Origin of the sequence: Actinosynnema sp. NPDC049800 (assembly GCF_040656635.1) — a bacterium.
Classification (GTDB): Bacteria; Actinomycetota; Actinomycetes; order Mycobacteriales; family Pseudonocardiaceae; genus Actinosynnema.
In genome coordinates, this window is sequence record NZ_JBFAMT010000054.1 from 1 (window position 1) to 56,245 (window position 56,245).

The window sequence follows — 56,245 nt, forward strand, 5'->3', positions numbered from 1 at the left end:
AGACGCCGACCGCCCAGGTTGACCGACCGATCCCGGATCTCGAAATCCACCACAACTCCCCAACTGGGGTGTTGCGACGACCACTAGAACCCAAGGAGAGTCGCCGGGGGCCGCCGATCCGGCTGGGTTGGTCAGGCGAGCGCTCAGCCGACCTTGCCCACGCCCGCGCCGCTCTGCACGGTCGACTTCACGCTGCTCGCGCTGTCGAGGCTGTAGCCGTACGGGATCGCCTTGACGCTGCCGCCCTGGTCACCCGAACCCGAGTTGACGAAGTGGTTGTTGCGCGCCACCAGGTTGGCGGGGTCCGAGCTGCCCTCACCGCGGTGGAAAGGGTCACGCGTGTTCTCGAAGTAGTTGCCCTCCACGAGCACGCCCGCCTCCTCCGTGGAAGCGACACCGTACGACGTCACGCCGCCGTAGTAGTTGTTGTAGACGTGCACGGGGTTGCCGAAGCGGACCCGCGGGTGGCGCTGGTTGGTGCCGTCGAACCAGTTGTTGTGGTAGGTCACGCGCAGCTTGCCGCGGTCCTCGCCGCCGTTGTCGTCGCTGTGGCCCAGCAGCATGGTCTTGTCGTGGGAGCTGATCTTGTTCCACGACACGGTCACGCAGTCGGACGCGCGCTTGATGTCGATGGCGCCGTCGTAACCGTTGCGCAGGCTGTTGTGGTCGATCCAGACCCTGGTCGAGTACTGGACGTTGATCGCGTCGTCCGCCCAGTTGGTGAAGTTCAGGTTCCGGATGATGACGTTCGACGCGTTGGAGACGTTCAGGCCGTGGCCGGTGATGGTGGCACCCGAGCCGACGCCGATGATCGTCTTGTTGGACGCCACCTTCGTCATGCTCGACAGGGAGATGGTGCCGGACACGCGGATCACCGAGGCGCTGGACGAGCCGACCGCGGACACGAACGCCGAGGTGCTGCTGACGGTGACCGGCGTGGCGCTGCCGCCACCGGTGGTACCGCCGCACTGCGTGGCCCAACCCTGGAGGTTGAACGACGCGGCGTTGGCCGAGGGCGCCATGATCACGGATGCGGCCAGGGCCGACACCGCGAGCAGCGCGCGGGAGATCTTGCGGGACATGCGGTTTCCTCCATACGACTGTGGATGAAAAGGGAACCGGCGGCGGTATTGCGACGTGGCGGCGACCGAAGGCCTACACCGGACTCACCACCTCTCCACGGTGTGCTTGCGGATGTGCTCGACGTCGAACTCGTCGCCGAGACCCGGAGAGGAGGTCAGGGTGACGTGCCCGTCCGCGTCGAGCGGGTCGGCCATCGCGAGCCGGTGCGGCGGCACGCGGTCGAAGTCGTGCAGCGGGTGCAGCAGGCCGCGCTCGTACCAGCGGCCGTTGTCCGTGCCGCCGAGCACGGCCAGGCTCGCCGAGCCGTCGCCGTGGATCTCGCAGTCCATGTTGAACGCCTCGGCCAGGTGCAGGGCCTTGACCGTCGGCGAGATGCCGCCGACGTCGGTCGGGCCCGCGCGCAGGATGTCGCACGCGCCGGAGGTGATCCACTCGGCGCGGGTCAGGTGCTTGCCCCAGGCCACCTCCGGGCCGATCACCGGGATGGACAGCTGCTCGGCCAGCCACCGGTAGGAGCTGATCGACGCCTCCTCCATCGGCTCCTCGAACCAGTAGAAGCCCAGCTCCTCCAACGCCCGGCCCAGTTCCAGCGCCTCGGTGCGCGAGTACCAGTGGTTGGCGTCGAGCATCAGCTCGACCTCGGGCCCGACGGCCTCGCGCACCGCCTCGCACGCCGCGATGTCCGCGCGCACGCTGGGCGCACCGGGCACCGGCGGCATCCACGTGTGCAGCTTGATCGCCAGGTAGCCGCGCTCCACCAGCTGCTTCGCGAACGCCGCGTAGTCGCCGGGCGTGCTCAGCCCACCGGGGATCTCGTCGCCGCACATGGTGCTGGCGTAGGCCGGGACGCGGGACCGGGCGCCGCCGAGCAGCTTCCACACCGGTTGCCCGACCCGCTTGCCCACCAGGTCCCACAACGCCGTGTCGACGTAGCCGAGCGCCCGGTCGGTGAACCGGCCGTGGGAGCCGCGCTGCTTGCGCGCCATCTTGCGCCACAGCCCTTCCCGGTCCCACGGGTCCGCGCCGATCAGCACGGGCTTCACGATCGAGTCGAGCACGGCGGGGCGCAGCTGGTCGGGGTGCACCTGGACGCGCCCGACGGCGCCGTCGGAGTCGGTGATCTCGAGCAGCGCCTCGCGGACCTCGTGCTCGGCGCTCGGGTGCCGGTGCCCGTGCGGGTCCACCGCGGTCCACGCGGTCGTCGTGAACACCGAGACCTCGACGTGCTCGATCACCGCGACCTCCGCAGGCTCGCGCGGCCTCCGGCGTGACGACCGGTCTCGACCGGATGGGACGGAGCCCTGTTCATGACATCCCCTCGCTCAGGTGGTCGGTGTGCGAACGGCGTGCCGGCGCCGCGCTCGGCCCGGTTCCGGGCAGGTGGGTCCTGGAACCTCCCCCTCTGGCGGGAGTCCTCTCCCGCCAGAGGGGGAGGAGTCACTTGCGGTCTTCCCACTCCTTCTGCGCCTCGGTGAGCTTCTTCGCCATGTCGTCCAGGAACTGCTGGCCGGTAAGCTCGCCGAGGAGCACCTTCTGGTACTGGGGCTCGCTGTCGGTCTTGGTGATCGACGAGTACTGCGGCAGGTAGACCGGCGCGGGCACGAGGACCGTGGCCGGGTCTTCCAGCACGCCGAGCGCCATCTTCACGTGGGCGGCGGAGTCGATCCACGCCGCGCTGCGCACGTCGGTGTTGGCGGGGATCTGGCCGACCTTCTCGTTCCAGTAGCTGTTGGACTCGGCCGAGGTCAGGAACTCGGCGAACTTCCAGGCGGCGTCCTGGTTCTCGCTGTTCTTGAACACCGCGAAGCCGTCGGTCGGGTTGGGCACGACGGTCCGCTTGCCGCTGGGGCCGACCGGCAGCGGCATCGCGGCGACCTTGTCGCCCAGCGCCTTGGTGACGTCGCTGTAGGAGCCGAGGTTGTGGTGCATCATCGCCACCGAGCCGCCGGTGAACTGGGCGATCATCTGGGTGAAGCTGTTGTTGACGTCGGCCTCGGGGGTGGCCTTCTTGTACAGGTCGGCGACCTTGTCGACGAGCTCGGCGTTGGCCGGGTCGTTGAGGGTGCTCTTGCCGTCCTTGAAGAAGGTGTCCACGCCGGAGTACGCGTAGGCCTCGGTGATCAGCTGGAACACCGACCCCGCGCCACCGCGGATGGTGTAGCCGTACTTGTTCGCGCCGGTGTCGGTGAGCTTGGTGGCGGTGGTGATGAACTCGTCCCAGGTCTTCGGCGCCTCAAGGCCCGCGTCGGAGAACCAGTCGGTGCGGTACCAGACGATGTCCATGTTGGCCGAGGACGGGACGATGTAGAGCTTGCCGTCCGGCGCCGTCTGGCGGACGGTCTCGACCAGCGACGGGAGCAGCTTGTCCTTCAGCGGACCGCTGTTGATGCGGTCGTCGAGGGGCGCCAACGCCTCCTGGCCGACCAGGTGCGCGAGGTACGAGGTGGTCACGCCGCCGACGTCGGGCGTCTCGCCGCCCGCGATGGCCGTGTCGTACTTCTGCTGCACCGACGCGCTGGGGATGCCGACGTACTCGACCTTGATGGTCGGGTTCGCCTTCTCGAAGCGCGAGATCAGCTCCTTGTAGATCGGCTCGCGGGCGGGCCCGCCGTTGTTGTCCCAGAACGTGATGGTGACGTTCCCGTCGGCGCCCGCACCTCCCTCGGACGAGCAGGCGGACAGCGCCAGGGCGGCGGCCACGGCGACCAGCAGTTTTCTCATGATGCTCCCTATCCCTTGACAGCCCCGGCGCTGAGCCCCTGCACCAGGAACCGCTGCACGACGGCGAAAACCAGGACCACCGGCACGGCCGCGACCACGCCACCGGCGGCGAGTGCCCCGAAGTCGGTGTTGAACTCACCCAACGTGTAGCTCAGGCCGACCGGCAGGGTGAACTTGTCCTGCTTCGTGGCGAACATCAGCGCGAACAGGAACTGGTTCCAGGCGCCGATGAACGCGAACGACCCGACCGCCACCAGGGCGGGCTTGAGCTGCGGCAGGACGACCGCGAAGAACGCGCGCACGCGCGAGCAACCGTCCACCATGGCGGCTTCCTCGAGCTCCACCGAGATGTTGCGGATGAACCCGCTCATCAGGATCAGCGAGAGCGGCAGCTGGAACGCCACCTCCGCGATGACCAGGCCGGTGATGCTGTTGAGCAGCCCCAGCCCCTTGAAGATCACGAACAGCGGGATCAGCATCATCGCGCCGGGGATGAACTGGCTGCACAGCATGGCCAGCAGGAACACCCGCTGGCCGCGGAAGCGGAACCGCGCGAGCGCGTACCCGCCCATCACCGACAGGATGGTCACGAACACGAGCACGCCCAAGCCCATGATCACGCTGTTGTAGAAGAAGATGCCGAACCCGATGTCGTTCCACACCGTGTCGAAGTGCTCGAACGAGATCGGCCACGGCACGAGCTGCGTGGAGCCGGCCGGCCGCACCGCGAACACCAGCATCCAGTAGAACGGGATGAGCGTGAACAGCAGGTACAGCACCAGCGGCACGTGGATCATCCACGGCTTGCCCGGCTCCTCGGCCACGGCCCGGCGACGCCGCTTGGTCGGCTGCCGGGGCGGCGGCGGGGTGTCCACCGGCGGTCGGGTCAACGTCTCGGTCATGCACGACTCCCGAACTTCGACAACCGCAGGTAGGCGATCGAGAAGAACAACAGGATCAGGAACCCGGCCACGGTGAGCGCCGAGCCGTACCCGAAGTTGTGCGAGTCGACGGCCTGCCTGGCCACGTACAGCGGCAGCGTGGTGGTCTGGTTGGCCGGACCACCACCGGTCAGGGTGTAGATGAGGTCGACGTTGTTGAACTCCCACACCGCGCGCAGCAGCGTCGACAGGATGATCGCGTCCTTCAGGTGCGGCAGGGTGACGCTGGTGAAGCGCCGCCACCGGCTCGCGCCGTCCACGGACGCCGCCTCGTAGAGGTCCTTGGGGATGCTCTGGAGGTCGGCGAGCAGCAGGATCGCGAAGAACGGCACGCCGCGCCACAGCTCGGTCACCACGAGGGCCTCGAACACGGTGTCGGGGTTGCCGAGCACCGAGGTGCCCGGCGAGCCGATGCCGAGGTTCGACAGCTCCTGGAAGATGCCGGTCGACGGGTTGAGCAGCAGGATCCAGATGCCCGTGGTGAGCACGCCGGACACCGCCCACGGCGAGAACACCAGCGCCCGCGCCATGCCCCGGCCGATGAACGTCTCGTTCACGATCAGGGCGAGCACGAGGCCGAGCAGCAGTTGCAGGCCGACTTCGACGAAGACCCACTTGGCGCTGAACGCCAGGCTCTGCCAGAACAGCGGGTCGTCGAACAGCATCTGCTTGAAGTTGTCCAGCCCCGCGAAGCCGTTCTTCCACGGCTGCGTGACGTTGTACCGCTGGAGGCTGTAGTAGACGACGCTCCCGATCGGGTAGACCAGGAAGACCGCCATCAGCACCAGCGTCGGTGCGATCAGGGCGTAGGGCGCCCAGGTGCGAGTCCTCATGCGGGGTTCCAGTCGCCGAGGTACGCGCGCAGGGTGTGCTGTGCCGCCTGGTCGTGGGTCAGCTGCGGCCGGTCGGGGCCGGCGGTGGCGCCGGGGCCGGAGTTGCGGAACTCGGCGAACCGGGCGTCGCGCCAGGAGAAGCCGGACATGTCGGTCCACGGCGCGGTCTTCACCGCGGCGGGCAGCTTGGTGTCGCGGATGACGACCGAGGCGATGGCGTCCGGGTCGCCGCCGGGGTGCCACGGCCGGCCGAGGTAGTAGGTGCCCGCGGGCGCGTCGCTCAGGATCGTGGAGTTCATGATCAGGAAGCCGTGCGGGTTGTCGCGGCGCGTGCTGGCGGCGGTGAGGTAGCCGTTGGGGTCGCCGCCCCGGTCGAGCGCCTTGATCGTGACCTGGTCGAACACGGCGGTGGCGCGGCCGAAGATGAAGTCGACGTCGCCCACGATCTCGCCGCCCCGGTAGTACTGGCGGGCTTTCGTGCCCACGGCGCGCGTGTCGGCGTACAGGGTGTCCTGGTGGCCGAGGAAGCGGACGCGGTCGTAGTACTGCCGGTCGCCGGTCGCCTTCACCGCGACGGCCTGGGTGCCGGTGATCTCGGGGTGCGCGGCCCGGTCGAACGAGTTGCTGAACGTGAGGTCGCGCGCGGTGAAGCCGTCGGCCTCGACGGTCGCGGTGGCCGAGCCGGTGGTGCCGTAGGTCGTGCCGTCGGGCTTCTTGGTGCCGTTGGCGTTGTCGTAGTCGATCACGACGTCGCGCGCGGTGCCGGTGGAGCCCTTGAGGGTCAGGTCGGGCTTGGTCGCGGGCACCCGGATCACCTCGCGGTACACGCCCTTGCCGATGGTGATGGTGGTGCCCGGCGGCGCGGCGTCGATCGCGGCCTGCACCGTGTCGAAGTCCGTGCCCTTGGCCACGTGGTAGCGCTCGCGCTGCTGCGCGCCGGCCTTGAGGTTCTTCACCCGGGAGGTGGCCTCCAGGCCGCGGGTGAACTCGGGGGTCCAGCCGGCGTCGCCGGCGAGCTGCGCGGTCGGGTTGGCCGCGTTGAACGCGTCGAGCACGTCCACCGGCCGCCCGTCGACCAGCGTGCCGACCTCGGTGATGGCCGTGCCGCCCCAGTTGTAGATCAGGTCCTCGACCGCGCCGCCGTTGCCCAGCTTGACGTAGTTGTTCTCCACGTACAGCTTCGACTGCACGCCGACGCCCCACGCGTAGACGAACGTCGGTCCGGGCTCGTACAGGTTGTTGTAGACGTGCACCTGGCCGAACCGGACGCGCGGCAGGCGTTCCTCGACGTTGCGGAACACGTTGTGGTGCACCGAGATCCGCAGCTTGCCGGGGTCGGTGGTCGAGGTGTTCGACGAGCCGATGAGCATCGTCTTGCCGTGGTCTTCGAACAGGTTGTACGACGCGGTGACCAGGTCGGTGCCGTTGGTCATGTCGAGCGAGCCGTCGTGCTGCTGGAAGGGGCGGCCGAAGTAGGTCGGCGCCGCGCTGTCCGGGGACGGCTGGTCGGTGAACGTGTTGTGGTCGACCCAGACGTTCGTGGCGCGGTTCAGCGAGACGGCGTCGTAGTCGGAGTTCCAGTTGCCGGTGGCGCCGTCGGTCGGGTCCCACTGCGGGAAGCAGTCGCGCGTGTCGCGGAACGTGAGGTTGCGGACGATCACGTTGCTCGCGCCGTGGATGCGGACGCTCGCGCCGGTGATGCCCGCGCCCTTGCCGTCGCCGACGATCGTGGTGTCCGAGCCGACGGTGAGCGCGATGGCCTCCGCCTGGCGGCGGGCGGACGCCGCGCGGGCGTCCTCCAGCGGGCCGCTCGGCTCGGTGTCACGCCCCCAAACAGCGGGGTCGTATGCGGCCAAATAGCCCGCGAGCGTGTAGCCGTCCGTGGCATACGTTGCGCAATCAGCCCTGAAGTCGATGACGCCGCGCACCTTGATCAGGCGCGGGGCGGGCGACGCCAGGGCGGCCCGCAGTTCTGCCGCAGTGCGCACCACGTGCTCGGTGGTCGCGGCCGACCCACCGGTCGTGCCGGCACCGCTCGAAGCCCAGCCGTCACCGGGTTGGAGAACCTGTCTCCCCAGGTCATGGCCTGCGTGCGCGGGTGCCGCCGCGATCACGCCAAGGGCGCAGGAAAGCACGAGCGCAGTACTGAGTATCCGCATGACGAGGGGCCTTCCCCGGCGAATTTGTTCATAAATGTGAACACGTTCCAGATGTGCGAACAGAGTATTGCGAAAGTATCCGCCACACGTCAACGACGTAACTTCGTTCGATGGCCGTTCGACGACGTGATTCGACGCCTAGTCGAATTCGAGTCGAATTCGATGGCACGACCGGCCCACCGCCGCGTCCGGTCGGCAGCGGTGTGGATGGTGGAACCGGTACCGGTGCGACGCGGGCGGGTGTGGGACGCAGTACTGATGAAGCGTCGGACCGATAACCGACGACGGCGGCGCGGCGGGAAGCGGTCCCGGTGGGGCGTCAGACCGACACCCGACCCGGCGGCTTGCAGGCGGAAGCGGTGCCAGGCGGGACATCGGACCGCCCTCTAACGCGGCGGCGTCCGAGGGCGGTGGCGGTGGGCCGTCAGACCGGCGGGGTGAAGGCGCCGATCCGGGCGGACAGGGCTCGGGCGTGCGGGTTGGCCGGGTGGCGGTCGGCCAGGTGGCGCAGCGGTCGCAGCCGGTCGGCGACGCGGGTCGAGCGGATCGTGCCCGCCAGCGCCAGTGCCCGCCCCCACGTCGGCCGCGTGGTCGAAGTCCCCGTCCACCAAGTGGTTGGCGGCCAACGCCATCAGGCTGAACGCGCGGCTGCGCGTCATGGCCTCCGGATAGCCGGCCACGGCGGCGGTGAGCGAGTCGATCGCGGGCGCGGTGCGCGACGGGTCGACCGTTCGGGCCAGGTCGGTCAGCACCACGCCGGTCAACCCGCACAGGTCCGTCTCGTCGAAGAAGCGCGCCCATCCCGGCGCCGGGCCGGACGCGCGGGCGAACTCGTCGTGCGCCAGGTTCAGCAGCCGCACCGCCTCGTCCTTGTCGCCCAACCCCGCGCGCGCCCACGCCTGGTTCGCGAGCAGCATCGCGACGGCACGCCGTGAACCCGCCCGCCGGGCCGCGACCAACCCGGACGCGAACGCCTCCAGCGCCTCGCGCCGCCGGCCGCCGTGCAGCCGCATCCGGCCGACGCGGTAGTGCACGTTGGCCGCCAGGTCGTGCCGGCCCGCCTCCACCGCCAAGTCCAGCGCCCGGTCCCAGTGCCGCGAGGCCGCCGGCTCGAAACCGGTGTCGAAGCACGTCCAGGCGGCCAGGTTGTGCAGGTCGGCCAACGCCACCAGCAGCCGCTCGCGCACCGCGCCCGAGGCGGCGACGTCGAGCAGCCGGTCGTGCCGCGTCGCGCACTCGACCGCCGAGTCGCGGCACGCGCCGCCGCCCCGCCGGTAGTCCACGTCGCGCAGGCGTTCGGTCTCGGCCGCCAAGCGCTCCACGTCCTCGACCCCGATGTGTGCCGGGACGCGCTGAGGTTCTGCCATCGCCGCACCTCGCAATTCCACTAGAGCGGTGGAGGGGATCCAACTGGCATGTGGCTGCGGGGTACCCAGGGTGACAGCGCCACCACCCTGACGGGAGCCGCCGTCAGGGGCGCGCATCGGCCCCTGCGCCGACGCCCGCGATGGGGCCGGAATCGGGGGGTGATCGGGTTCCGCACGGCCGGCGGACGCGCCCGTGGCCGGCCCCGATCACGGCGCCCCTCCCCCACCAGCGGCTCCGACGGCGTGGCTGCCCGCACTCGTCGTCGACAGGAGAGACATTCCATGCCAACGGGATCCTTCAACGCGCGAGCCCGGCAACTGGCCGACGGGCGGCACGTGCGGTTCACGCCCGTGACGCGCCGCCCGTGACACCACCGGCCGGGGCCTTGCGATCGCGCGGTACGAGGCGACCGGCGAACCGGGCGCCGCCGAGGTCGCGGTGGTGGTCGCCCCGCCGTGGCGGCGCGTGGGCCTGGCCACCGCGCCGTCGCCCGGATGCCGCGCTCGGCAGGCGGCGTCCGGGCGAGCGGCGGGTCCGCTGTGGACTGGTCGGTGCCGTTGCCACCACCGTCAACCGGACTGGACCACTCGTCCGCCGTGCGCCGACCCGCACGTGACGACGAGGAACGCCGACCGCGACCGATCAGCGCCGTCCTCCCCGAACTGCGGCGCCGGCGCGGCTTGACGCAGCACGACCTGGCTCGACGACTGCACGCGGCGTCCGGGAACGTCAGCATCGCCCGGCGCAGCCGCCGCGGCGGGTGACGGACTACCGGCCCGCACCGACCAGGGCCGGGTACTGCACGGCGACGTCCTGCGCCAGCGCGGCTTTCACCTGTCGCGTCAGCTCGTCGGCCAGCACCTCGAAGGCGTCGGCCTCGATGCCGTCCACCGCGAGCTCCGCGACGTCGCGCGGATCGCTCTTGGGCGCGTCGACGCCGGCGGTCATGTCGGTGTCCACGTAGCCGACGTGCAGCCCGGTGACCTGGATGCCGCGCGGGCGCAGGTCGAGGCGCAGGGAGTTGGTCTGCGACCACAGGGCGGCCTTCGAGGCGCTGTAGGAGCCGCTGATCGCCACCCAGGACAGGACCGACGCGACGTTGAGCAGGTGCCCGCCGCCGTTGCGCTCGATGATCGGCACGAACGCGCGGGCCACGTGCAGCGGGCCGTAGAAGTTGGTCTCGAACTCGCGGCGGACGTCGTCCAGCGGCGAGTCCAGGAAGGACGCCTTCACCAGCCCGCCCGCGTTGTTGATCACGATCGTCACGTCGTCCGCCCGGGCCGCGGCGGCGGCGACCGAGGCGGGGTCGGTGACCTCCAGCTCGACCGGGACGGCGTCCGGGTGCGTGGCGGTGCGCGGGTCGCGGGCGGTCGCGTAGACCTTCCGCGCGCCTCTCGCGTACAGGGCCTCGACCAAGGCCTTGCCGATGCCCCGGTTGCCGCCGGTGACCAGGGCGGTCGCCCCGTTGATGGTGGTCATGCCAATCCTTCCCAAGGTGGAAACCGATCGGTTTCCTCGGCCGACTGTAAACCGATCGGTTTCCCCACCGCAACTCCGGCGGTAACCTGCGGGGGTGACCACCACCCCACGGGACCGCCTGCTGGACGCGGCGGGCGAGCTGTTCTACCGGGAAGGCGTCGGCGTCGGCGTGGACGCGCTGTGCAAGGCGGCCGGCGTCTCCAAGCGGTCGATGTACGTGCTGTTCGACAGCAAGGACGAGCTGATCGCGGCCAGCCTCGACCGGCGGGCGCCGGGCTACGACGCCGCGCTGCTGCCCCCGGACGGCGGCACGCCGCGCGAGCGGATCCTGCACGTGTTCCGCGCGCAGGACGGGCTGACCGGGCAACCGGGCTACCGCGGCTGCCCCCTGGTCGCCACGGCGACCGAGCTCAAGGACGCCGGCCACCCGGCCAACGCGGTGGCTCGCCGGCACAAGCAGGCCCTGACCGACTTCTTCGCCGCCGAGGCGCGTGCGGCGGGCGTGGCGGACCCGGACACGCTGGCCGCGCAGCTGACGATTGTGTTCGACGGCTCGGGCGCCCGCGCCGTGGTGCGGGCCGAACCGCTGGCCGGCCTCGGCGTCACCACCGCGACGGCGCTGCTCGACGCGGCCGGGGTCGGCTGACGCGCGCCGTGATCCGACCGGGGCACGCGTCGCCGGCGGCCCCGGAGCCGTGGTCGTCGCTGCGCAGGGCCGGCGGGCGATCATCTCGCGCCGGCTGTTCCAAGGCGTGATCCGGCCGGGTGGCCGGGCCCGCGTCGCCGGCGGAGTCGGACGTCGCCGAGCGGCCCGGTCAGCCCCGGTCGGCCTGGTCTGCCCGCCACTGCTCGACCACGTGCTCGACGTCGTAAGGCATCAGGTTCAGCGGCGGTCCCGACATCGGCTTGCGGATCGCCTCGACGATCCTGGCGTTGATGTCGGCCAGGATCGAGCGCACCTCGGCCTCGGTGCGCGCCCGGCCGGCGGCCTCGCGCGCGGCGGCGGCCTCCTTGCGCAGCAGCAGCGTCGGGGGGAGCGCGGTGCCCTCCTCGCGGCGCAGCTTCTCCTTCACCCACCACAGCTCGTCGTGCGGCTCGTGCAGCCCTTTCAACGGCCGGCCCGCACCGGGCAGGTCCTCGAAGTCACCGCGGTCCTGCGCCTCGCGGATCTGCCGCTCGATCCAGGTCTCGAAGCCGACACCGGCCGGTTTGCGCTCGGTCACGACGCACCACCCCCTGCCGAGGGTACCGGCGGTCGGGTCCGCCGGTCGCCGCTGCTCGGGGACGCCGGCCGGGCGCCCGCCGAGCCGTCACGTCGCCGGCTGACGGCTCGCGGGTGCGCCCGGTGCCGGGCGCACCCGCGAGGTCCGGTCAGGACAGCGTGCAGATCGGCACGGGCACCCAGCCGGTGGCGTCACCGGTGCCGTTGAACCCGACCTTGGTCGAGCCCGCCGGCGGGATGCCGCCGTTCCAGGACGTGTTGGACACCGTCACCGCCGTGCCGCTCTGGGTGAAGGAGCCGTTCCAGCCCTGGCTGAGGGACATGCCGGCGTTGAACGTGAACCCGATGCGCCACCCGCGGGTCGGCGAGGCGCCGCCGTTGCGGATGGTGATCTCCACCGTGAACCCGCCCGGCCACTGGTTGACGACCTTGATCTCGACGTCGCACGACCCGCCGGGGGCGGAAGTCGTGGTGGTCGTGGTGGTCGTAGTAGTAGTAGTAGTAGTAGTAGTAGTAGTAGTAGTGGTCGTGCTGGTGGTCGTAGTGGTCGTGGACGTGGGCGTGGTGCCGTTGAGCGCGGACACCACGGCCGGGATCCACTTGTCCGCGATCTTGCGATCACCGGACGCGTTCGGGTGAACGCCGTCGTAGGTGTCACTGGCGGTGTTGAACCCGGCCCACTGGTCCACCACGGTGACCGGCGACTGCGCGGTGGACTTGCCCGCCGCCCAGCCCGTGATCGCCGCGTTCAGGTCGACCACCCGCTGGGGGCACTCCGCGCAGGCGCTCGCCGCCATCGGGATGATCTTGGCGACGATCACCTTCATGCTCGCGTTGTTGGCGCGCATCTGGTCGACCAGCTTGCCGTAGGCGGCCAGGATGGTCGCGGTCGACCGGTTGCTCCAGACGTCGTTGGTCCCGAAGTGCATGAGCACCACGTTCGGGTTGGTGGCGGCCAGCCACCCGACGAGCTGGTTCTGGTCGGCCACCGCGGTGACCAGCGCGCCGCCGTGGCCCTCGTTCTCGCCGTCGTAGGCGAACCCGCAGCCGTCACCGGCGCGGGTGCCCACGAAGTCGATGTTCGTGTGCCCGGCCGCGCGCAGGTCGCGGTCCAGCAGGGCGCGCCAGCAGCCCGGCGAGCCCGTGATCGAGTCGCCCAGTGCCATGATCCGCGTCGGCGCGGCGGCCTCGACCGCCTGGCCGGGTGCGGCCACCAAGAGGCCGACGAACGTGGCCAACGCCGCTAACAGTGCCGCGACCGCGGCTTTTCTCGACATCGCGTGCTCCTCTAGGCCGTCGTGCAGGTGGCGCCGTTGAGCGTGAACGCGGTGGGCGCCGAGTTGGTGCCGTTCCACGACCCGATGAAGCCGAAGCTGACCGAGCCGTTCGCCGGGATGGTGCCGGTGTAGGACACGTTGGTCGCGCTCAGCGTGGAGCCGGACTGGGTCGTGGTGGCGCCCCAGGACTGGCTGACCGTCTGGCCGTTGGCCCAGGTCCAGCGCAGCGTCCAGCCGTTCACCGCGGCCGTGCCGGTGTTGGCGATCTTCACGTCGCCCTGGAAGCCGCCCTGCCACTGGCCCGCGATCTTGTAGGTGACCGCGCAGGACGCGGGGCCGCCGCCACCGGGCTGGGTGGTGACGTTGACCGTGCCGGAACGGGTGGAGCGGTTGCCCGCCGCGTCCCGCGCGTACACGGCGAACGTGTAGGTGGTGCTCGCCGACAGGCCGGTGACGGTGGCCGTCGTCGTGGCGGTGCTCGCGGCGGCGGTCTCGGTGGTGCCGTTCACGCGGACCACGTCGTAGCCGGTGACGCCGACGTTGTCGGTGGACGCGGTCCAGGACAGCGTGGCGCCGGTGGAGGTGACGCCGGACGCGGTCGGGGTGCCGGGCGTGGACGGCGCGGTGGTGTCCGGGCCGGTGCCGCTGTCGTAGACGGTGGCCTGGCGGGAGGTGGCCTTGATGCCGTTCGCGCCGTTGACCGCGCGCTGGCCCCAGCTCGTGAGCTGGGCGGCGTTGAAGCCGGTGACCATGTCGAGGTACTCGACGCCGCCGCCGTTGCCCGACCAGGACCACGCCAGGTAGCCCAGCTTGAGCGACTGGGTGGTGGCGAAGATCGTGTCCTCGTCCGGGTTGCCGTCGGAGTGGTCGTGGCCGAACTCGCCGACCACGATCGGCAGCTTCGCCGTGACGAACCGGTTCAGGTAGTCGTTGATCTCGGCGGCCGTGTCGAACACGCCGTACATGTGGATGGAGAACACGGTGTTCTTCTGGGGGTCGGCGGCGAACACCGACGCGGCGTTGTCGCGCATGGTGAAGGCCCAGTCCTGGCCCCAGTTCGGCGCGTCCACCATGATCGTGTGCTCGAAGCCCGCCGAGCGCAGCGAGGTGATGGCGTCCTTGGTCGCCTGGGTCCAGCCGGTGTAGCCGGTGTTGCCCCACGGCTCGTTGCCGATGTTGAGGATGACGTACTTCTCCTGGCCGGCCATGGCGCTCTGGATGCTCTTCCAGTACTCCACGGCGCGGGCCAGGCTGACGGCGCCGCTCTGCTCCTGGTAGCCGGTGGTGTCGTGCACCTCCATCACGCAGATGAGCTTGTTGGCCTTGCACTGGCTGATGACGCCCGCGACGTCGGCGGCGTTGTTCAGCGTCCACCGGTCGCCGGAGCTGAGGACGACGCGGACCGTGTTGGCGCCCGTGGCCTTGATGTCCTTGAGCGCCTGGGTGGTGCGGTCGGCGTACCAGGTGTGCGCGTGGTTCACGCCACGCATCACGAAGTCGTTGCCGTTGGCGTCGAGCAGACGCCCGTTGCTGACGGTGAACCCGGCCGCGGCGTGTGCCGGCGTCACCGTCAGCAGTGACAGGACCAAGGCGGCGACGGCGGCGCCCACCAAGGCGAATCGCTTGCGCATGGATGTACCTCGCGTAGTTGTCGACGTTGACGTAGCGAGCGCAGGGCAGCGCGCCTGCCTGCGGCAGGCCTCAACACCAAAGCAATTAACCGCTTAAGTGTCAACGCCCGGTTCGCCTCTCAACCCCGGCCCACACCCGCTCCCCCACCCCACTGGCCACAGCTTCGACCGCACCGCGAAGAGACCGTCTGGGACCGCTCCCAGACCGCCTTGCGCAAGTCTCCTACACCCCGCGCCGGCACACCACCCCCACCCTTCGCGTGTCCCGCGCCGGCGCTGGCGGTTCGACTCGCGAGGGGCGTGGGTCAAGGGGTCGGGGGGTGGGAGGTGCTGGAGCGGGGGACCAGTTCGGGGTCCGAGGTCTTCACCTGTTCGGCCGGGGCGCCGTTGATCACGTCGAGGAGCAGCCGCACGGCGGCGGCGCCGCGTTCGGCGATCGGGCGGCGGACCGCCGACAGCGCCGGGCGCACCAGGCGGCACAGGGCCGAGTCGTCCCACGCCACGAGGGAGAGCTGGTCGGGCACCGTCAGGCCCAGCTCGTGGGCCACGCCGAGGGCGGACACGGCCATCACGTCGTTGTCGAACACCAGGGCGGTGGGCGCGATGCCGCTCGTCAGGACCCGCCGGGTCACGCGGGCGGCGGCCTCGTCGGAGTAGTCGGCGTGCACCACGCGGGCGTCGGGCAGGCCGAGGCGCGCGGCGGCCGTGGTGAACGCGCGGGATCGGGTCTGGGTGTGCACGAACTTCGTCGGCCCCGCGACCCGGACGATGCGGCGGTGCCCCAGCGCGACCAGGTACTCCAGCACCTCCGCCACGGCCAGCTCGTCGTCCGTCCACACGCACGGCAGGTCCGGCACGACCGGCTCGCCGAGCACGACCGCGGGCAGCCGCAGCTCACGCACCAGCTCCACCCGCGGGTCGTTCTGGACCAGGTCGACCAGCAGCACGCCGTCCACCCGCCGCTCGCCCCACCACCGCCGGTACGCCGCCAGCTCGGCCGCCGAGTTGTCCGTCACCTGGAGCAGCAACGACGTCGGCCCGCCCGCGAGCGCGCCCTGGATCCCGGAGATCAGCTGCATGAAGTACGGCTCGACGCCGATCACCCGCGCGGGCCGGTCGACCACCAGCCCGATCGCGTTCGCCCGACCGTCGCTCAACGACCGCGCCGCGCTGCTGGGCACCCACCCGAGGCGGTCGGCGATGTCCATGATCCGACGACGCGTCGGCTCCGAGACGCCCGGCCGGTTGTTGAGCGCGTAGGAGACCGCGCCGGTGGACACGCCCGCGGCCTTGGCGATGTCCGAGATGGTCGGACGCTTACCACCTACCACCCGCGCCTCCTCGGTCGGTGATCATCAAGTCTAGCGGCGGTACCCGCGGCTCAGCCCGGTAGGGTAATTAAGCGCTTAACGGATTATGGAAAGGGGACCGCCGTGCCCTGGTTCGACCTCTCCGAGCGGGAGCTCGCGCTGTACCGGACCGACACCGCCGAGCCGGACAACCTCGACCTGTGGTGGAAGGCACGGCTGGACGAGGCGCACGCCGCCGCGCTGCCACCGGTCCTCACCCCGTACGCGGCCGACGCCTACGGACCGCTCTCGGTCTGGGACGTCGAGTTCTCCGGCCACGGCGGCGACCGGGTGCGCGGCTGGTACCTCCGCCCCGCCGGCGCCGGCGTCGAGGCGCTGCCGACCGTCGTCTGCTACATCGGTTACGGCGGCGGGCGCGGCCTGCCGTCGGAGCACGCGCTGCTGCCGTCCGTCGGCTACGGGGTGTTCGTGATGGACACCCGCGGCCAGGGCGGTCGGTGGACGCTCGGCGCCACCCCCGACACCGGCTTCGCGGGCCCCGAGCACCCCGGCGTGATGACGCGCGGCATCGCCGCCCCCGAGACCTACTACGTCACGCGCCTGATGGTGGACGCCGCCCGTGCCGTCGAGGTGGCCGCCTCGCTGGACGGGGTGGACGAGACGCGGATCGCGGTGTCCGGCGGCAGCCAGGGCGGCGGGCTGGCGCTGGCCGCCGCCGCGCTCAACGGCGAGGCGGTGAAGGTCTGCCACGCGGACGTGCCGTTCCTGTGCGACTTCCAGCGGGCCATCACCCTGACCGACGCCGAGCCGTACGCGGAGATCGCCAAGTTCCTGGCGCAGCACGTCGACCTGATCCCCGCCGCCCGCGACACGCTGCGGTACGTGGACGGCGCGTTGCTGGCCAAGCGGATCACCGCGACGTCGCTGCTGAGCGTCGGCCTGATGGACGAGGTGTGCCCACCGTCCACGGTGTACGCGGCCTACAACGAGATCACCGCGCCGAAGGAGATGGCGGTGTTCCCGTTCAGCGGGCACACCACGCCGCGGGTGCACGACGAGCGCAAGCTCCGCCACCTGCGCGCGCACCTCTAGCCCCGGCGCGACGCACGGCCATCACGCTCGCCACGAGGTAGCGGGTTGGCGGGACGTGAGGGGGACCACCGCCATAGTCCCCCTCACGCCCCAGCCCGGTCAGTGGACTCGGCGGCTCTCCGGGGGCCCCAGGTAGCTCCACCTGAGGCCTCCCGTGTCCACGACCAGCTTCTGCACCACCACGGTGGGGTCGACCATCCAGAACTTGAGCGTGTGCGCGCCCGCGTCCAGCCGGTGCCCGGTGGCGGTTCGGTTGACGTTGTCCGACGTGTTGTGCTCCCACTGGCGGTTCATGGTGGTGTCGTCCGCGCCGGTGGCCGCGGTGATGTCGACGACCTGCGGCGGCTGGTCGTCGAACGACACCGCGTAGCGCAGGCCCGGCCCGGGCAGCACCGGGTTGCGCGGCGACAGGTACGCCCACACGGTCACCGGCCCGTCGGCCCGCACGGTCAGCTCGTACTCCAGCCGCGGCCCGGTCGGCGACCCCGGCTCACGGCTCGGCGCGGTCACCGGGAACGGCTCCACGCCGTCGCCCGTGCGGCCGATGTCGGGGATCCGCCGCCACCGCACGCCGTCGCCGTCCACGACCCGGGTCGCGTGGGCGGCCTCGATCGAGACGTAGCCGTTGGCCTCCACGAAACCCCGTGGCTCCACCAGGTCGTTCTCGACGACCGCCCGCACGGTCACCAGCGCGCCCGCGCCGGTGATCGTGATCGGCACCTCGACGCGCCCCTTCGGCGCGCGCGACCAGTCCACGCGCACGTCCAGCCGGACCTGGTCGCGCACCGTGCCGTGCGGCCGGGCGACCTCCAGCCACGCCGCGCCCGGCGTCGCCCAGTAGTCGAACGGGATCGCGCCCCGGTTGAACACCTCCACGTACTGCCCCGGCTGGGACTGGTGCGGGCTGAACGCGGGCAGCGTCGCGGGCCCCGGCGCGGCGGGCCACCACTGGTCCGAGCCGTCGACCGCCACGCCCATCTCCGCCACCCGCGGCAGGTCGAGGCGCTTGACGGCGGGGAACACCTCGTCCGGCAGCACGTCGCCGTCGCGTTCCGGCTGCTGCCACGACGCGCTCGGCCCGTACCGCGCGACGTCGCCGTAGCCGATCTTCGGCTGGGTCTGGAAGCCGCGCCACTTCCCGCCCGCGAGCACGGTGCCGTAGTGGTCCGACATCGCCTGGTCCTCGGCGAACCGCGCGTCGGTGGCGTCCGCCAACGCGTTCGCCGACGCACGGCCCTGCGCCGCGTGGAGCAGGTTGGTGAACTCGGCCAGCCGCAACGCGTACAGGTTCGCCGTCGCCTTCACCTGGTAGTGCACCAGCTGGTGGTAGGCGTCCCGCGACGACGGCGGCAGCGCGCCGCGGACCCGCTCGGCCCGGTCCGCCAACCGCCGCCACCGCTCGGTGACGCGTTCGCCCTCGCGGTAGTCGGTCAGGCTGAACGGCGAGGCCTGGTCGTCGTAGGTGATCGTGGCGCCGACGGCGGTGGCCTTGCGGTTGAGCAGTTCCGGCTTGCGGGCGGACTGGAGCTTGGCGTACTCGCGCAGGACCGACGCGATCTCACCGGCCTGCCGCGGGCCGAAGTTCTGCGCCGCGTAACGCCGCTCCCACTCCCCCAGCTTCTCCACCGGCCAGCGCCCCGGGTCCCAGGCGTAGTCCAGGAAGAACTGCAGCGGCAGCTCGTTGCCCTTCACGTCGCCCGCGTTGACGACCCACAGCCGGTCGACGCCGTACTCGTAGGACTGGTGCAGCTGGTCCCACACGTTCGGCAGCGAGGTGGTGTCGACCCACTTGTAGTTGCGCCCGCCGCCGACGTAGTCGAAGTGGTAGTAGAGCCCGTACCCGCCGGCGCGCGGGGGCGACGACGGGTCGGGCAGCTTGCGCATGTTGCCCCAGTTGTCGTCAGCGAACACGACCGTCACGTCGTCCGGCGGGCGCAGCCCTTTCTCCCAGTAGCGCTGGACCTCCTTGTAGAGGGTCTGCACCTGCGGTACGTCGGCCATGCCCTCGCGGGCCAGGATCTCCCGCTGCGCGGCCAGGATCTCCCGCATCAGCTCGATGCCGTCGCCGTCGGACAGGCTCGCGTCGCCGTTGCCGCGCATGCCGAGGGTGACCACGCCCTCGAAGCCCTCGTCCTTCATGCGCCGCACGCCGTCGGTCCAGTACCGCACGACGGCGTCGCGGTTGCGGCGGAAGCTCCACTCGCCGTTGCCGCCGTACGGGTCGCTCTCGCCCGCCTTCGCGTGCCGGTTCCACTCCTCGATGCCGCGCATCATGGGCGCCTCGTGCGAGGTGCCCATGACGACGCCGTACGCCTTGGCGGTCGCGTGGTTGAGCGGGTCGTCCTCGGCGAACGCCCGGCCCCACACCGCGGGCCACAGGTAGTTGGCCTTGAGCCGCAACACCGTCTCGAAGACCTTGGCGTAGAAGTGGTGGTTGAAGCCGGCCGGGAAGCCCGGCGCGCGACCGGCGCCGAAGTGCTCCGGCGCCCACCGGCCCAGCGCCGGGTTCTCGTCGTTGATGAAGAACCCGCGGTACTTCACCGCGGGCGTGCCCTGGCCGTGCCTGCCCGGCAGCACGTGCAACTCGGCGCGGTGGGCCGGGGGGACGTCGGCCCACCAGTGCCAAGGTGACACGCCGATCTCGCGCGAGACGTCGTACGCGCCGAAGATCGTGCCGCGCTGGTCGCTGCCCGCGATGACGAACGCGCGCCGCACGCCCGGCGCCGGGTGGTGCACGACCTGCTGGAGCGAGGTCTCCCACCGGCCCTCGATCGCCGACACGTCGAGCTTGCCGCGCGCCACCAGGTCGTCGATCAACGGGCTCCGGCCGACCGTGCCGACGATCACCACGTCGCCGCGCGGCTCCGAGGTGATCTCCGGCCGCACGCCGGTGACGCGCTCGACGTCGTCGCGCAGGTCACCGACGACCCGCACGACGCCGGGGTGGTCGGCGTCGCTGACCACCAGGGCGGCGGCCTTGCCCCGGGACGCCAACGGGAAGCGTCCCGGTCCCGGTCGGTCGACGACGTACCCGTCGACCCTCGTCGGGCCGTCCGGTGTCGCCGTCGCCGGCGCCGGCGGCACGAGGAGCGCCGACGGCGACGGCAAGGGCACCAGCCTCATGGTCACCTCATCGTGACGTGGTGGTGACCGGCGTCACCAGCACGCGGTCGTGCCCGACCACGCGCGGCTCACCGGTGACCGGCACCGAGTGCTCCCAGCGGATGTCCTCGCTCGACGTGCCGACCTGCAGCACGACCTCGCCGGTCTCCACGACCCGCTTGCCGTCGCGGCCGGTGAACGAGGTGCGGTCGGCGTGCAGCCGGAACGTCACCTCGGTGGCCTCGCCCGCCTCCAGCTCGACCCGGGCGAAGCCGACGAGCTGGCGCACCGGACGGGTCACGCTGGCCACCGGGTCGTGCAGGTAGAGCTGGACGACCTCGGCGCCGGCCCGGTCGCCGGTGTTGCGCACCAGGCACGACACCTCGACCTCGCCGTCGGCCGGGAGCTCCGCGCCACCGGCGAAGTCGGACAGCTCGAACGCCGTGTACGACAGGCCGTGCCCGAACGGGTAGGCGGGCGACGGGTCGACCGAGCTGACCCCGCCCGGACCGCCGAGCGGCGGGTGCAGGTAGGTGGTCGGCTGGGCGCCGGAGCCGCGCGGCACCTGCACGGGCAGCTTGCCGGACGGGTTGACGCGCCCGCTGAGCACGCCGGCGACCGCGCCCGCGCCCTCCTCGCCGGGGAAGAACGCCTGGACGATCGCCGCGGGCCGCCCGTCGGCGCCCGCGGCGGGCTCGAGGTAGCGGCCCAGCGCGTACGGGCGGCCGGTCAGCAGCACGAGCACGACCGGCACGTCCAGCGCCAGCAGCCGCTCCAGCAGCTCGCCCTGCACGCCGGGCAGGTTCAGGTCCTCGGCGTCGCAGCCCTCGCCGGACGTGCCGCGGCCGAACAGCCCGGCCCGGTCGCCGAGCACGGCCAGCACCACGTCGGCCTCGCGCGCCACCGAGACGGCGTCGTCGATGCCCGACCGGTCGGCGCCGTCGACCTCGCAGCCCTTGGCGGTGGAGACCTCGGAGTTCGGGAACTCCTTCAGCACCGCCTGGACCATCGTGTCCATGTCGACGCCGAGCGGCACGTCCGGGTGCTGCACGCCCACGTGGTTGGGGAACGCGTAGCAGCCCATCAGCGCCAGCAGGTCGTCCGCGCACGGGCCGACCACGGCGACCTTGCCGGTGTCCGCCAGCGGCAGCAGGCCGTCGGCGTTGTCCAGCAGCACCACGGAGCGCTCGGCCATCGTGCGGGCCAGGTCGCGCAGCGCGGGCGGGTCGAGGTCGACCGGCTCGCCGCGCAGCACCGCGGGCGAGTCCGGCTGCCAGCCCTCGTCCAGCAGGCCGAGCTCGCACTTCTGGGTCAGCACGCGGACGACCGCGCGGTCCACCAGCGCCTCGTCGACCTGGCCGGACCGCACCAGCTCGGCCAGCGGCTCGCCGTAGCAGCGCACGCTGGGCAGCTCGACGTCGATGCCGGCGGCCAGCGCCAGCGCGGCGGCCTCACCGGGCGAGCCCGCGACGCCGTGCGCGGTCTCCAGGAACGACACCGCGAAGTAGTCGGCGACCACCACGCCGGTGAAGCCCCACTTGTCCCGCAGCAGGTCGGTGAACAGGGTCGGGTCCGAGCCCGCCGGCACGCCGTCGACCTCGGCGTAGGAGTTCATCACCGAGCGCGCGCCGCCCAGGCGCAAGGCCATCTCGAACGGCGGCAGCACCACGTCGGCGAACTCGCGCGGCCCCATGTGCACCGGCGCGTGGTTGCGCCCGCCGCGCGAGGCCGAGTAGCCCGCGAAGTGCTTGAGCGTGGCCACGATCCCGCTGGACTCCAGGCCCTTGGTGTAGGCGGCACCGAGGAGACCCACGAGGTACGGATCCTCGCCGATGGTCTCCTCGGTGCGTCCCCACCGCGGGTCGCGCGACACGTCCAGCACCGGCGCCAACCCCTGGTGGACGCCGACGTCGCGCATCACGAGACCCACCTCGCGTGCCATCCGCTCGACCGTCACCGGGTCGAACGAGGCGCCCCACGCGAGCGGGATGGGGAACACGGTCGCCTGCCACGCGGTGAAGCCGGCCAGGCACTCCTCGTGCGCCATGGCCGGGATGCCGAACCGGGTGTTCGCGACCAGCTTGCGCTGCGTCTCGGCCAGCACCTTCGCGCCGACCAGCGGCTCGACCGGCCCGGTGCCGAACACGCGGGTCAGCTGGCCGAGGCCGGGCTTGGTCAGCTCGTCCCACGGCGGCAGCGGCTCGGCGAACTCGTGCTGCGCGGGGGCGACCTCCTCACCCTCGGAGATACCCACCCACACGCCCACCAGCTGGGCCAGCTTCTCCTCCAGGGTCAGCTCGGCCAGCAGGGCGGCGACCCGCTCACCGGTCGGCCTTCCGGGATCGGCCCAGGGGTTCAGCACGGCGGCTCCTTCGTTGACGATCGGACGACGAGTTCGGTGGCCAGTTCCACCCGTTCGGTCTCCACGGGGCGACCCGCGATCAGGTCGGCGAGCATGCGGCCCGCGTGGCGGCCCATCTCGGTGAGCGGCTGGCGCACGGTGGTGAGGGCGGGCGAGGACCACACCGCGACCGGCAGGTCGTCGAAGCCGACCACGCTCAGGTCGTGCGGCACGGACAGCCCGACGACGCGGGCCGCCTCGATCACGCCTAAAGCCTGCTCGTCGTTGCCGGCGAAGATCGCCGTCGGCCGGTCCGGCAGCGCCAGCAGCTCGGCCGCGCGGCGGAACCCGCCCTCGTGCTTGAAGTCCCCGTGCTTGACCAGCTCGGGGTTGAACGCGATGCCCGCGCGGTCCAGCGCGGCGCGGTAGCCGTCGACCCGCGCGCGGCTGCATAGCATCCCGGCCGGTCCGCCGATGACGCCGACCCGGCGGTGGCCGAGGCGCAGGAGGTGCTCGGTGGCCGCCAGGCCGCCGGCCCAGTTCGTCGCGCCGACGCTGGGCACGTTCGGCTGCGGCAGGTCGACCGGGTCGATGACCACGACGGGGATGCGGGAGTTGGCCAGCACGCGGCGGTCGGCGGCGGTCAGCTGGGAGGTGACCAGGAGCGCGCCCGCGCGCCTGGCCTCGACCAGCGACGCCGCCCACGACGTGTGCTGACGGGGTTTGTCGGTGGACGACACCACGACGTGCAGCCCGGTGTCGACGACGCCACGGATGATCTCCACCGCCCAGGGGCTGTCCAGGGCGGTGAACACGAGGTCCACCAGCAGGTGACCGGAGGCCCTGCGGGACCCGACCGGCACGTAGTCATACTCGGCCAGGAGCTGCCGCACGCGGGCCCGGGTCTCTGCGCCGACGTCGTCCTTCCCGTTGAGGACTTTGGACACCGTCGGGAGAGACACCCCCGCTGCTGCAGCAATCGTGGCCAACGTGGCTCGACGCATGGGCCGATAGTATCGAAACTCGATCGAAACACAAGAGTGACCTCCTGACGTGGGAAAACATCACTCGGACACGCCGAATGGTGACGCTTGACACCGGTTGGACACGGGCCTAAGGTCTGCGCAAGTCGTGGATGTTTCGAAATGTTTCGATGCCACGAACAAATCCGCAGCGTGGCAGAAGGGTGGCGGTCGCATGTCCCGCCGTTCATGGGTGCGTCCCCTCATCGCGATGGGGCTAGTCGCCGTGACAGCAGTGGTGTCCGCGTGTGGCACGTCCGGTCCGGGCGAGACCAACGCCGGCGCACTGAAGATCTGGGCACTGGAAGACCCGGTGCTCAACAAGATCGAGAACAAGTCGATCGACTCGTTCAAGGCGGGTGGCGGCAACGCCTCGCTGGAGACGTTCGGCAACGACCCGTACAAGCAGCGGCTCCGGGTGGCCATCGGCTCCCCGCAGGCCCCCGACCTGTTCTTCAACTGGGGCGGTGGCAACCTCAAGGAGTACGTCGACGCCGGCAAGGTGGCCGACCTCACCCAGGTGCTGAACGACAACAAGGCCGCCAAGGACGCGTTCATCCCGAGCGTGCTCAACGGCGCGAAGCTCGGCGACAAGTACTACGGCGTGCCGATGCGCGGCATGCAGCCCGTGCTGCTGTTCTTCAACAAGAAGGTCTTCAGCGAGGCGGGCGCGCAGCCGCCGACCACGTGGGACGAGCTGCTCGCGGCCGTCGACACCTTCAAGGCCAAGGGCATCACCCCGATCGCCCTCGCCGGCACGCAGGCGTGGACCGAGCTGATGTGGGCCGAGTACGTGCTCGACCGCGTCGCCGGCCCCGAGGTGTTCAAGAACATCCGGGACGCCGGCCCCGCGGGCTGGAAGGACCCGGCCGTGGTCGAGTCCATGACCAAGCTCAAGGACCTCATCGACCGGGGCGCGTTCGGCAGCAACTTCGCCTCCGTCGGCTACGACGCCGGTGGCGCGTCGACCATCCTGGCGCAGGGCAAGGCCGCCATGCACCTCATGGGTTCGTGGGAGTACACCAACCAGCTCGACCAGAGCCCGGACTTCGTGAAGAACGGCGACCTGGGCTGGGTGGCGTTCCCGTCGATCCCCGGCGGCAAGGGCGACGCGGGCAACCTCGTCGGCAACGTGAGCAACTTCTACTCGGCGACCCAGGACTCGAAGAGCCTGGACGCGGCGAAGAAGTTCGTCACCACCGAGCTGCACAAGGACTCCTACGTCGAGGCGCTGATCGAGGCCGGTGACGTCCCGCCGGTGGTGGGCGCCGAGGAGAAGCTGAAGAAGTCGCCGAACCCGGAGTACGCGTCGTTCATCTACGAGCTGGTGCTGGACTCGAAGAACTTCCAGCTGTCCTGGGACCAGGACCTGCCCGCCGATGACGCCACGTTCATGCTGACCCAGCTCCAGGAGTTCTTCCTGGGCAAGGTCTCGCCGCAGCAGTTCGTCGACGCGGTGGCCGCGCGCTGATGTCGTCCCAGCGGCCTTCGGCCTGGTATGCCGTGCCGGCGTTCGGATTCTTCGCCCTGTTCGCCGTGTTGCCCATGCTGCTCGTGATCTACCTGAGCTTCACCGCTTGGGACGGTCTGGGCACACCGGCGCTCAACGGGGGCGAGAACTGGTCCCGGCTGCTCGAGGACAGCGAGGCGCGTGCCTCGGTGTGGCGGACCCTGGTGCTGATGGTCGTGTCGTGGCTCGTCCAGACCCCGATCGCGTTGCTGATCGGGGTCTGGGCGGCCGGCAAGCAGCGGTCACGGGCGGTGCTCAGCTCGATCTTCTTCCTGCCGCTGCTGCTGTCCACGGCCGCCATCGCGTTGTTGTGGCAGGCGCTGCTCGAGCCGAACTTCGGCGCGTTCGTCGACGGACCGCTGTTCCTGGGCGACCCCGACATCGCGCTCTACACGGTGGTGCTCGTGATCTCGTGGCAGTTCATCCCGTTCCACACCCTGCTCTACCAAGGTGCGGCCCGGGCGGTGCCCGCCTCGCTGTACGAGGCGGCGACCATCGACGGCGCGTCACGGGTGAGCAAGTTCCGGCACATCACGCTGCCGCAGCTGCGGTACACGATCGTCACGTCGTCGGTGCTGATGCTGGTCGGCTCGCTGACGACGTTCGACACCGTGCTGATCCTCACCAACGGCGGACCGGGCACCGCGACCCGCATCCTGCCGCTGCACATGTACATCACCGGCTTCAGCGGGTTCGAGATGGGCTACGCGAGCGCGATCGCGGTCGTGCTGGTCGTCCTGGGCACCGCGCTGTCGCTGGCGGTCATGCGCTGGAGCGGGTTCCGCCAGATGAGCAGCCAGCAGGAGGGGTCGTGAAGTCTCGTCCCAACTGGCCCGCCGGGATCTTCGCCCTGGTGTGGCTGGCGATCGTCGTCGGGCCGCTGCTCTACCTGGTCACGGTGTCGCTGCGCTCCCGCGCCGAGTACCTCGGCAAGAGCGTGTGGGAGATGCCGGACGCGTTGTCGCTGGACAACTACGTCACCGTCCTGACCGGCGGCTTCGGCCAGTACCTGCTGAACAACGTGATCGTGACCGTCGCGACGGTGGCGATCGTGGTGCTGGTGGCCGTGCCCGCCGCGTACGCGGTGGTCCGCAACACCAGCCCGTTCGTGCAGCGCGGCTTCACCCTGCTCCTCATGGGCCTGGCGATCCCCGCGCAGGCCACGATCATCCCGGTGTACCTGATGATCACGCGGATGCAGCTGTACGACACGTTGACCGCGATCATCCTGCCGACGGCGGCGTTCGCGCTGCCGGTGGCGATGCTCGTGCTGGTCAACAGCCTGCGCGACGTGCCGCGTGAGCTGTACGAGGCGCAGGCCATCGACGGCGCGGGCCCGATGCGGGTGCTGGTGTCGCTGGTCCTGCCGCTGGCGCGGCCGGCGATCATGACCGTCGTCGTCTACACCGCGCTCAACGCGTGGAACGGGTTCCTCTTCCCCTTGGTGCTCACCCAGTCGGAATCGTCGCGGGTGCTCACCCTCGGGTTGTGGGACTTCCAGGGGCAGTTCGGCACGAACGTGCCCGCGCTGCTCGCGGCCGTGACGTTGTCCGTGCTGCCGATCTTCGTGGTGTACCTGGTCGGACGGCGGTTCCTGCTCAGCGGCCTCACGGCCGGTTTCGGCAAGTAGTCCGACCCGACTGGAGGGACGCTCATGCCCGACGGCGCGCCCGTTCCGGTCGCGGGTTCCGCCGCCGCCGCACCCGCGGCGGCGGTGGACCCGGCGCTCCGGCAGCTCGCGGCCCCGCACGGCCTCGCGTTCGGCACCGCCGTGAACCTCGCGGCGCTGGCCGAGGACGACGTCTACCGCGAGTGGGTGGCGACGCAGTTCGACAGCGTCACCGCCGAGAACGCCATGAAGTGGGAGGCGCTGGAGCCGACCCGCGGGCACTACGAGTGGGGTCCGGCCGACGCGCTGGTCGCGTTCGCCCGGGCCAACGGGCAGGGTGTGCGCGGCCACACGCTGGTCTGGCACAACCAGAACCCGGCGTGGCTGGCGGACGTGCCCGCGGACGAGCTCGGGGCCGTGCTGAAGGCGCACGTCCAGACCACCATGCGCCACTTCAGGGGCCACGTCCGGCAGTGGGACGTGGTGAACGAGGTGGTCGAGGAGGACGGGACGCTGCGCGACACCGTCTGGTTGCGGGCGCTCGGCCCCGGTTACATCGCGGACGCGTTCCGGTGGGCGCACGAGGCCGACCCGGACGCGCTGCTGTTCTACAACGACTACGACATCGAGGACGTCAACGCCAAGAGCGACGGCGTGTACGACCTCGTGCGCGAGCTGAAGCGGCAGGACGTGCCGATCCACGGCGTCGGCGTGCAGGGCCACTGCTCGGTGGAGCAGCCGCCGACGACGCTTGCGGAGAACCTGGGGCGGTTCGACGCCCTCGGGGTGCACACCGCGGTGACGGAAGCCGACGTGCGGATGGCCATGCCGCCCGATCCGGCGAAGCTGCGGGCCCAGGCGGACGTGTACCGCTCGCTGCTGCGGGCGTGCCTGCTGACGCCGGGCTGCCTGTCGTTCACGGTCTGGGGGTACGCGGACAGGTACTCCTGGGTGCCCGGGTGGTTCGAGGGTGCTGGTGCGGCCTGCATCCTCGACGAGAACTTCGCCGCCAAGCCCGCTCACCGGGCCCTGCGCGAGGACCTCTTGTCCGGCGGCGCACGCCACCGGAGCTGACCCGACCGGCTCGGGCCCGCCACACCTCTCCCAGCGGGCCCGAGCCTTCCCACCGTCGAACCCGGCTGCCTGAGCGTTCGACACGCGCGACGGGTACCCGGGTTGAGCGGTCAGGACGACGCCGGTTGGGCCGTTCGGGCTCCGTTTCCGGGCCGGCCGGGTGCCACGTTGCGCTAACCTCGACGGTGCGGCTGGGTGGGCGCAACCGGATATTCGACAGTTTCGATTCAAACGTCGAATGTTTCGAACGTGTTACGGACACTCCAAGTGACGAACAACCCACCACCGCTCCCCCGCGTCTAGCGGCCGGAACTGGGCGGGGCTGCCGTAGACTGCCCCCATGCCGACCAAAGCCGACCCGTCACCCTCGGATGGCACAGCCTCGGGCAAGATCACCATTGCCGCCATCGCGGCGGAGGCCGGGGTCTCGGTTCCGACTGTTTCGAAGGTAATGAACGGCCGCGCCGACGTCGCGCCGCACACCCGGGAACGGGTCGAGGCGATCATCCGACGGCACGGCTACCAGAGGCGGGCGGACGAACGGTCGCGGCGGTCCAACCTGGTGGAACTGATGTTCCACGAGCTGGAGAGCGCCTGGGCGCTGGAGATCATCCGGGGCGCCGAGCAGGTCGCCGCCGAGCAGGGCCTCGCCCTCGTGCTGTCGGAGTCGCAGGGCAGGCTCACCCCCGGCCACGGCTGGCTCGAAGGCGTCATCGCGCGCAAGCCCCTCGCGGTGATCTCCGTCTTCTCCGACCTCACGTCCTCGCAGCTGGCGAAGCTCCGCGCGCGGGACATCCCGGTCGTCGTGGTCGACCCGATCGGCGAACCCCAGCTGGAGACGCCCTCCATAGGAGCCACCAACTGGAACGGCGGCCTCACCGCCACCCGCCACCTGATCGAGCTCGGCCACCGCCGCATCGCCATGATCGGCGGCCCGGAGCGGGTCCTGTGCAGCCGCGCCCGCGTGGACGGCTACCGCGCCGCGCTGGAGACCGCCGGCCTGGCCTACGACCCGAACCTGGTCCGGTACGGCGACTTCCACGTCGAGTCCGGGCGCGCCCAGTTCGCGCCGCTGCTCGACCTGCCGGACCCGCCCACGGCGGTCTTCGCGGGGTCGGACCTGCAAGCCCTCGGCGTCTACGAGGCGGCACGCGCGGCCGGCCTGCGCATCCCCGAAGACCTCAGCGTCATCGGCTTCGACGACCTCCCGGTCGCGCAATGGGTGGGCCCGCCGCTGACCACGGTCCGGCAGCCGCTGCAGGACATGGCCGCGGCGGGCACCCGTCTCGCCATCACGTTGGCACGTGGTGAAGAGCCCGAACACCGCCGAATCGAGCTTGCCACCACGCTGGTGGTGCGTCAGAGCACCGCCGCGCCACGCTGACGAGCCGCCTCTAGTGGTGGTGGCCCGGCTTCTGGACGTAGGTGCACCCCTCCGCCTCCGCGGGCAGGGTGTGCCCCACCTCCTCGCCGGGTCCCACCGGTGTGCAACGCAGTTCGTGCAGTCCCAGCAGCTCCAGGCCGAGCGTGCCGCTCAACGCGAAGCCGTTGCCGAACCCGAAGTCCGGGTTGTCCGACACCTCGCCGCCGGCCATCGCGCCCTGCCACGCGCGCTGGAAGTCCGGCAGCTTCTCGCGCTGGAACACCACCAGCCCGAGCCGCTGGTACGGCCCCGCCTCGCACGTCGCCCACTCCGCCACGTACGGCGCGTAGAGCCTCGCCCGCAGCGGACCGACGAACTCGGCGAACTCCTCCATCGTCCGAGGCACCACCTCGTCGCACTGCCCGGTCTTCTCCCGCACCCACTCCCCGACCGCCGCCGGGGTGCCCAGCGGCGGGCCGAGGGCGTTGGAGCCCAGACCGGGGGAGTCGGTCGCCGCCGAGGAGCAGGCGACCGACCCCACCAGGAGCGCGACCAGGGCCGCGCACCGACCCAACATCAGGCCGCGGCGCAGGAAGCGCCGTTGAGGGCGAACGAGGTCGGGTTCGCGGGCGTCCCCTGCGACGTGCCGTTGAACCCGAAGCTCACCGTCTGGCCCGGCTGGATGTTCTGGTTCCAGCTGGCGCCCTTCGCGGTGGCCTTGCCCGCCGCGACGGCCACCTCGGCCGACCACGCCTGGGTGATCCCCTGACCCGAGGGGACGTCCCAGACCAGTTGCCACGCGCTGACCGCGCTGCTGCCCGTGTTCTTCACCGACACGTTGGCGGTGAAGCCGCCGGACCACGAGCTGGGCACGCTGTAGGTCACGGCGCAGGCGCCCGGCGTCGTGCCGCCGCCCGTACTGGTCCGCACCGACACCGCGATCGACGGCGACGAGGTGTTGCCCGCCGCGTCCCGCGCCACCACGTAGAACTGGTAGGCCGTGTCCGCGCTCAGACCGGTGACCGTGGCCGTGGTGCCCGAGGTCGTCGCGACCGAGACGTCGGTCGCGCCCGCCTCGCGGTACACGGTGTAGCCGCTGACGCCGGTGTTGTCCGAGGCCGCGGGCCAGCTCAACGACACCGAGTCCGCCGTCGCGGTCGCGGTGGGCGTGCCCGGCGCCGTCGGCGCCTGGGTGTCACCGCCGCCGCCACCGGTGAAGTTCACGTCCGAGCAGCTGTAGAACGCCTCCGGGCTGTCGCTGCGCTGCCAGATCGAGTAGATGATGTGGCGGCCGGACTTGTTGGGCAGGGTGCCGTTCCACGAGTACTCGCCGCTGCCCAGCGGCGGGTTGGTGATGCTGTCGAACGGCGCGGGCTCCAGGTCCGACCACTTCAGCGGCTGCGTCACGTCGAAGCCGTCGCGGGTGACGTACTGGTCCCAGCGACCCGGGTGGGGAGCCCAGGCGTTGTACTTGAAGTTGATCGACGCGCCCGCGCGCAGGGTCGTCACCGGCCAGTCGCTGCGGGCCAGGTTGTAGGCGTCGTACTTGGTCGTGGGCCCGCACAGGTCGCCGTCGGCGATGATCTCGCGGTGCTTGCCAGCGGCCTGGCTGATCAGGTTGCCGTACCAGTCCCACAGCGGCTGCTTCCCACCGAGCTGCACCGCGGCGACGCACGCCGGGTTCGTCGGGTTCAGGTCGCCGCCGCCGCTGCCCGCCCTGCCGTCCTCGTAGCAGGCGTAGGTGCGGCTTGGGGGGTACGTCATCGACCCGTGCGCCACCGCTACGCCGCTCTGGACGAAGACGCTGGTCACACCGACGATACCGAGCGCGGCAACCGCCAACGCCCCAAAGCGCTTGAGTCGCAAGGACCTTCTCCTTCAGATCGACGGTGATCTGTGAACCACAGGACTGGGAGCGCTCCCAGAATTACGATCGCATTACCGGTGACGCCACGTCAACGACCCGTTTCAACTGGTGGCCACCGGGTACCGCTCGACCATGCGGATCGCGGTGGTCGGTCAGATAGCCCGTGACCTGGTCTTGGTGGTGCCCGCGGTGCCCGGATCCGGTGGCCGCGCGAGCGTGCTGGAACGTCGCGAAATGCTCGGCGGGAAGGGCGCGAACATCGCCCGGGGCACGAGGCAGCTCGGCGCAACGGCCGCGCTGGTCGGCGTCGTCGGGGACGACCGGGAGGGCCGTCTGCTGGTCGAGCGGCTCGGCGCGGACGGCGTAGCGACGGCCGCCGTGGTGTGCCGCGAGGGCGTCCGGACGGCGCTGATGGTGGACGTCGTGTGCGACGGCGGGTACCGGTACCTGGAGGACGTCCCCGGGCCGACGCTGGTGACGCCGGAGGACGTGCGGGCCGCGTCGGCGATGCTGGGCGGCGCGGACGCGGTGATCGTGCAGTTGCAGCAGCCGGCCGACGCGGCGCTGGCGGCGGCCCGCGCGGCGAACGGGCTGGTCGTGCTGGACGGCGCGCCGGACGGGCGGGTGGCCGAGCTCCTGGCCGCGGCGGACGTGGTGCGGGCCGACCACCGCGAGGCGGAGGCGTTGACCGGGCGGTCCATCACCGGGACGGACGCGGCCCTCCGGGCGGGACGCGAGCTGCTCGCCAGGGGCCCGTCGGTGGTGGCGCTGGAGGTGCCGGGCGAGGCGAACGTGCTGATGTGGGACGGGGACTCGGCGGTGATCGCGTTGACCGACGAGGAGGTCGTGGACACGACCGGCGGCGGCGACGCGTTCGTGGCGGCCCTGACCGTGGCGCTGGTGCGGGGTGACGACCCGGGTGACGCGGGTCGGCTCGCGACGGCCGCCGCCGGTCGCGCGGTTGGCCACCCCGGCGGGCGGACGGACCTCACCGGGCTCGCGCTAGGCGCGCGCCAGTTCGGCTAGGCGTCGGAAGAACTCCTGCGCCGACCGGAGGTGGCTCGGGTCGTCGGTGAACATCGCGCGGTGCAGGTAGGCGTAGAACACCACGGCCGGGCCGTCCGCGAGGACGAACCGCGTCACCGGGTGCTCGACGCCGGGGCAGTGGCCCGCGCCGGGCCGGATCACGCGGACCGTGACGTCGGCGCGGTCGACGGTGACGCCCTCCAGGACGTAGGCCGTGCAGCGGTCGGCGTCCAGCCGTGCGAGGGACGGGTGCACGCCCAGCGGCGCGAAGACGTCGATCCGCTCGGCGGCGCGGCACAGCACGTTGATCACGCTCGTCGCCTCGGCGCCCCAGGCGCACCACATCGTCGGGTCCGGCGCCGGCGCGGCGGCCACGCCGTCCTCCAGCCGCTTGATCCGCTGCGGGCACTGCTGGGTGCGCGCGGCGAGTTCGGCCACGGTCAGGCCGGCGGCTTCGCGGACCCGGCGCAGCTCCCGGCCGAGCAGGCGGCCACGGAGCGTGGGCTGGTGGTCCATCAGGTCATCACCTCGAACCGCGAGACACTTCTCGTGCTTGACCTGAAGCTATATTGATAATTATCCCGGTGTCGATTCATCGGACGGGTGCGGTGTCGCTACTCTCGGTATCGCTCCGGACCACCAGATCCGACGGGACGAAGGACATGGGCGACGACGCCCCGATCTCCAGCACGGTGCAGGCGTGGGAACTCGGGCTGAGGCTCCGGGAGCACCGGGAACGGCTCGGGCTCACGGCGGCGGCGGTCGGCAGGACGACGGGGATCGGCGGCACGAACCTGTCCGCGATCGAGTCCGGCAAGCGCCGGCTCACGGCCGCGAAACTCGGCGACCTGGCCGACGCCTACGAGCTGGCCGACGACGAACGCGCCGGGCTCGAAGCGCTGCGGGCGCGGACCGAGCGGCGGGAGTGGTGGTACGACTACGCCCGGCTCTACTCGGACGAGTTCCTGCGGTTGCTGGGGTTGGAGGCGGGCGCGGACAAGGTCTTCGAGTACGCGCCGGACATCATCCCGGGACTGCTCCAGACCGCCGACTACGCGCGGGCGGTGGTGCGGGCGGGCACGCCGTACATCCGGCCCGTCGACGTCGGCCCGAGGTTGGAGACGCGGCTGGCGCGGCAGGGCCGCCTGGACGGCGACGACCCGTTGCGGCTCGACGTCGTGCTGGGCGAGGCGGCGTTGCGGCAACTCGTCGGCGACGCCGGTGTCATGCGGCGGCAACTGGCGCACCTGCTGGACGTCCTGGACCGCAAGGGCGGTCACGTCCGGCTGCGGGTCATCCCCTTCGCGGCGGGGGCGCACCCCTTGCTCGGCGCGGCGTTGAAGATCCTTTCCTTTCGCTCCAACAGGCTCGGCGACCTGATGTACCAGGAGACAGCGATCAGCGGTGTCATCATCGACAAGCGCCAAGTGATACTCGAGTCGACGGCGAGCTTCGCGGAGACGTTCGACCGCGCGCTCGACGACCGCGACTCGCGCGGGTTCATCGACGCGGTCTACCACGAGATGGAGCGGTTCTGATGCCTCACAACCCCTCGGCCACCTGGTTCAAGAGCAGCTTCAGCACGGCGTCGGGCGACTGCGTCGAGGTCCGGTTCGACGGCGACGTGGTCCAGGTGCGCGACACCAAGGACCAGGGCGCCGGACCGGTGCTCACCGTGGACGCCCCGGCGTGGGACGACTTCCTCCGCCAGTTGGTGGCGGGTTCGGTCGAGGCGGACGGCGCGTTGACGGTGCTGCCCGCGCCGCGCGGCGGCGCGATCCTCCGCGCACGTGACGGTGATGCGGCCCTGCGCTACACGCGCGGCGAGTGGGAGATGTTCATGCGCGGCGTGCGGGCGGGCGAGTTCACCCACTCCGCCGTCGTCGCGCGGGCGAGCTGACCTTCTTCGCGCCGGGTCGGCCCGAGACCGTCGGACCACAGCGGGCGAAGAGCGATGGCGGACGTCCCCGGAACCGGCTGAAGTGGACCCCTTATGGACTGGCTCCGACGGGTTCCGTAACCTGTCCGAGACCCTGGGCGGGTGTAACCCGTTCGGGGCCCAGCCGGCTCAAGGAGGATTGCGCGAACCGTGGCGTCGAAATCCGCTCAGCGCACCGTCCGCGCAGCCCTGACGGCCACGGCCGTCTCCGCGCTGCTCGGCGCCGCCCTGCCACTCCCCCAAGCCGCCGCCGACCCGGAGACGCCGTCCAACGCCTCCGAGGCGTTGAAGAAGTACAACGACCTCTCCCACCAGGCCGAGGCGCTGAACGAAGAGCACCTGCGCGCGCAGGAGACGCTGGCCAACGCCCAGGGCTCGCTCGACCAGGCCAACCGCGACATCGCCACGGCCCAGCAGGCGCAGGAAGCGCTGCGCGGCCAGGTCGACCTGCTCACCGAGGCCTCCTTCGAGGGCGCCCGGTTCGGCCAGCTGTCCGCGTTGCTGGTCAGCGACTCGCAGCAGGACTTCCTCAACCGCATGTCCGCGCTCGGCGTGCTGGCGGGCGACAACGCCGAAGCCCTGCAAGGGCTCAGCGACGCCGTCGACCTGGCCAACGACGCCGCCCGCCGCGCGAACGAGGCCGCCGACGCGGCGAACAAGGCCATCGCGGACATCGACCAGCGCAAGGCCGCGCTGGACGGGCAGATCACCGAAGCCCGCGAGGCCTACCGCTCGTTGAGCTCGGCGGAGCGGGCGGCGTTGAACAACGCGGGCGACATGGGCCCGATCCCCGTCCCGGCGGGCAAGGCAGGCGAGGCGCTGGCGTTCGCGCTGGCCCAGCGCGGCAAGGACTACGTGTACGGCTCGAACGGCCCGAACACCTGGGACTGCTCCAGCCTCATGCAGGCGGCGTACCGGTCGGTCGGCATCGCGATCCCGCGCACCACCTACGGCCAGGCCACCATCGGCCGGTCGGTGTCGCGCAACGACGTCAAGGCCGGCGACCTGATCATCTACTACTCCGGCCAGACGCACGTGGCGATGGCGATCGACGGCATCCGCGCCGTGCACGCGTCCACCGAGGGCGTGCCGGTGAAGGTGCAGGACATCGAGTCCATCGGGCCCGTGAACGTCATCCGGCGCGTGGTCGGCTGAGCCCACCAGGACGGCCGGCCCCGAGAACGCCTTCGGGGTGGCGGGTCGTGGTCGGGTCGGGTCGGAGGAGTTGCACCGGTCCTGACGGGCGCTCACAGTTCTCCTGGGCCTAGGCTGAACGCGGTTGAGCAGGCAGCCGCACTCTGCCGACCACACCCAGGGGTGGACATGGACGATTTCACCGACGCCGTCACGCTCACGGCGCGCGAGGTGTCCGCGGGCGTGGTGGTGGTCGCCGTGGCCGGTGAGCTCGACATGGCGACGGCGCCGGGCGTGGAGGAGTACGTCCGGCACCGGCTCGGCGACGCGAGCCGGGTCCTCGTGCTCGACCTCTCCGGGGTGACGTTCCTCGGGTCGACCGGCATCAACCTGCTGATCGCACTGCGGTCGGCGTGCGAGTCGGTCGGCACGGCGCTGCGGTTGGTCGCGACGACAAAGGTCGTGCTGCACCCGTTGGAGCTGACGGACCTCGTCGACCACTTCACGATCGTGACGGCGGTGAGCGAGGCGAGCTGACGGGCTCGGCGTTCAGTCGCCGAGGACGGCCCAGACGACCTTGCCGCCGTGCGGCCACGGGTAGCAGCCCCACGTGCGGCTCAGCGACGACACGATCGTGAGGCCCCAGCCGCCGGAGCGCGGGGGTTCGGCCTTCGGCTCCTGGGGCGGGTCGGGGCTCTCGTCGCGGACCGCGACGGTCAGCCGGTGGCCCCGCAGTTCCACGCGCAGCACCGGCGCGGAGCGGGCGTGGCGGACGGCGTTCTCGACGAGCTCGGTGGCGATGGTGACCGCGTCGTGGACGAAGTGGGTGACGTCCCGGCGTTGGCACGCCTCGCGCACGAAGTGCCTCGCCAGCAGGCCGCTGAGCAGCGAGTGGGGCAGCTGCGTCTCGTCGCGCGTGCGTTCGGACGGTAGTTCGACGGCGGCCAGGGCGGCGTTCAGCGCGGTGAACCGGGGCACGGCGCCCGTGTCGCCGGTCGCCAGCGCGCGGCGGTGGCCGGGCGACTCGCCGACCAGCATCACCGGCACGCCCGGCCACTCCGACACGCGCAGACCCACCGTGGTGAAGACCGACATGAAGGCGGGCGTGGCGCACTCGAAGCCGTCGTCGAGCCGCACGATCACGGCGGTGGGCTCGTCCACGGCGCACTTGAGCAGCCCGTCGCGCAGTTCGCGATAGGTGGTCAGGTCGAGCCGACCGGTCGGACGGACCACCGCCGCGCCGTCGACGTCCGTGCGGTGGAGCGCGAGCGCGGCCACGTCGCCGGCTCCCCGCCCACCATCTCGCGTTGGCATCAGGTCACCCCGATCGGTGAATACCCGAGCGGTGTAACGCTATTCGCCTGATCGCGACGCACGAGTGGTCCGGACGGCCTACCTCAGCGCGCGGGCGAGGCGACCTTCGGCTTCGGGGTCCACTGGGTGTAGCCGGCGCGCTCGGCCTCGGCGACCGAGTTGAAGGTGACGTCGCCCTTCATGCGCTTGTAGTACGGCGAGTCGGGGGTGTGGAAGATCATCGACTTGGAGTTCGCCTTGACCTCCAGGACCACCTCGGCGACCTCCTCCGCGACCACGGGTGCGGCGACTGACGCGGGCGCGGCGATGGGGTCTGCGGCGGCGGCTTCCTCGACCGGCTCCTCGACCGCGACGGGCGCGGCTTCCTCGGCGGGCTGCTCGCCGGCGACGGGCGCGGTTTCCTCGGCGGGCTCCTCGACCGCGACAGGCTCCGCAACGGCGACGGGCTCGGCAACGGCCGCAGGCGACTCGACCGCGGCGGATTCCTCGACCGCGACGGGCTCTTCGACCGGCTGGCCGACCTCGGGCTCGGCCTCGACCTCGGGCTCGGACTTGGCGGCGGGTTCCTCGGTGACGGGTTCCTCGGCGGCCTGAGGCGCTGCGGCTTCCGCGGCCATCTCGGGCTCCTGCGCGGACTTCGGTGCCGAAACGGTCTCGGGTTCTTCGACGGCCTCGGGCTCGACCGCCTCGGGAGCCTTGGCGGGCGCGGGCTCCTCGGCGACCTCGGTGGCCTTGGCGGGCTCCGGGGTGGTTTCGGCGGCCGGGATCGCAGCGGCGGCAGTGTCAGCGGTGTCCGTGGCGTCAGCGGCAGCGGTGGTGGTGGCGGCGGGAGTGTCGGTGGTCGCCTTGGGGGCGGATGGCTGGTTCAGTTGGGCGCGCAGGTCGCGGATGGTGGGGTCGAGGCGCAGCCAGACGACGGCCGCGCCGGCCAGGAATGCCGCCACGCACAGGATGATGGTGAACAACCAGGACACTGCCAACTCCTACGGCCACAGCTTGCGGAACAGGGACGTCGACCGGACGCGTCACGACAGGCCGCGCGCAGCTCGGTCCGCGAGCAGGGCGTCACGGGCGTTGCCACCCGAAGTCACGACGCCACACCACCAGCTCGACCCGAAAGCACACGACCCGTCGGCCGAATTCACCGTGTCGGGTACCACAGACTAAGGACGCGTCAAGCGGCGTTCGGCAGCACCCCCTGCCTGCAGCCGCACCGACTGCACACGGGGTGCGCGGGCAGCCGCACGTCGGCCAGCAGTTTGCGGGCGTCGTCGAACGTCGGAACCCGCTGCCCCGGCACCAACAACCCGTCCAGCACCTCCTGCCGCCGCCGCGCCAACTCGCGCGACCGCTCGACCGGGTCCTTCAGCCGCGCCCGCACCCGCTCCCGCGACTGCTCGCGCGCCAGGCTGCCCGCCGTGCTCAGCGGCCGCCGGGCGCGCGGCTCGGTCAAGCGGGCGTTGCGCCGGTTGATGCGCCACCAGGCGCCCAGCGTCATGCCCGCCACCGGGGGGCGCGCACGCCGCGCGCCCCCCTGCCACCACGACCTCAGCCGCGCACGGAGGAAGTCGTGCGCTACCTGGTCGCGGCTCCTCGGGCTGCCCTGCCTGGTGCCGTCAGGCCTGCGGTCGACCGCCGCCAGCAGGGCATCGACGCTCCACCCCTCGGCGAACCAGGGCTCGACGACCCGGCGCACGGCGGCGCGGTGGGCATCGGGCCAGGTCGCACGCAGGCAGAGCGCCTCGACCGCCGTGTCGATCTCGGCGTCGGTCTCGGGGATGACACGGCCGGGCCACTGACGGGGATCTAGTCGAACTCGCATCGCATGGCTCCCTTCGAACGCGTACCGAACATCCGTTCGAGATAGTGCCACCGACCACCGACAATTCCTGAGTCTTAGATTTGACTTATATAAGCCCAGGCTGAAAGATGCTGGTCGTGCACGCGTTCGACGTCCTCGGCGACCCGGTCCGTCGCCGCATCTTGGAGCTGCTCGCCGACGGCGAGCAGACCTCCGGCGCGGTCACGGAGGTGGTCCGCCGGGAGTTCGGCATCTCGCAACCCGCGGTCTCCCAGCACCTGCGGGTGCTGCGCGAGAACGGCTTCGCCCGCGTCCGCGCCGAAGGCACCCGACGCCTCTACGCGGTGGACGACCAGGGCCTGCGCGAGGTGGACGAGTGGCTCGACCGGTTCCGCCGGTTCTGGAGCGGGCACCTCGACGCGCTGGCCACCGAACTCGCGCGCGGCAAGCGCGAGAGGCGACTCAAGGAGGAACAACAGTGATCGACATCGCCGACCAGCTCAAGGCCATCCACCGGGAGGTGGGCGCGGGCTCGGACGAGACGATCGGCGTGCTGCTGCGACGCACGTACGACGCGGCGGCGGCGGACGTGTGGGACGCGCTCACCGACCCGGACCGGCTCAAGCGCTGGTTCCTGCCGGTCAGCGGCGACCTGCGGGAGGGCGGGAGCTTCCAGGTGGAGCACAACGCGAGCGGCACCGTCCTCACCTGCGCGCCGCCGAAGCTGCTGCGGCTGACGTGGGGCGCCGACACCAGCATCGTCGAGCTGCGCCTGACCGAGGACGGCGACGAGCGCACGACGGTCGAGCTGGAGCACACGGTGCCCAAGGCGATGGCGGGCAGCGGCGCGGGCGCGCTGTACGTCGGCCCCGGCTGGGACGGCGCGTTCCTCGGCCTCGGCCTGTACCTCGCGGGCGAGGTGAGCGACGACTTCGACCCGGTCGCCGCCGCCAACGCGCCGGAGACCCAGCGGTTCAACGCCGGGTCCATCGACGCGTGGACGGCGGTCGTCCGCGAGTCGGGCACCGCCTCGGAGGAGGAGCTGGCCGGGGCGGTCGCGGTGGCGAAGGGGCAGTACACGCCGGACGTCGGCTGACGCCCTACGGCTCGGAGACCTCGGCTTCGACGGCGTCCAGCGTCGCCTCGATCCCGTCGAAGCCGGGGTCCGCGGGCGGCGCGCCCTCGGCACGGCACCCGGCCACCGCGAACAGCAGCACGACCGCTGCCGCCAGGACCCTCACTTCACACCGCAGTGCGACGCCTGGAACTCGTCCACCCGGCGCTGCGCGTCACCGAGCCTGGTCAGCTGCCCCTCGCGCCGCTCCAGCCGCCGTTCCAACCGCTCGGCACGGGCGGTGTTGCCCGCGTCGCGCGCCTGCTGCGCCTGCGCCCGCAGCCACGCCGTCGACCCGGCCACCTCCGGCCCGCCGTTGATGCGCGTGGTGATCCGGGTGACGCGCTCCTCGATCCGCGGCGCCCGCTTCTCGCACAGCTGCTTCACCTGGTCGGGGCTGATCGTGATGGGCGCGTAGCTGCTCTCCTGAGCCGCCGCGACCCCGGCCGAGCAGAGCCCGAACGCGGCGGTGACGACGACGGCGAGGCGAATCGGTGTCTTCATGACGACCACGATCGCCGGTCGCGGTGTGGAGCGCGTGCGGCGAATGTTCGGATCGCGCAAAGGTCGCGCCGACGGCCCGCGTTTCACCCTCCGCCGCAGCGGCAACCCTCTCCCCCATGACCGACAGCTTGTGGGACGACTTCCACCGCGTGGTGAACATGACCTCGCACGAACTGGAGGACTGGCTGCGCACCCGCTCGGCCGACGAGGACAGCGAGACCGTGCCCGACCAGGCGGGCACGCCGACCGGCCAGGACGTGCTGCGCGTCCTGCGCAAGCGGCGCACGGACCTGACCACCGAGGACGTCAAGGTGATGCAGAAGGTCGTGGACCGGGTGCGGGAGCAGCGGCGCGACGACCTGGAGCCGACGGCGGGCGAGGCGCACTGGAGGCACCGGCTGATGTCCATCGGCCACGACCCGCTCAAGCCGGCTTGAGCCTCACCCCCGGTTGGCGGCGCCGGCTTTCTCGGCGTCCCCCAGCCGCACGCCCGCCTCGGGGACCAGCCCGAACTGGACGACCTGGCGGCGGGCGAGGAGGTCGGTGAGCCAGTCGACGGCGACCCGCAGCCGGTTGCCGGGCATCGCCAGCAGGTGGTAGCCGCGCGCCACCGCCTTCGCGGGCAGGCCGGTCAACGGGACGTGCAGCGGGTTGGCCACCGCCTGCGCGCCGGCCAGGTCGACCACGAACCCCAGGTCGCGGTGCCGGTAGGTGCCCACCGGGCCGTGGCCGAGGGAGGCCGCGACGTTGCGCCCGGCGAGCTTGCCCTGGCGCTGCGCGTGCTGCGCGGTCATCGGCGTCGGCTTCCCGCCGTTGAACACGTCCGGCACCGCCGCCACGTCACCGGCGGCGAACACGTGCGGGTGCGTCGGCACGGCGAGCGTGGGGTCGACCACCACCCGCCCCTTCACCGTGGCCAGCGAGACCGAGCCCACCAACGGGTCGGGCCGCACGCCGACGCACCACACGAGCGTGCGCGTCGGGATCCGGCTGCCGTCGGTCAGCTTCGCGCAGTCCGCGGTGACCTCCTCGACGCTGGTCCCCAGCCGCACGTCCACGCCGCGCGACCGCAGCACCCGCGCGGCGGGCCCGGACAGCCGCTCGTCCAGCCCCGGCAGCACGCGCGGCGCCAGGTCCACCAGCACCCACTTCACCTCCGACTCCGCCAACCCGCTGCGCCCGCGCAACGCCGAGCGGGTCAGCTGGAGGCCCTGCGCCACCAGCTCCGTGCCCGTGTACCCGGCGCCGACCACGACGAACGTCGCCCGCGCCGCCCGCTCGGCCGGGTCGTCGGCCTGCTCGGCCAGCTCGACCTGCCGCAGCACGTGGTCGCGCAGGAACACGGCTTCGGCGACCGACTTGAACCCGAACGCGTGCTCGGCCACGCCCGGGATCGACATCAACCGGGTGACCGAGCCCGCCGTCAGCACGAGCCGGTCCCACTCCAGGACCTGCTCTCGCCCTTCGACGTCGACGGCCGTGCACGTGCGCGCGGCCAGGTCGAGCGCGGTGGCGTGCGCCTGCACCAACCGCGTGCGCGGCAGCTTGGGCCGCAGCGGCACGGCCACCCGGCGCGGGTCGAGCGAACCGCCCGCGACCTCCGGCAACAGCGGCACGTAGAGCATGTAGTCGGTGGGGTTGACCGCCACCAGGTCGGCGGCGTCGGCCGGGAGCACGCGCTCCAGCGCGCGCAGGCAGTGGTAGCCCGCGAAGCCCGTTCCGACGACCAGCACGCGCGGCTTGCCCATGGCTCGATCCCTCCGCCGGTGTCCACTCCGCCAGCGGGTACCCCGGACGGAGAAGGGGTAGACAACTGGGCATGGCCCTGGGACTGCCCGACGCGATCACCGCCTGCCTCTTCGACCTCGACGGCGTGCTGACGAGCACGGCCGTGCTGCACCGCCGCGCGTGGCGGCGCACGTTCGACGACTTCCTGCGCCCGCACGGCGAGCCGCCGTTCGCCGAATCGGACTACCTCAAGTACGTGGACGGCCGGCCGCGCTACGACGGCGTGCGCGAGTTCCTGGCCTCGCGCGGCATCACGCTGCCCGAGGGCGAGCCGGACGACCCGCCGGACGCCGACACCGTGCACGGCGTCGGCAACCGCAAGAACGCCCTGCTGGAGGCGATCATCCGGCACGAGGGCGTGTCGCCCTACGCGGGCACGGTGCCCTACCTGCGCGCGGTCGAGGCCGAGGGGCTGGGCATCGGCGTGGTGACGTCGTCGGCGAACGCGCGCAAGGTCCTCGACGCGGCCGGCCTCAGCCCGTTCGTCCAGGCTTTGGTGGACGGCGTGGTGATCAGCCGCGACGGGCTCAAGGGCAAGCCCGCGCCGGACTCCTTCCTGGCGGGCGCGCGCCTGCTCGGCGTGAGCCCGGAGCACGCCGCCGTGTTCGAGGACGCGCTGGCGGGCGTGGCCGCCGGGCGCGCGGGCGGGTTCGGGCACGTGGTGGGCGTGGACCGGACCGGGCAGCGGGAGGCGCTGCGCGCGCACGGCGCGGACGTCGTGGTCGAGGACCTGGCGGAGCTGCTGTGACCGGTTGGGAGATCCACCCCTGGATGGTGCGCTGGGACGGCCTCGCGGTCGACCAGCTGCGCCGGACCGAGTCGGTGTTCGCGCTGTCCAACGGGCACCTCGGGCTGCGCGGCACGCTGGACGAGGGCGAGCCGCGCGGGCTGCCCGGCACCTACCTCAACGGCTTCTACGAGGAGCACGCGCTGCCGTACGGCGAATCCGGCTACGGCTACCCCGAGGCGGGCGAGACCGTCGTCAACGTCACCGACGGCAAGGTGATCCGGCTGCTGGTCGAGGACGAGCCGCTGGACATGCGCTACGGCCGGGCGCACGCGCACCAGCGGGAGCTGGACTTCCGCACCGGCACGCTGCGCCGCTGCACGGAGTGGGAGTCGCCGACCGGCCGCCGGGTGACCGTGCGCAGCGAACGGCTGGTGTCGCTGACCCAGCGGGCCGTCGCGGCGATCCACTACGAGGTCGTGCCGGCCGAGGACCTGCAGCTGGTGGTGCAGTCGGACCTGCTGGCCAACGAGCCGGTCGAGAACGAGGGCGACGACCCGCGGGTGGCCGCGGCGCTGAACGAGCCGCTGGTGGCGGACTTCGCGCACGCCGAGGACTACCGGGCCGTGCTGGCGCACCACGCGCGCAACTCCGGGCTGCGGATGGCCGCCGCGATGGACCACGAGCTCGACGTCGAGGACGGCGTGCGCACGGAGATCCGCGCCGAGGGCGACCTGGCCCGCTTCACCGCGGCCGTGGACGTGCCGGCGGGCGGGCGCCTGCGGCTGGTGAAGTACCTGGGTTACGGCTGGTCCGCGCAACGGTCGGTGCCCGCGCTGCGCGCGCAGGTGGAGGCGGCGTTGGCGGGCGCGCGGCAGACCGGCTGGGAGGGCCTGCTGACCGAGCAGCGGCGGTTCCTGGACGACTTCTGGGAGGTCGCGGACATCGAGCTGCACGGCGACGACGAGCTGCAGCAGGCGCTGCGGTTCGCGCTGTTCCACATCATGCAGGCGGCGGTGCGCGGCGAGACGAGGGCGATCCCCGGCAAGGGGCTGACCGGGCCGGGGTACGACGGGCACGCGTTCTGGGACACCGAGATGTTCGTGCTGCCCGTGCTGGCCTACACCGTGCCGGAGGCGGCGCGGGACGCGTTGCGGTGGCGGCACTCGACGTTGGGCAAGGCGCGCGAGCGGGCCCGCGTGCTCGGCCAGCTCGGCGCGGCGTTCCCGTGGCGGTCGATCAGCGGCGCGGAGTGCTCGGCGTACTGGCCCGCGAGCACGGCCGCGTTCCACGTCAACGGCGACGTCGCGCACGCCGTGGCGCAGTACGTGAACGCGACCGACGACCGGGCGTTCGAACGCGAGTGCGGCGCGGAGATCCTGGTCGAGACCGCGCGGCTGTGGACGTCGCTGGGGCACCACGACCAGCACGGCGGGTTCCGCATCGACGGCGTGACCGGGCCGGACGAGTACTCGGCCGTGGTGGACAACAACGTCTACACCAACCTCATCGCGCAGAAGAACCTGCGCGGCGCGGCGGACGCGTGCGACCGGTGCCCGGACGTGGTCGAGCGCCTGGAGGTCACCGCCGACGAGGTGCGGGGCTGGCGCGAGGCCGCCGACAAGATGCTGGTCCCGTTCGACGAGCTGCTCGACGTGCACCAGCAGAACGAGGGGTTCACCTCGCACGCCGAGTGGGACTTCGAGGCCACCGACCCCGACGAGTACCCGCTGCTGCTCAACCGGCCGTACTTCGACCTGTACCGCAAGCAGGTGGTCAAGCAGGCCGACCTGGTGCTGGCCATGCACGTGCGCGGCGACGCGTTCACGCCCGCGCAGAAGGCCCGCAACTTCGCCTACTACGAGCCGCGGACGGTGCGCGACTCGTCGTTGTCGGCCGGCACGCAGGCGGTGCTGGCCGCCGAGGTCGGCGCGGTGCGGCTGGCCTACGACTACCTGGCCGAGGCGGCGTTCACCGACCTGCACGACCTGCACCGCAACGTCCACAACGGACTGCACATGGCCTCGCTCGCGGGCGCGTGGATCGCGCTGGTGGCGGGCTTCGGCGGCATGCGCGACCACGACGGGGAACTGGCGTTCGCGCCGCGCCTGCCGCCGGGGCTGACCCGGATGGCGTTCCGCATGTCGTTCCGCGGCACCCGGCTCGCGGTGGAGGTCGAGGAGGGCTCGGTCACCTACCGGATCGTCGCGGGGGACACCCTGCGCGCGAGCCACCACGGCGAGCCGATCGTGGTGCAGCCGGGCGCGCCGGTCACGATGTCCACACCGGACCCGCCCGAGCCGCCCGAGCTGAGCCAGCCGCCGCACCGCGCGCCCGCCCGGAGGTCGCCCTCGGTCCGCGGGTCGTTCACAGTCGTTCCGGGGGATCCCGGAACGGAAACCACGGCGTCGCAACAAGATCGACGATGAGGTGCCCGGCCGGACTCTTGGGGGGAGGGGAGCCCGGCCGGGACTTGTCAGGCGGCCGACTGGGGGGCGGCGGCCGCCTACGGCCTCATCGTAGGGGCGGGTACCCCTGTTACCGGGGTTCAATCACGGATTCCGATGGCAGTGGCGTGATCCGCGTCATCACCGCGCCCGCACGACCGCGCGCCGAACCGTCCACGATCGCCCGGCAGCACCGGTGACCAGCGCGAACGATCTCCGCAACCACCGGCGCGGCACCGCGCCGCCCGCCGGTCCGCCCCAGGCGGGAGGTAACCCACAGGAGTGAGAGGGGCAGCGCCGCGGGCCTCAGCCGGACAGGATTCCCGAACGTGAGCTCAACACCGATCTACGACGAGTTGGCGGCCACGTACCTCGCCGACCTCATCCCCACGCCCGGCGAGCCCGTCGAGCCGGAGCCACCGGGCGGGCAGGCGCCCGCGCCCGCCACCGGAACGACCGACCGGCCGCAGCCGCGCCCCCGGCCGAAGGTCTGAACCACCTCCGATCTTGACACCGCCTCACGCAGCGGAGTAGGACGAGCGCAGCCCGTAAAGGTCGCCTACCCCGAAGGGTGGAGCGGAATGCGTGGACGAGCGCTGCTCCTGGCAGCGATCCTGGTCGCCGCCGGTGCGTGCAACGCAGAGCAGACCGAGACCCCCGACCAGGTGACACTCACCTGGTGGGACTACCTCAACCACTCCCCCATGGCGAACCAGGCCGTGGACAACCTCCTGACCCGTTACCGGCAGGAACACCCCGACGTGCGGATCGAGCGCACCTCCCTGCCCTACCCCGAGTTCCGGGCCAAGCTCGCCGAAGCGACCGCGTCCGGCGTGTTCCCCGACATCGCCGCGGTCGACTCCACCGACCTGCCGCGGCTGGCCGAGGGCAGCGCCCTGGCCGACCTCACCGATCGCTTCGACCGGTGGGACCTGGGGGACGAGTTCCTCGCGCCGGTGCGGGAGAGCGTCACCCACGGCGGACGCGTGCACGGCGTGCCGCTGCGCAGCACCACCACCGCGCTGGTCTACGACCGGGACCACTTCGCCGCGGCCGGCCTCACCGACCCGCCGACGACGTGGGAGGAGCTGCGGACCGCCGCGAAGGCCCTGACCACGGCCGACCGGGCCGGCCTGTGCTTCGGCGGTAAGGACGACGACCTGACCGTCACGTTCCTGCCGCTGCTGTGGCAGGCGGGCGGTGACGTCGACGGGATCGGCGACCAGGCGTCGCTCGACGCCCTCGCCCACCTGGACGGCCTGGTGAACACCGACCGCAGCACGCCGGCGGAGGTGCTCGGCTGGACGGACGCCGACGCGCGGCAGCGGTTCGCCGAGGGCCGGTGCGCGATGGCGATCACCGGGCCGGCCGCGATCCCCGACCTCAACCAGGCGGGGCTGGACTGGGCGGCGGCGCCGTTGCCGGAGGGGGCGGCGGGCGGCGCGGGCCAGCTCGGGGGCGAGGCGTGGGTGATCGGCCGCAGCGGTCGGGTCGACGAGGCGTGGGACGTGCTGACGTGGCTGGCCGAGCACCCGGACAACGTCACCGAGTTCGGCGGCGGCCTCGGCGCGCTGCCCAACCGCGCGGACACCCTGGACGACCTGGCCTGGCAGTGGGACCCGAACGTGGTCGGCTTCACCGGCGGGCTGCGGGAGGCGCGGACGCGCACCGCGTACGGCGCGCGGTACCCGGAAATCTCACGCGCCCTCGCCACCATGGCCACGCGGGTGCTCACCGGGGAGCGCCGACCCGATCAGGCGACGGCCGAAGCCAGGGCGGAGATCGACCGGCTGCCGCGCTAGGTCGCGCCGCCGGGCGTCCCGGTGCTGGTCGCACGCCGAACGCGCTGACCGTGACCCGGCGATTAGCCGTAATGCCGGAACGTGGTCGGCGATATGACCCATAGGGGGAAGACGCGGGGGGCGAGGATGAGCCGAACGGGCGCGGGTAACCCCAGGTCATGCGGAACGAGGCGGCCGTGCGCGAACGGCGGACAGGGAAGAAGGCCGGGCAGCGGCCCGAGGCTGGCGAGCGGACGTTCAGCCGGGCGCAGCTGCTCGCGCTCGTGGTCGGCCTGCTCCAGGTCGTCTCGGCCTCCATCCCGTTCCTCCCCATGGGCGACGGCGCCATCCACACCCTGTACGTGTGCACGGGGCTGGCGGGCGTCGCGCTCGCGTGGCAACACCGGCACGCGCGCTGCTACGGAGTCCTCCTGCTGCTGCTCTACGGTCAGCTGTTCATCACCGACGCGGAGGACACCGGGACCATGGGCCTGCCCACGTGGGAGACGCTGGCGTACGGCCGGGCCGCCCTGGCGGGCGTGGTGATCGCGCTGATCCCGGCGTTCAAGCGGCGGTAGTCGCCCGCGGTCATCGTGCCGTCCGGGTGGAAGCGCAGCTTGGCGTCGCCGCTGAGGGCGATCGACTCGAACATCGCGAGGTCGGACTTGGTGGTCGGCCGCCAGTACATGTGCGCGCCGTGGGTGACGCCCATGTCCATCGACATCATGGTCGCCACCGCCCGGTCGTACCGGCGGCGGCTCAGGTCCGCGCCGCCGGAGGCGCGGATGTCGAACACGTCGTGGTCGCCGGTCAGGGGCCGCAGCCCGCCGCGCCGGTCGAACCCGTGCACGACGCCGTCGCGCACGACGTACTCCCCCCGTCGCTCGAACCGGTCCATCTTGTCGCGCAACGCCTCGAACTCGACCCGCCGCTGGTCGTACCGGCGCAGCAGCCGGTCGTGCAGGTCGTGGTGGGGTAACTCGGGCCGGAAGTAGCCGACGAGCCCCCGGTGGCGGCGGGCCGCGCCCAGTCGGACGTCGAGGTCGTCGATGGTCTTGGCCTTCACCGCCTCGGGTTTGGGCAGCGCGCCCTCGCGCAACCACGCCACCGCGTGCGGGTTCGTGGCCCGCACGTCGATGACGAGGTCCTGCTCGGCCGCCACCTGCTGGAACTTGCGGGCGTTCTCGGTCGGCATGCCGAAAACCGGCTCCACCGACGCCAGGGGGAAGAGGTGATCAGTGCGCACGGCTATTAAGGTCCGCCCGAAATGGGCGTGCACCAGACCGCGGGGTTCGGTTAGCTCGAAGCGTGACCCCTGATTCACTGATCGGACTGCTGGCCGAACCCGAGCGGTTGCGCGTGGCCGCCGCTCTGGTGCTCGGCGCCCGCACGACGGCGGACATCGTCGGAGCGACCGGGTTGGACGCTCGGCGGGTCGAGAACTCGTTGCGTCGACTGCGGTCGGCCGGTCTCGTCGTGACCGACGGTTCGGGCTTGCGGTTGCGCGAGGAGCTGTTCAAGGAGGCCACCCGGGTCGAACAGGCGAACCGGGTCCAGGAGGACCCGTTCGTGCGAGATGGGCGGCTGGTGAAGCTCCCCGCGCAGCGCGGGCGCAGGCGGGCGGTGCTCGAACAGGTGAGCACCGCGTTCGAGCCGGGTAGACGGTACCCCGAGCGGGAGGTCGTGGAGGTGTTGAAGCGGTGGTGCGAGGGCGGTGAGGTCGACCACGTGACCGTGCGCCGGTACCTCGTGGACGAAGAGCTGCTCAGCCGGGACGACGGCGTGTACTGGCGTACCGGCGGCCCGGTGAGCGTCTAGCGGTCGTCGACGTCCGCGCGGACGTCTGGTCGTGTGTCGTTCGGTGGTGGGATCGTCGGCTGTCCGGCGGTCAGCCGAAGGTGTCGGGATCGGGGCCGGTGCGCTCGCCCCGGTCCAGTTCCCTGATGCGACCCAGGTCCTCGTCGTCGAGCTCGAAGTCGAACAGGGCGAAGTTCTCCGCGATCCGGCTCGGCGTCACCGACTTGGGGATGACCACGTGGTCCAGCTGCACGTGCCAGCGCAGCACGACCTGGGCGGGCGTGCGGCCGTGCTTGGCCGCGATCCCGGTGATGACCGGGTCGGACAGCAGCGCGCCCTGCGCCAGCGGGCTCCACGCCTCGGTCGCGATGCCCAGCCGGGCGTGGACGGCGCGCAGCTCCGCCTGCTGGAGCCTGGGGTGCAGCTCGACCTGGTTCACCGCGGGCACCGCGCCGGTCGCGTCCACGATCCGCTCCAGGTGCGCGGGCTGGAAGTTGGACACGCCGATCGCCCGCACCCGGCCGTCGGCGTGCAGCTTGCCCAGCGCGCGCCAGGTGTCGACGTACCGGTCCTGCTTGGGCGCGGGCCAGTGCACCAGGTACAGGTCGACCCGGTCGAGGCCGAGCCGCTCGGCGCTCGCGTCGAACGCGCGCAGCGCCTCGTCGTAACCCTGGTCGGAGTTCCACAGCTTGGTGGTCACGAAGATCTCGTCGCGCGGCACGGGCGACTCGGCGATGGCCCGGCCGACCTGCTCCTCGTTGCGGTAGGCGGCGGCCGTGTCGATGCTGCGGTAGCCGACCCGCAACGCCTCGGCCACCGCGCCGGGGGTGTCCTCAGTGGACACCTGGAAGACACCGAAACCGAGCTGCGGCATGGTGACGCCGTTGTTCAGGGTGATGGTCCTCATGGGCCTCATCATGCCCGCTGTCACCGCCTCCCACGTGCTGGAAACGCGCCGACCGGCGGCCCGCCCCTCCGGTCCGGTCGCCACGCGAGGGCGTTGTCCGAGGTGACGGAGGTGCCGAACGCGTGGTCACGGGTCGACGCGATCACCCGTCGTTCGGACACCGGCGAGTGCTACTCCGGGCAGTGGTGGTTACTCATCGGCTCCACGGGTAGGCCCAGCGCATGGGATTCGAACGAGCGGTGGTGACGGGTGGGGCCGGGTTCCTCGGTTCGCACGTGTGCGAAGCGCTGCTCAAGCGCGGCACGCGGGTGGTGTGCGTCGACGACTTCCGCACCGGGTCGCCGGACAACCTGCCGGACGACCCGAGGCTGGGCGTGGTGGTGGAGGACGTGGCCAAGCCCCTCGACCTGCTCGGCCACGTCGACCTGGTGGTGCACCTGGCCTGCCCGGCCTCGCCGGTCGACTACCTGCGCATGCCCGTCGACACGCTCAAGACGGGCGGTTTCGGCACCCTGCACGCGCTGGAGCTGGCGCGGCGCAAGAACGCGCGGATCGTCATCGCCTCCACCAGCGAGGTGTACGGCGACCCCTTGGAGCACCCCCAGCGCGAGACGTACTGGGGCAACGTCAACCCGGTCGGCCCGCGCAGCGTCTACGACGAGGCCAAGCGCTTCGGCGAGGCCATGACCTGCGCGTTCCGCGGCGAGTACGGCGTCGACACGGGGATCGTGCGCATCTTCAACACCTACGGCGCCCGGATGCGGCCCGACGACGGCCGGATGATCCCCACGTTCGTGCGGCAGGCGCGCGCGGGCGAGCCGCTGACCGTGCACGGCGACGGCGCGCAGACCCGGTCGCTGTGCCACGTGGACGACCTGGTGCGGGGCCTGCTGTCGATGGCGGAGTGCGACCACCCCGGTCCGGTGAACCTCGGCAACCCCGAGGAGGTCACCGTGCTCGAGGTGGCGCGCAAGGTCATCGAGCTGACCGGCAGCACGTCCACGATCGAGCACGTCGACGCGATGACCGACGACCCGCGCCGCCGCCGCCCGGACATCTCGCTGGCCCGGCGGGTGCTGTGCTGGCAGCCGGAGATCGGGTTGGACGAGGGGCTGCGGCGCTCGTTTGACCGGCACCTCGTCGGGTAGTCGGACGACACCGGTCCGCGACGGTCACCCCCGGGCGGAGGTCGCGCCGGGTGCGGTCCACACAGGAGTCGAGCGAAAGGGGAGAACCGTGCGGGTGCTCGGTGTCAACGCGGTCTTCCACGACCCCGCCGCCGCCCTCGTGGTGGACGGCGAGGTGGTGGCCGCCGCGGAAGAGGAACGCTTCTCCCGGCGCAAGCACGGCAAGCGGCCGGTGCCGTTCTCGGCGTGGGAACAGCCCGAGCAGGCCGCCCGCTGGTGCCTGGAGCACGCCGGGCTGACGCCGGCCGACCTCGACGCGGTCGCCTACTCCTACGACCCGGACCTGGTCGAGCCCAGCGACGTGCCGTGGGAGGACCTGCGCACCCAGTACGCCCGCCGCGCGCCGTACTTCCTGGCCACCGCGCTGCCGGGGTTGGACCCGGCGATCGTGCGGTTCGTGCCGCACCACGTGGCGCACGCCGCGTCGACGGGCCTGGCCGCGCCGTTCGACGGCGACTGCGCCGTGCTGGTCAACGACGGTCGCGGCGAGTGCCGCTCGCACCTGGCGGGCAGCTACCGCGACCACAGGCTGGAGACGTTGGCCGCCCAGCACCTGCCGCACTCCCTCGGCCTGCTCTACGAGGACCTGACCGAGCACCTCGGCTTCCTGCGCTCCAGCGACGAGTACAAGGTGATGGCCCTGGCCTCCTACGCCGAGCCCAAGCACCTGGACCTGCTGCGCGAGCACGTCCGGGCGACCGAGGACGGCGGGTTCGCGGTGACGCCGCTGGACTGGGCGACGCTGGCCAAGCGCCGCGACCCGGACGGCGAGGTGACGCGCGAGCACGCGGAGCTGGCGGCCAGCGTGCAGGTGCGCGTCGAGGAGGTGCTGCTGGACCTGGTCCGGTGGCTGCACGAGCGGACCGGGCAGAAGCGGCTGACCATGGCGGGCGGCGTGGCGCTCAACTGCGTGGCGAACACGCGGATCTTCGCCGAGGGGCCGTTCGACGAGGTGTGGGTGCAGCCGGCGGCCGGTGACGCGGGCACCGCGCTGGGTGCGGCGTTGCAGGTGGTCGCGGACGCGGGCGAGCCCGCGGGCGCGATGCCGGGCGCGGACCTGGGCCGGTCGTGGACCGACGCGCAGGTCGAGGACTACCTGCGCACCGCGAAGATCGCTTACGAGGAGCCTGCCGACGTGGCCGTCGCGGTGGCCGAGGCGTTGGCCGACGACCAGGTGGTCGCCTGGTTCCAGGGTCGCAGCGAGTACGGGCCGCGGGCGCTGGGCCGCCGGTCGCTGCTCGCGCACCCCGGGCGGGCGGAGAACCTGGAACGGCTCAACAACGTGAAGGGGCGCGAGCAGTTCCGGCCGATCGCGCCGATGGTGCTGGCCGACCGCGCGGCCGAGCTGTTCGAACGGGGGCCGTTGCCGAGCCCGTACATGCTCTTCGTGCACGACGTGCGCCCGGAGTGGCGTGACCGGATCCCGGCGGTGGTGCACGTGGACGGCACCGCGCGCGTGCAGACCGTCGACCCGGGCGCGGAGCCGCTGATGGCGCGGGTGATCCGCGAGTTCGACCGGCGCACGGGCGTGCCCGTGGTGGTGAACACGAGCCTGAACACGGCCGGGCGGCCGATGGTGGACGACCCGCGTGACGCGCTGGAGTGCTTCGGCTCGGCGCCGGTCGACCTGCTGGCGATCGGCCGGTTCGTGGTGCGGCGGCGGCCGTGAGCGTCGACTACGCGGTGGTGATCCCCACCGTGGGGCGGGACAGCCTGCGCGTCGTGCTCGACGCGCTGGAGCACGGTGTCGGCCCGCCGCCGCGCGAGATCATCGTGGTGGACGACCGGCCCGAGCCCGGACCGCTGCCGGCGACGCACTCGGCGCGCGTGCTGCGTTCCGGCGGTCGCGGCCCGGCCGCCGCGCGCAACGCCGGGTGGCGTGCCGCGTGCTGCGAGTGGGTGGCGTTCCTGGACGACGACGTGGTGCCGCCGCGTGACTGGAAGCTGCGGTTGGCCGAGGACCTGGGCGGGCTGGGGCTGGACGTCGGCGCGTCACAGGCACGGATCGTCGTGCCGCTGCCCGAGGACCGCAGGCCGACCGACTGGGAGCGCGGCACGGCGGGGCTGGCCGACGCGCGGTGGATCACCGCGGACATGGCGTACCGGCGGGCTGCTCTCGTGCACGCCGGCGGCTTCGACGAACGGTTCCCGCGCGCGTACCGGGAGGACGCCGAGTTGGCGTTGCGGGTGCAGGCGCGCGGGTACCGGATCGTGAACGGTGACCGCGTGACCACGCACCCGGTGCGGGAGGCGGGGTTCTTCGCCAGCCTGAAGCAGCAGCGGGGCAACGCGGACGACGCGCTGGTGCGGCGGTTGTTGGGGCCGCGGTGGCGTGAGCGGATCGGTGGCGCGCCCGGACGGCTGCCCTGGCACGCGGCGACCACGGGGGCCGGCGGGTTGGCACTCCTTTGTGGACTGCTCGGGTGGCGGAAGGCGGCGGTGGCGTTCGGCGGGGCGTGGGCGGGGTTGACCGGGTGGTTCGCCGCGCGTCGCATCGCGCCCGGGCCGCGGACCGGGGACGAGGTGGCGCGGATGGTCGTGACCAGCCTCGCGATCCCGCCCGCGGCGTGCTGGCACCGGCTGCGGGGCGAGGTGCGCCACCGGGCCGTGCCCGTGGTGGGAGGGCCGGGTCGGCGGGTCGTGCTGGTGGCCGACGCGCTGGGCCGGCTGCGTTCGCGGGTCGACCTGCGTGCGATGGCCCGTGCGGCCGGTGCGGCGACTGGCGGGACGCGCGGGGCTGCGGCCTCGCCGCGCGGGGCCGGCACGGCAGGCGGGCGCCGGGCGGTAGGCAGGTCTGCGGAGGCGGCGCGCGGAGCCGGGACAGCCGGTGGGTCGGCGGCGGCCGGGGCGGGTGAGGCCGGCATCGAGCCCGGGTCCGGGACCGGGACGGTGCGGTCGTGAGGATCCTCGTGTTGCGCGCGCTCGGGCTCGGCGACCTGCTGACGGCCGTGCCGGCGCTGCGCGGGCTGCGGCGGGCGCACCCCGGCGCCGAGATCACCCTGGCCGCACCCGGCTGGCTGGCCGACGCGGTGGCCCGGATCGACGCGGTCGACCGACTGCTGCCCACCGAAGGCCTCGTGCCCATCGACTACAGCTCACCGGACCTGGCGGTCAACCTGCACGGGCGCGGGCCGCAGAGCACCGAGCTGCTCCGCGCCACCCACCCCGCCCGGCTGATCACCCACGGCGTGCACGTGCCCTGGCCCCGGCACCAGCACGAGGTGCTGCGGTGGTGCCGGCTGCTGGCGCAGTTCGGCATCGCCTGCGACCCCGCCGACCTGCGCCTGCCGCCGCTGCCCCACCACGACGCGATCGTCGTGCACCCCGGCGCGAGCCACGCCGCCCGCCGCTGGCCCGCCGACCGGTTCGCGGCGGTGGCGCGGGCGTTGGGCCCGGACGTGGTGGTGACCGGCAGCCCGGCCGAGGAGCCGCTGGTCCGCGCGGTCGCGCCGGGGCGGACGCGGATGGGGGACCTGGCCGGGCTGCTCGACCTGGTGGCCGGCGCGCGACTGGTCGTCTGCGGCGACACCGGCGTCGCCCACGTCGCCACCGCCTACGGCACGCCGTCCGTGGTGCTGTTCGGGCCCGTGCCACCGGCCGAGTGGGGTCCGAGGTCGGGGCCCCACCACGTGCTGTGGCACGGCACGACCGGCGACACGTTCGCCGACCGACCAGACCCGGGCCTGCTCGGGATCACCGTGGACGAGGTGTTGGACGCCGCACGATCGCTGCTGGGAGGTGGGCCGTGGCCAGGATCGGCGTCATCGGCGCGGGCTATGTCGGGTTGACCACCGCCGCCTGCTTCGCGCGCCTCGGGCACACCGTGGTCTGCGCGGACGTGGACGAGGCGAAGGTCGCGGCGCTCGGCCGGGCCGAGGTCGGCGCGCACGAGCCGGGGCTCGCGGAGCTGGTCGCGGAGGGGTTGCGGGCCGGGCGGTTGCGGTTCGTGCTCGGCAACGCCGACGCCCTGTCCACGGTGGACTTCGTGTTCCTCTGCGTGCCGACGCCGACCGGCGCGGACGGCGCGGCCGACCTCGCCGCGGTGCACGCGGTGCTGCGCGAGGCGCGGGACGCGGTCCGGCCCGGCTGCGTCCTGGTGATCAAGTCGACCGTGCCCGCGGGCACCACCGAGCGGGTGGCGGAGCTGGTGGGCCGGCCGGACGTGCGAGTGGTGTCCAACCCGGAGTTCCTGCGCGAGGGGCACGCGGTGGACGACTTCCTGCGACCCCAGCGGGTCGTGGTCGGGTCGGAAGCGGAGGACGCGGCACGCCGGGTGGTCGCGCTGTACGCGGGCACCGGCGCGCCGGCGCTGGTCACCGGCAGCGCGAGCGCCGAGCTGGTGAAGTACGCGAGCAACTGCTTCCTGGCGATGAAGCTGTCCTACGTCAACAGCCTGGCCGAGCTGTGCGAGCGGGTCGGGGCGGACATCGGCGACGTGACCGAGGGCATGCGGCTGGACGACCGGATCGGCTCGGCGTTCCTGGAGCCGGGTCCCGGCTGGGGTGGTTCGTGCTTCCCCAAGGACACCAGGGCGCTGCTGTCCACGGCGGAGGACGCGCGGGTCGACTTCCCGCTCCTGCGCGCGACCATCGGCACGAACGGCCACCAGGCGCACCGCGTGGTCGGGTTGGTGCGCGAGGCGGTGGGCCGCGCGCTGGCCGGCGTGCGGCTCGGGCTGCTCGGGCTGACGTTCAAGGCGGGCACCGACGACCTGCGCGACTCCCCCGCCCTGGCCGTGGCCTCGCTGCTGGCCGCGGAGGGCGCGTGGCTGACCGGCTACGACCCGTGCGTCGCGGAGGACTGCGGCCCGGTGCGGGTGCTCGACTCGGCCGAGGCGGTGGCCGAGGGCGCGGACGGGCTGGTGGTGCTGACCGAGTGGCCCGAGTTCGCGGAGCTGGACTGGCCGAACCTGGCCGCCTCGATGGCCCGCCCGGTCATCGTGGACACCCGCAACCTGCTGCCGGTGGAGAAGGTGGCCGAGGCGGGGTTCCACCTGGTCTCGCTGGGCCGTCCGCACCCCTAGTAGGACCGGATCCGACCTACATCGTCACTACCGTCCCTCCTCGTGGAGAACCGCCACCCGGAACGAGGAGACGATCAAGTGAACGTTGTGCCCGACGGCTACCACACCGTGACGCCCTGGATCATCACCGCCGGCCGCACGGCCGAGCTGATCGACTTCACGGTCGCCGTCCTCGACGCCGTCGAACTGGGCCGCGTCGAGGTCGACGGGGTGATCGGCCACGCCGAGGTCCGCGTCGGCGACTCGGTGGTGATGATGTTCGACAAGCCGGGGTGGCCGGCCACCCCGGCGTTCCTGCGGCTCTACGTCGCCGACGACGCCGAGGTGCTGCGGCGCGCCGTGGCCCGCGGCTCGGTCGTGGTGACCGAGCCGACCGAGCTGTTCTGGGGCGACCGGGTGAGCCGCCTGCGCGACCCGTTCGGCAACCTGTGGTGGGTCCACCAGCGCGTCGCGGAGCCGACCCCGGACGAGCTCGCCGCCCGGATGGTCGACCCCGCGTTCGTCGCGGCGATGGAGTACGTCCAGAGCGCGGACTTCTCCCCCGTCGGCTGACGGCCTACCCGCGCGGGTCCCAGCGGAAGAAGCGGGCGGCCAGGGCGGTCGCGGCGACGGTCCACAGCGCCACGGACAGCGCCGCCGGGCCGATCTGGTCGGCCGGTCCGCCCCACGCCGCGCCGACCAGCGTGCCGAGGCCGGTGCCGGGCACCAGGAACACCGGCAGCTCCAAGTTGCCGTTGGACCCGATCAGGCCG

At 72.1% G+C, this 56,245-nt stretch carries 53 protein-coding genes (1 of these 53 cut by a window edge); 26 read left to right on the forward strand and 27 right to left on the reverse strand.

Going from position 1 to position 56,245, the window contains the following annotated elements; genetic code table 11:
• Positions 1 to 143 precede the first annotated feature (143 nt).
• The 8 genes from AB0I91_RS36665 to AB0I91_RS36700 form a co-directional block, all read right to left on the reverse strand.
• Positions 144 to 1,082, reverse strand: a complete 939-nt coding sequence (locus tag AB0I91_RS36665; protein ID WP_498772803.1) for a pectate lyase family protein — start codon at positions 1,080 to 1,082, stop codon at positions 144 to 146.
• An 84-nt stretch (positions 1,083 to 1,166) separates the two neighbouring features.
• Positions 1,167 to 2,318, reverse strand: coding sequence for an enolase C-terminal domain-like protein (locus AB0I91_RS36670; protein ID WP_499640986.1), 1,152 nt, complete (start codon positions 2,316 to 2,318; stop codon positions 1,167 to 1,169).
• Between the two features lie 202 nt (positions 2,319 to 2,520).
• On the reverse strand, positions 2,521 to 3,804 hold the full coding sequence (locus AB0I91_RS36675) for an ABC transporter substrate-binding protein (RefSeq protein ID WP_499640988.1): 1,284 nt from the start codon (positions 3,802 to 3,804) through the stop codon (positions 2,521 to 2,523).
• An 8-nt stretch (positions 3,805 to 3,812) separates the two neighbouring features.
• On the reverse strand, positions 3,813 to 4,706 hold the full coding sequence (locus tag AB0I91_RS36680) for a carbohydrate ABC transporter permease (protein ID WP_498772797.1): 894 nt from the start codon (positions 4,704 to 4,706) through the stop codon (positions 3,813 to 3,815).
• Positions 4,703 to 5,578, reverse strand: coding sequence for a carbohydrate ABC transporter permease (locus tag AB0I91_RS36685; protein ID WP_498772795.1), 876 nt, complete (start codon positions 5,576 to 5,578; stop codon positions 4,703 to 4,705). The genes AB0I91_RS36680 and AB0I91_RS36685 overlap by 4 nt, the downstream gene beginning before the upstream one ends.
• A complete protein-coding gene (locus AB0I91_RS36690) occupies positions 5,575 to 7,566 on the reverse strand; it encodes a pectinesterase family protein (RefSeq protein ID WP_499615800.1) in 1,992 nt (663 codons plus the stop codon). The genes AB0I91_RS36685 and AB0I91_RS36690 overlap by 4 nt, the downstream gene beginning before the upstream one ends.
• 557 nt (positions 7,567 to 8,123) lie before the next feature.
• Positions 8,124 to 9,221: an NsdA family TPR-like regulatory protein gene (locus AB0I91_RS36695; RefSeq protein WP_499640990.1), complete on the reverse strand. Its 1,098-nt coding sequence runs from the start codon at positions 9,219 to 9,221 to the stop codon at positions 8,124 to 8,126.
• 652 nt (positions 9,222 to 9,873) lie between these two features.
• Positions 9,874 to 10,584 carry an SDR family oxidoreductase gene (locus AB0I91_RS36700; protein ID WP_499640993.1) on the reverse strand — a complete coding sequence of 237 codons (711 nt, stop codon included), beginning with the start codon at positions 10,582 to 10,584 and terminating at the stop codon, positions 9,874 to 9,876.
• Between the two features lie 94 nt (positions 10,585 to 10,678).
• Here AB0I91_RS36700 and AB0I91_RS36705 point away from each other — a divergent pair, with 94 nt between their 5' ends.
• The gene (locus tag AB0I91_RS36705; protein WP_498772785.1) at positions 10,679 to 11,230 is read left to right on the forward strand and encodes a TetR/AcrR family transcriptional regulator; all 552 of its coding nucleotides are present in this window, start codon (positions 10,679 to 10,681) and stop codon (positions 11,228 to 11,230) included.
• A gap of 169 nt (positions 11,231 to 11,399) precedes the next feature.
• Here AB0I91_RS36705 and AB0I91_RS36710 read toward each other — a convergent pair whose 3' ends face one another.
• The 4 genes from AB0I91_RS36710 to AB0I91_RS36725 form a co-directional block, all read right to left on the reverse strand.
• Positions 11,400 to 11,807, reverse strand: a complete 408-nt coding sequence (locus tag AB0I91_RS36710; RefSeq protein ID WP_499640995.1) for a DnaJ family domain-containing protein — start codon at positions 11,805 to 11,807, stop codon at positions 11,400 to 11,402.
• A 148-nt stretch (positions 11,808 to 11,955) separates the two neighbouring features.
• On the reverse strand, positions 11,956 to 13,083 hold the full coding sequence (locus AB0I91_RS36715) for a cellulose binding domain-containing protein (protein ID WP_499640996.1): 1,128 nt from the start codon (positions 13,081 to 13,083) through the stop codon (positions 11,956 to 11,958).
• Between the two features lie 11 nt (positions 13,084 to 13,094).
• The gene (locus AB0I91_RS36720) at positions 13,095 to 14,714 is read right to left on the reverse strand and encodes a cellulase family glycosylhydrolase (RefSeq protein ID WP_498772779.1); all 1,620 of its coding nucleotides are present in this window, start codon (positions 14,712 to 14,714) and stop codon (positions 13,095 to 13,097) included.
• A 305-nt stretch (positions 14,715 to 15,019) separates the two neighbouring features.
• Positions 15,020 to 16,045: a LacI family DNA-binding transcriptional regulator gene (locus AB0I91_RS36725; protein ID WP_498772777.1), complete on the reverse strand. Its 1,026-nt coding sequence runs from the start codon at positions 16,043 to 16,045 to the stop codon at positions 15,020 to 15,022.
• A gap of 102 nt (positions 16,046 to 16,147) precedes the next feature.
• Between AB0I91_RS36725 and AB0I91_RS36730 the strand changes: the two genes are divergently transcribed.
• Positions 16,148 to 17,116, forward strand: coding sequence for an acetylxylan esterase (locus AB0I91_RS36730; protein WP_498772775.1), 969 nt, complete (start codon positions 16,148 to 16,150; stop codon positions 17,114 to 17,116).
• A gap of 99 nt (positions 17,117 to 17,215) precedes the next feature.
• On the opposite strand, the gene AB0I91_RS36735 is transcribed toward AB0I91_RS36730, so the two are convergent.
• The 3 genes from AB0I91_RS36735 to AB0I91_RS36745 are packed head-to-tail and all read right to left on the reverse strand — an operon-like array spanning position 17,216 to position 23,563.
• On the reverse strand, positions 17,216 to 20,239 hold the full coding sequence (locus AB0I91_RS36735) for a glycosyl hydrolase 115 family protein (protein ID WP_499640998.1): 3,024 nt from the start codon (positions 20,237 to 20,239) through the stop codon (positions 17,216 to 17,218).
• A 7-nt stretch (positions 20,240 to 20,246) separates the two neighbouring features.
• Entirely contained in the window at positions 20,247 to 22,580 is a 2,334-nt protein-coding gene (locus tag AB0I91_RS36740; RefSeq protein ID WP_499641000.1) for a beta-xylosidase/alpha-l-arabinosidase, read from the reverse strand.
• Positions 22,574 to 23,563 carry a LacI family DNA-binding transcriptional regulator gene (locus AB0I91_RS36745; RefSeq protein WP_053716050.1) on the reverse strand — a complete coding sequence of 330 codons (990 nt, stop codon included), beginning with the start codon at positions 23,561 to 23,563 and terminating at the stop codon, positions 22,574 to 22,576. Before AB0I91_RS36745 ends, AB0I91_RS36740 begins: the two co-directional genes overlap by 7 nt.
• A 229-nt stretch (positions 23,564 to 23,792) precedes the next feature.
• Here AB0I91_RS36745 and AB0I91_RS36750 point away from each other — a divergent pair, with 229 nt between their 5' ends.
• The 5 genes from AB0I91_RS36750 (at position 23,793) to AB0I91_RS36770 (ending at position 29,158) form a co-directional block, all read left to right on the forward strand.
• The gene (locus AB0I91_RS36750; RefSeq protein ID WP_499615775.1) at positions 23,793 to 25,052 is read left to right on the forward strand and encodes an extracellular solute-binding protein; all 1,260 of its coding nucleotides are present in this window, start codon (positions 23,793 to 23,795) and stop codon (positions 25,050 to 25,052) included.
• Positions 25,053 to 25,084: 32 nt separating this feature from the next.
• Entirely contained in the window at positions 25,085 to 25,906 is an 822-nt protein-coding gene (locus tag AB0I91_RS36755) for a carbohydrate ABC transporter permease (RefSeq protein WP_498772767.1), read from the forward strand.
• Positions 25,903 to 26,721 (forward strand): carbohydrate ABC transporter permease, encoded by an 819-nt coding sequence (locus AB0I91_RS36760; protein WP_498772765.1) that lies wholly within the window; start codon positions 25,903 to 25,905, stop codon positions 26,719 to 26,721. Before AB0I91_RS36755 ends, AB0I91_RS36760 begins: the two co-directional genes overlap by 4 nt.
• 24 nt (positions 26,722 to 26,745) lie before the next feature.
• Entirely contained in the window at positions 26,746 to 27,774 is a 1,029-nt protein-coding gene (locus AB0I91_RS36765; protein WP_498772763.1) for an endo-1,4-beta-xylanase, read from the forward strand.
• A gap of 340 nt (positions 27,775 to 28,114) precedes the next feature.
• Positions 28,115 to 29,158, forward strand: coding sequence for a LacI family DNA-binding transcriptional regulator (locus AB0I91_RS36770; protein ID WP_230570671.1), 1,044 nt, complete (start codon positions 28,115 to 28,117; stop codon positions 29,156 to 29,158).
• Positions 29,159 to 29,168: 10 nt separating this feature from the next.
• Here the strand turns inward: AB0I91_RS36770 and AB0I91_RS36775 are convergent, their stop codons facing one another.
• Entirely contained in the window at positions 29,169 to 29,714 is a 546-nt protein-coding gene (locus AB0I91_RS36775) for a hypothetical protein (protein WP_498772761.1), read from the reverse strand.
• Positions 29,714 to 30,949 (reverse strand): lytic polysaccharide monooxygenase, encoded by a 1,236-nt coding sequence (locus tag AB0I91_RS36780; protein ID WP_498772759.1) that lies wholly within the window; start codon positions 30,947 to 30,949, stop codon positions 29,714 to 29,716. Before AB0I91_RS36780 ends, AB0I91_RS36775 begins: the two co-directional genes overlap by 1 nt.
• A 187-nt stretch (positions 30,950 to 31,136) precedes the next feature.
• Here AB0I91_RS36780 and AB0I91_RS36785 point away from each other — a divergent pair, with 187 nt between their 5' ends.
• Entirely contained in the window at positions 31,137 to 32,030 is an 894-nt protein-coding gene (locus tag AB0I91_RS36785; RefSeq protein WP_499615766.1) for a PfkB family carbohydrate kinase, read from the forward strand.
• On the opposite strand, the gene AB0I91_RS36790 is transcribed toward AB0I91_RS36785, so the two are convergent.
• Complete coding sequence (locus tag AB0I91_RS36790) at positions 32,007 to 32,546, reverse strand: Scr1 family TA system antitoxin-like transcriptional regulator (protein WP_499641003.1); 540 nt, start codon at positions 32,544 to 32,546, stop codon at positions 32,007 to 32,009. The two genes, AB0I91_RS36785 and AB0I91_RS36790, sit on opposite strands and share 24 nt — an antisense overlap.
• Before the next feature lie 146 nt (positions 32,547 to 32,692).
• Between AB0I91_RS36790 and AB0I91_RS36795 the strand changes: the two genes are divergently transcribed.
• The 4 genes from AB0I91_RS36795 to AB0I91_RS36810 all read left to right on the forward strand — a co-directional run bounded on the left by AB0I91_RS36795 (position 32,693) and on the right by AB0I91_RS36810 (position 35,640).
• A complete protein-coding gene (locus AB0I91_RS36795; protein ID WP_498772753.1) occupies positions 32,693 to 33,568 on the forward strand; it encodes a helix-turn-helix domain-containing protein in 876 nt (291 codons plus the stop codon).
• A complete protein-coding gene (locus AB0I91_RS36800; protein WP_498772751.1) occupies positions 33,568 to 33,930 on the forward strand; it encodes a DUF397 domain-containing protein in 363 nt (120 codons plus the stop codon). The genes AB0I91_RS36795 and AB0I91_RS36800 overlap by 1 nt, the downstream gene beginning before the upstream one ends.
• Before the next feature lie 189 nt (positions 33,931 to 34,119).
• The gene (locus AB0I91_RS36805; RefSeq protein WP_499615761.1) at positions 34,120 to 35,124 is read left to right on the forward strand and encodes a C40 family peptidase; all 1,005 of its coding nucleotides are present in this window, start codon (positions 34,120 to 34,122) and stop codon (positions 35,122 to 35,124) included.
• A 168-nt stretch (positions 35,125 to 35,292) separates the two neighbouring features.
• Positions 35,293 to 35,640 carry an STAS domain-containing protein gene (locus tag AB0I91_RS36810; RefSeq protein WP_498772748.1) on the forward strand — a complete coding sequence of 116 codons (348 nt, stop codon included), beginning with the start codon at positions 35,293 to 35,295 and terminating at the stop codon, positions 35,638 to 35,640.
• A gap of 12 nt (positions 35,641 to 35,652) precedes the next feature.
• Here AB0I91_RS36810 and AB0I91_RS36815 read toward each other — a convergent pair whose 3' ends face one another.
• From AB0I91_RS36815 to AB0I91_RS36825, 3 genes are all read right to left on the reverse strand, one after another.
• On the reverse strand, positions 35,653 to 36,417 hold the full coding sequence (locus tag AB0I91_RS36815) for an ATP-binding protein (RefSeq protein WP_498772746.1): 765 nt from the start codon (positions 36,415 to 36,417) through the stop codon (positions 35,653 to 35,655).
• Between the two features lie 83 nt (positions 36,418 to 36,500).
• Entirely contained in the window at positions 36,501 to 37,391 is an 891-nt protein-coding gene (locus AB0I91_RS36820; RefSeq protein WP_499641005.1) for a sunset domain-containing protein, read from the reverse strand.
• 200 nt (positions 37,392 to 37,591) lie between these two features.
• Positions 37,592 to 38,239 (reverse strand): hypothetical protein, encoded by a 648-nt coding sequence (locus AB0I91_RS36825; protein ID WP_230570660.1) that lies wholly within the window; start codon positions 38,237 to 38,239, stop codon positions 37,592 to 37,594.
• A gap of 116 nt (positions 38,240 to 38,355) precedes the next feature.
• On the opposite strand from AB0I91_RS36825, the gene AB0I91_RS36830 reads away from it, so the two are divergent.
• Positions 38,356 to 38,700, forward strand: coding sequence for an ArsR/SmtB family transcription factor (locus tag AB0I91_RS36830; protein WP_053716034.1), 345 nt, complete (start codon positions 38,356 to 38,358; stop codon positions 38,698 to 38,700).
• The gene (locus AB0I91_RS36835; RefSeq protein ID WP_498772742.1) at positions 38,697 to 39,314 is read left to right on the forward strand and encodes an SRPBCC domain-containing protein; all 618 of its coding nucleotides are present in this window, start codon (positions 38,697 to 38,699) and stop codon (positions 39,312 to 39,314) included. Before AB0I91_RS36830 ends, AB0I91_RS36835 begins: the two co-directional genes overlap by 4 nt.
• Before the next feature lie 4 nt (positions 39,315 to 39,318).
• On the opposite strand, the gene AB0I91_RS36840 is transcribed toward AB0I91_RS36835, so the two are convergent.
• Positions 39,319 to 39,459 (reverse strand): hypothetical protein, encoded by a 141-nt coding sequence (locus AB0I91_RS36840; RefSeq protein WP_498772740.1) that lies wholly within the window; start codon positions 39,457 to 39,459, stop codon positions 39,319 to 39,321.
• Entirely contained in the window at positions 39,456 to 39,836 is a 381-nt protein-coding gene (locus tag AB0I91_RS36845) for a hypothetical protein (protein ID WP_498772738.1), read from the reverse strand. Before AB0I91_RS36845 ends, AB0I91_RS36840 begins: the two co-directional genes overlap by 4 nt.
• 116 nt (positions 39,837 to 39,952) lie before the next feature.
• Between AB0I91_RS36845 and AB0I91_RS36850 the strand changes: the two genes are divergently transcribed.
• On the forward strand, positions 39,953 to 40,273 hold the full coding sequence (locus AB0I91_RS36850) for a DUF3140 domain-containing protein (RefSeq protein ID WP_498772736.1): 321 nt from the start codon (positions 39,953 to 39,955) through the stop codon (positions 40,271 to 40,273).
• A gap of 3 nt (positions 40,274 to 40,276) precedes the next feature.
• Here the strand turns inward: AB0I91_RS36850 and AB0I91_RS36855 are convergent, their stop codons facing one another.
• A complete protein-coding gene (locus tag AB0I91_RS36855; RefSeq protein ID WP_498772734.1) occupies positions 40,277 to 41,584 on the reverse strand; it encodes an NAD(P)/FAD-dependent oxidoreductase in 1,308 nt (435 codons plus the stop codon).
• Between the two features lie 71 nt (positions 41,585 to 41,655).
• On the opposite strand from AB0I91_RS36855, the gene AB0I91_RS36860 reads away from it, so the two are divergent.
• From AB0I91_RS36860 to AB0I91_RS36875, 4 genes are all read left to right on the forward strand, one after another.
• On the forward strand, positions 41,656 to 42,372 hold the full coding sequence (locus AB0I91_RS36860) for a beta-phosphoglucomutase family hydrolase (RefSeq protein WP_498772732.1): 717 nt from the start codon (positions 41,656 to 41,658) through the stop codon (positions 42,370 to 42,372).
• 23 nt (positions 42,373 to 42,395) lie between these two features.
• The gene (locus tag AB0I91_RS36865) at positions 42,396 to 44,780 is read left to right on the forward strand and encodes a glycoside hydrolase family 65 protein (protein WP_498772833.1); all 2,385 of its coding nucleotides are present in this window, start codon (positions 42,396 to 42,398) and stop codon (positions 44,778 to 44,780) included.
• A 347-nt stretch (positions 44,781 to 45,127) separates the two neighbouring features.
• A complete protein-coding gene (locus AB0I91_RS36870; RefSeq protein WP_498772731.1) occupies positions 45,128 to 45,292 on the forward strand; it encodes a hypothetical protein in 165 nt (54 codons plus the stop codon).
• An 87-nt stretch (positions 45,293 to 45,379) separates the two neighbouring features.
• Positions 45,380 to 46,600 carry an ABC transporter substrate-binding protein gene (locus AB0I91_RS36875; protein ID WP_499641007.1) on the forward strand — a complete coding sequence of 407 codons (1,221 nt, stop codon included), beginning with the start codon at positions 45,380 to 45,382 and terminating at the stop codon, positions 46,598 to 46,600.
• A 427-nt stretch (positions 46,601 to 47,027) separates the two neighbouring features.
• On the opposite strand, the gene AB0I91_RS36880 is transcribed toward AB0I91_RS36875, so the two are convergent.
• The gene (locus AB0I91_RS36880; protein ID WP_498772727.1) at positions 47,028 to 47,825 is read right to left on the reverse strand and encodes a hypothetical protein; all 798 of its coding nucleotides are present in this window, start codon (positions 47,823 to 47,825) and stop codon (positions 47,028 to 47,030) included.
• A gap of 62 nt (positions 47,826 to 47,887) precedes the next feature.
• Between AB0I91_RS36880 and AB0I91_RS36885 the strand changes: the two genes are divergently transcribed.
• Positions 47,888 to 48,397 carry a DUF2087 domain-containing protein gene (locus tag AB0I91_RS36885; protein WP_498772725.1) on the forward strand — a complete coding sequence of 170 codons (510 nt, stop codon included), beginning with the start codon at positions 47,888 to 47,890 and terminating at the stop codon, positions 48,395 to 48,397.
• Between the two features lie 70 nt (positions 48,398 to 48,467).
• Here AB0I91_RS36885 and AB0I91_RS36890 read toward each other — a convergent pair whose 3' ends face one another.
• Positions 48,468 to 49,292: an aldo/keto reductase gene (locus AB0I91_RS36890; RefSeq protein WP_499615811.1), complete on the reverse strand. Its 825-nt coding sequence runs from the start codon at positions 49,290 to 49,292 to the stop codon at positions 48,468 to 48,470.
• A 212-nt stretch (positions 49,293 to 49,504) separates the two neighbouring features.
• On the opposite strand from AB0I91_RS36890, the gene AB0I91_RS36895 reads away from it, so the two are divergent.
• The 6 genes from AB0I91_RS36895 (at position 49,505) to AB0I91_RS36920 (ending at position 56,045) form a co-directional block, all read left to right on the forward strand.
• Positions 49,505 to 50,431, forward strand: coding sequence for an NAD-dependent epimerase/dehydratase family protein (locus tag AB0I91_RS36895; RefSeq protein ID WP_499615746.1), 927 nt, complete (start codon positions 49,505 to 49,507; stop codon positions 50,429 to 50,431).
• Positions 50,432 to 50,519: 88 nt separating this feature from the next.
• Positions 50,520 to 52,139, forward strand: coding sequence for a carbamoyltransferase family protein (locus tag AB0I91_RS36900; protein ID WP_499615743.1), 1,620 nt, complete (start codon positions 50,520 to 50,522; stop codon positions 52,137 to 52,139).
• On the forward strand, positions 52,136 to 53,371 hold the full coding sequence (locus tag AB0I91_RS36905) for a glycosyltransferase family 2 protein (RefSeq protein WP_499641009.1): 1,236 nt from the start codon (positions 52,136 to 52,138) through the stop codon (positions 53,369 to 53,371). The genes AB0I91_RS36900 and AB0I91_RS36905 overlap by 4 nt, the downstream gene beginning before the upstream one ends.
• Before the next feature lie 2 nt (positions 53,372 to 53,373).
• Positions 53,374 to 54,258: a glycosyltransferase family 9 protein gene (locus tag AB0I91_RS36910; RefSeq protein WP_499641017.1), complete on the forward strand. Its 885-nt coding sequence runs from the start codon at positions 53,374 to 53,376 to the stop codon at positions 54,256 to 54,258.
• Entirely contained in the window at positions 54,216 to 55,493 is a 1,278-nt protein-coding gene (locus AB0I91_RS36915; RefSeq protein WP_499641011.1) for a UDP-glucose dehydrogenase family protein, read from the forward strand. The genes AB0I91_RS36910 and AB0I91_RS36915 overlap by 43 nt, the downstream gene beginning before the upstream one ends.
• Positions 55,494 to 55,571: 78 nt before the next feature.
• Positions 55,572 to 56,045, forward strand: a complete 474-nt coding sequence (locus AB0I91_RS36920; RefSeq protein ID WP_498772713.1) for a VOC family protein — start codon at positions 55,572 to 55,574, stop codon at positions 56,043 to 56,045.
• A 4-nt stretch (positions 56,046 to 56,049) separates the two neighbouring features.
• On the opposite strand, the gene AB0I91_RS36925 is transcribed toward AB0I91_RS36920, so the two are convergent.
• Positions 56,050 to 56,245 carry the 3' portion of an ABC transporter permease gene (locus tag AB0I91_RS36925; protein WP_498772711.1) on the reverse strand. Its footprint extends 509 nt past the window's final position, so 196 of the gene's 705 nt are visible here — the last part of the coding sequence; the start codon falls outside the window, past its right edge; it ends in the stop codon at positions 56,050 to 56,052.

Excerpts from the sequence above, each read along its gene's own strand:
- AB0I91_RS36745 (WP_053716050.1), bottom strand. The coding sequence starts at position 23,563 with ATGCGTCGAGCCACGTTGGCCACGATTGCTGCAGCAGCGGGGGTGTCT.
- AB0I91_RS36695 (WP_499640990.1), bottom strand. The coding sequence starts at position 9,221 with ATGCGCGCCCCTGACGGCGGCTCCCGTCAGGGTGGTGGCGCTGTCACC.
- AB0I91_RS36765 (WP_498772763.1), top strand. The coding sequence starts at position 26,746 with ATGCCCGACGGCGCGCCCGTTCCGGTCGCGGGTTCCGCCGCCGCCGCA.
- AB0I91_RS36685 (WP_498772795.1), bottom strand. The coding sequence starts at position 5,578 with ATGAGGACTCGCACCTGGGCGCCCTACGCCCTGATCGCACCGACGCTG.
- AB0I91_RS36775 (WP_498772761.1), bottom strand. The coding sequence starts at position 29,714 with ATGTTGGGTCGGTGCGCGGCCCTGGTCGCGCTCCTGGTGGGGTCGGTC.
- AB0I91_RS36770 (WP_230570671.1), top strand. The coding sequence starts at position 28,115 with ATGCCGACCAAAGCCGACCCGTCACCCTCGGATGGCACAGCCTCGGGC.
- AB0I91_RS36815 (WP_498772746.1), bottom strand. The coding sequence starts at position 36,417 with ATGCCAACGCGAGATGGTGGGCGGGGAGCCGGCGACGTGGCCGCGCTC.
- AB0I91_RS36875 (WP_499641007.1), top strand. The coding sequence starts at position 45,380 with ATGCGTGGACGAGCGCTGCTCCTGGCAGCGATCCTGGTCGCCGCCGGT.
- AB0I91_RS36680 (WP_498772797.1), bottom strand. The coding sequence starts at position 4,706 with ATGACCGAGACGTTGACCCGACCGCCGGTGGACACCCCGCCGCCGCCC.
- AB0I91_RS36785 (WP_499615766.1), top strand. The coding sequence starts at position 31,137 with ATGCGGATCGCGGTGGTCGGTCAGATAGCCCGTGACCTGGTCTTGGTG.
- AB0I91_RS36700 (WP_499640993.1), bottom strand. The coding sequence starts at position 10,584 with ATGACCACCATCAACGGGGCGACCGCCCTGGTCACCGGCGGCAACCGG.
- AB0I91_RS36715 (WP_499640996.1), bottom strand. The coding sequence starts at position 13,083 with ATGTCGAGAAAAGCCGCGGTCGCGGCACTGTTAGCGGCGTTGGCCACG.
- AB0I91_RS36860 (WP_498772732.1), top strand. The coding sequence starts at position 41,656 with ATGGCCCTGGGACTGCCCGACGCGATCACCGCCTGCCTCTTCGACCTC.
- AB0I91_RS36675 (WP_499640988.1), bottom strand. The coding sequence starts at position 3,804 with ATGAGAAAACTGCTGGTCGCCGTGGCCGCCGCCCTGGCGCTGTCCGCC.
- AB0I91_RS36890 (WP_499615811.1), bottom strand. The coding sequence starts at position 49,292 with ATGAGGCCCATGAGGACCATCACCCTGAACAACGGCGTCACCATGCCG.
- AB0I91_RS36810 (WP_498772748.1), top strand. The coding sequence starts at position 35,293 with ATGGACGATTTCACCGACGCCGTCACGCTCACGGCGCGCGAGGTGTCC.
- AB0I91_RS36850 (WP_498772736.1), top strand. The coding sequence starts at position 39,953 with ATGACCGACAGCTTGTGGGACGACTTCCACCGCGTGGTGAACATGACC.
- AB0I91_RS36795 (WP_498772753.1), top strand. The coding sequence starts at position 32,693 with ATGGGCGACGACGCCCCGATCTCCAGCACGGTGCAGGCGTGGGAACTC.
- AB0I91_RS36825 (WP_230570660.1), bottom strand. The coding sequence starts at position 38,239 with ATGCGAGTTCGACTAGATCCCCGTCAGTGGCCCGGCCGTGTCATCCCC.
- AB0I91_RS36665 (WP_498772803.1), bottom strand. The coding sequence starts at position 1,082 with ATGTCCCGCAAGATCTCCCGCGCGCTGCTCGCGGTGTCGGCCCTGGCC.
- AB0I91_RS36750 (WP_499615775.1), top strand. The coding sequence starts at position 23,793 with ATGGGGCTAGTCGCCGTGACAGCAGTGGTGTCCGCGTGTGGCACGTCC.
- AB0I91_RS36865 (WP_498772833.1), top strand. The coding sequence starts at position 42,396 with ATGGTGCGCTGGGACGGCCTCGCGGTCGACCAGCTGCGCCGGACCGAG.
- AB0I91_RS36895 (WP_499615746.1), top strand. The coding sequence starts at position 49,505 with ATGGGATTCGAACGAGCGGTGGTGACGGGTGGGGCCGGGTTCCTCGGT.
- AB0I91_RS36790 (WP_499641003.1), bottom strand. The coding sequence starts at position 32,546 with ATGGACCACCAGCCCACGCTCCGTGGCCGCCTGCTCGGCCGGGAGCTG.
- AB0I91_RS36735 (WP_499640998.1), bottom strand. The coding sequence starts at position 20,239 with ATGAGGCTGGTGCCCTTGCCGTCGCCGTCGGCGCTCCTCGTGCCGCCG.
- AB0I91_RS36720 (WP_498772779.1), bottom strand. The coding sequence starts at position 14,714 with ATGCGCAAGCGATTCGCCTTGGTGGGCGCCGCCGTCGCCGCCTTGGTC.
- AB0I91_RS36855 (WP_498772734.1), bottom strand. The coding sequence starts at position 41,584 with ATGGGCAAGCCGCGCGTGCTGGTCGTCGGAACGGGCTTCGCGGGCTAC.
- AB0I91_RS36845 (WP_498772738.1), bottom strand. The coding sequence starts at position 39,836 with ATGAAGACACCGATTCGCCTCGCCGTCGTCGTCACCGCCGCGTTCGGG.
- AB0I91_RS36800 (WP_498772751.1), top strand. The coding sequence starts at position 33,568 with ATGCCTCACAACCCCTCGGCCACCTGGTTCAAGAGCAGCTTCAGCACG.